This window comes from Arcticibacter svalbardensis MN12-7, from assembly GCF_000403135.1.
Classification (GTDB): Bacteria; Bacteroidota; Bacteroidia; order Sphingobacteriales; family Sphingobacteriaceae; genus Arcticibacter; species Arcticibacter svalbardensis.
This window is the reverse complement of sequence record NZ_AQPN01000070.1, coordinates 1-46,057: the sequence shown is the minus strand read 5'-3', so window position 1 is coordinate 46,057 and position 46,057 is coordinate 1. Positions and strand designations below refer to the sequence as shown.

Below are 46,057 nucleotides of genomic sequence, written 5' to 3'. Positions count from 1 at the left end.
ATGTGCTTTTTTATTTTAAACCCGATCAGCAATAGCAACAAAATGTTTATTCACCTCGCCAACATAAACCTGTCTGGGTCTTCCAATAGGCTCTTTATTCTCTCTCATTTCCTTCCACTGAGCAATCCATCCGGGTAAACGCCCCAATGCGAATAACACGGTGAACATATCGGTGGGAAAACCAAGTGCTCTGTAAATGATACCGGAGTAAAAATCCACATTTGGATACAGCTTACGTTCAACAAAATAAGGATCATTCAAAGCTGCATCTTCAAGCTTCTTAGCAATCTCTAAGATAGGATCATTGATCCCTAATTTATCCAGGATTTTATCGCATGCTTTTTTAATGATATTAGCCCTTGGATCGAAGTTTTTATAAACCCTGTGACCAAAGCCCATCAGTAAGAAAGGGTCATTTTTATCTTTCGCTTTATTAATCCATTTTTCGGTGTCACCACCGTCATTTTTAATCAACTCAAGCATTTCTATTACTGCCTGGTTTGCTCCACCATGTAATGGTCCCCATAGAGCAGAAATACCTGCGGAAATAGATGCTGGTAGGTTACAACCTGAAGATCCGACGATCCGAACGGTAGAAGTAGAACAATTCTGTTCATGATCAGCATGTAGAATAAGTAATTTATCCAATGCATCAACCACTACAGGATCGATCCCTATTTCTTCGGTGACCTGACCGAAAGTCATGTTCATAAAATTTTCTACATAGTCAAGCTTGCTTTTTGGATAGATGAATGGCTCACCTAATGAACCTTTATAGATCCAGGAAACGATGGTCGGCATTTTAGCAATCAATTTAATGATTCCTAAATCAATATCTTCCTTGGATGGATTTGGATTTAAGCTTTCGGGTGAAAAAGCGGACAGTGAACTTACTAAAGAGCATAACTGACCCATTGGGTGAGCTTTTGGAGGAAAGGCATCGTAGAACTTCTTCATATCCTCATGCAAGAGCGTATGTTTGCTGATTTGAAGTTTGAAGTTATCTGTTTCCGCCTGTGTAGGTAAATTACCGTATATGAGCAAATAGGCAACTTCAATAAAAGTTGATTTTTCTGCTAGATCTTCAATAGCATAACCTCTATAGTTCAATAAACCCTGTTCGCCGTCCAGAAAAGTTATCGCGCTTTTAGTACATCCTGTGTTTTTGAAACCACTGTCCAATGTAATATAACTGGTTTGATCTCTTAGCTTTGAAATATCAATAGCCTTTTCATTTTCTGTACCAGTAACGACTGGTAACTCGTACGTTTTATTACCTAGGTTTAATGTAGCTTTTTCTGACATATTATTTTGGATGTTGCAACGCAAAAATAATTAAATATGAATATCCTCAAAGTTAATTATGATTATGTAATGTAATTTTTTTAATAATTAGAATTGACATTAAAACTGCATTTTTTGAGAAAGTATGTAAATGGTTATTCTAAATATTTTACCAATATACCATATTTGTGAATTTTTATGTAACATAATTGTGTATATTTATAAACAAAACATATACAACCTTTTATTTTTTAATGCGTAAAATGCTAAAAAAGAAATTACAAAGGGTAATTACTCTGCTCATGAAGAAAGAAATACTTATAGTTGATGATGAGATAAGTATCTTGAAGCTATTAAATTTTGTATTAGCTAAAGACTATAACCTGATCATTAAGAATAGTGGTATTGAAGCGATTAGTTGGCTTGAAGAAGGAAATACACCTGCATTAATTATATCGGATTTGCATATGCCCTATTTTGATGGCAGTTCATTCGTTCGTAATCTTAAAGTCAGTGGTTATTACCGTGACATTCCTGTAATTCTTCTTTCGGGTGCCGAAGACCTGGACAGTGTAGCAGAAGGGATGTCTCATAAGGCAGAATCATACATTCAGAAACCATTCAATCCAACTGCACTAAAAACAGAAATCATTAAACTACTTTCAATTCCCACCTCAATAAATTAGCACGATGGTATCTTTATCCACATTAAACTTATCACAATCAGGCATCCATGCACGAGTAGTGTATGCGGGTTCAGAACTGAGAGATTATTTATCAGGAGAGTTGTCTAATCAGTTTGCGCTCGATTCAAATGATTTGACTATTAAAACTCTTGAAAAGTTCCTAAATGATCAGTCCTTACTCACCTTACCTGATATTCTGTTGATTGAAGCAGATTTTAAGGGCGAATGGATTAATGTTATTTCGAACATTAAGAAGAATCCTCTTTTGGGCGGTATGATTATCGTTCTATTATCTGCCTTTGTAAACAAGGATTGGAGGGCAAAGGCCATGGCATTGAAGGTTCATGATTTTTACAGTTACCCCTTCCCTGTTGAAGATCTTTGCGAGCGCTTGCAATTTCTGGTCAAGTTCAGACTGATTAAACCAAAACTAACCGAGTTGTCTGGTAAGGTGGATGTTCGGTATACGCTTCCGGCTTATAAAAGAACGTTTGACATTATTACTTCCGGATCTGCATTATTGATACTATCGCCCTTATTTGCTGTTGTAGCAGCATGTGTTCTATTAGAATCAAAGGGGCCTGCCATTTATAAAAGTAAACGGGTAGGTACAGGGTATAAGATTTTTGATTTTTATAAGTTCCGATCGATGCGTACCGGTGCTGATAAAGAAATTGCTATGCTATCTGCTTTAAATCAATATACAGATATAGAAAAAGGCAAATCTGCTTTTATCAAGCTTAAAGACGACCCTAGAATTACCAAATTGGGCAAGTTTATCCGGATGACTAGTATAGATGAGCTTCCTCAACTTTTTAATGTATTGATTGGCGACATGTCAATGGTTGGCAATCGTCCATTGCCATTATATGAGGCAGAGATGCTTACTTCCAATGAATGGACAACACGTTTCCTTGGTCCTGCTGGATTAACTGGTTTATGGCAAATTAGCAAACGGGGGAAAGCCGACATGTCCGAACGTGAAAGAAAGAAATTAGATAACTTTTACGCATCTAATTATTCCTTCTGGTTAGATCTAAAAATTCTGTTAAAAACATTTCCAGCATTGTTACAAAAAGAAAAGGTTTAATACCCTTTCTTTTTATCTATCATTACAATTCTGTTGAGTGAGGTTCACCCCATTTACAATAACGTCAAACTCTGTACGACGGTTCAATTGCTGATTAGCTTCCGAACACACTACGCCATCGTAACAACGGTTTACCAGGCGAGTTTTGCCATAATATTCTATTTTTACCCTGCTCCCGTTTATCCCTTTTGATACCAGGTAATTCTTTGCAGAACCACCCCTTCTAAGCGATAGATTACGGTTATATCCTTCGGAAGCACGACTGTCGCAATGGCTTGAAGTAATCACAGTCATTTCAGGATGTCTTTTCATCAGGGCCACTAAAGCATCCAGTGGAGGTCTCGCATCAGCACGTATTTCATCCCTGTCAAGGTCATAGTAGATGTTATCCACAGCGAAAACACGTTTCAGCGAGTCACAGTTATTAATTACATATTGTTGAAGGCTTTCCATTTTATTCAACTTCATATCTAAATGGATCACAGAATCTGTAGTAATGCCCACTGAAGTTGTGAACACCATTTGACTGATGTACCCTAGTTTTTGCGCAGTAACCTCATAATCAGTTTCTTTCTTCAGGTTATACTTGAATTCCCCTCTTGAATTGGCCGCAATAGTATCAATTCTATCCAGGGTTTTCAATAGTAACCGGCTTCCTGCGAGTGCAATATGTGTCCTAGCATCAGTAACTATTCCTTCAAGGGAAATTCTATAGGTAGCCTGACTGAAATTATAGATGTTGTCATTACCAGTTCTGTTGGAACTAAAATAACCACTTTTGCCATCATCGGACCTGATCAGGCCGAAATCATCTTTAGAGGAGTTTATAGGCATACCCAGATTTCTTGGGTTATACTGAGGTTTCATATCCTTCAACATCACTTCAAAAACATCCAAACCTCCTAAACCAGCATGTCCGGTTGACGAGAAGAATAAGGTGCCATCTTTAGAAAGAGAAGAAAATTGTTCATTACCCTCTGTATTTATCTGTTTTCCCAGGTTTACAGGTCTTGTCCATTGTGTACCTGAGCGAACAGAATAATATAGATCTGTTCCACCAAGGCCTCCGGGCATATCTGATGAAAAAATAAGGATATTACCATCCGCAGTTAATGCAGGGTGTCCGGTTGAATATTCATTGCTGTTATATGGGAACTCAGTGATCTTGTCCAGGTTCTTTCCTGTGGCCAGATACAATTTCAACTTATTAATGCCGGTCGTGCTCTTTTTGGCTGATCCTTTAAAATAATTGTTTCGGGTAAAAATGAGTGATCCATCAGGGAACACAGCAGCAGGGCCCTCATGAAATCGGGTATTTACATTTCCTTTCAAGAGGTGGATATTCCGATTTGGACTCATCATCGTTCCTGAAGAATCCAGATAATAGGAAGGACTGTATTGGCCTAGCGTCCTGCTGTCATTACTGGTAGCTGGGGTATCATCATCATTGTATACCATAGATTCCTTAGAATCGCCCCCTGCGTTGCCTATTGCAATAGAATTTACATCCTTAATGTCGGATAGTTTCGCAATATAAAACAAGTTCGTGTAAGGCGTATTATCCCAGGGGAAAACCCTTTTAATGGTTGCCCCCATTGTTCTGTTGCTATTAAAGAGAAGACCCTGTTTGTAGTATACAGGCGAATACTCTGAGGCAGAAGTGTTTAAGTTTGTTAGTGCTACTTTCCAAAACTCACTGTTTGGCGATAAGGAACTGGGGTTTGAGCGTGCAAAAGCAGAAGCTCTTTTATCAGATGGAACCATACTCAGGTATGTCCGATACCAATTTTCCGACCTTTCATATTGCTGTGCATTAGCGAGCGCCTCTGCATAGTACAATACCCAGTCCTGTTTCAATGGTTTTTGTTTACTCAGTTTCTCATACGAGGATAAAGCTTCGGGGTATTTTTTCGTTTGCCGGTAACTAAATGCGATCATTTCCAGTGCTTGAACATTGCCTGAATCAACTGCCAGTACCTTATTTAAAGTGGCAATGGCGTTCAGATATTTTAAAGATTGAAAATCAGTCGTTGCCTTCAGCATCAATTTATCCGGAGAAGATTGAGCAAAAGCAGTATTGATCACGAAAGTTGTGAGGATACAAAAACAAATCAGATAACGCATGGATAGCTTCATAATCATTAAAAATATCTTGGAGATAAAATTTTACCACGTTCAAAGCCAAACTCATACCTGATCATAATTTCATGGCTCCCCGTATTGAAACTTCTTAAACGGGTTACACTATGATCGTAACTGTAGCCTATTCGGATTTGGGGACTAGCCTGAATCTCGAGAATACCTGCCACATCGGCACTGGTACGGTATTGTGCTCCAACAGCAACAACATCTTTTATCCAGAGCATGGCATTCAGGTCCGCTTCCAAAGGAGCTCCTTTAACACCCTTGATGAGTATTGAAGGCTTCAGCTTTAAATTATCATCCACTTTAAATACATAACCTGTAGCGAAGAAAAGATGCATGTTTTTTAAACTCCCACCGGTAGTATCATCCGCTGCCTCATATGCTGTAATTCGTGAGTTCAATAAGTCCTGAGCGGACAAGCCTATATAAAAGCGATCGGAATTATAATATACACCTGTTCCGAAATTGAATAGAAATTTATTGATGTTCTCTGAAAATGCAGGATCATACGTACCGGCGTTTCCCAGGTCGACACCTGTATAATCAGCCCGGTATTGAACCGCGCTTCCCTGAATTCCAAAAGCCAAAGAGCCTTGAGCCATTCTGATCCGGTAAGCATAACTCAGTGCAGCACCCGTTGTGGAGGTAATGCCCAGTTTATCACTTAAGATCTGCAAACCCAGACCCACCTTTTTACCATTAAACGGAGCGTCAATAGTGAAAGATGTCGTTTGGGGAGCACCATCTAAGCCAGACCATTGACTACGGTGTAATGCAGTAGCCGAAACTACATTTCTACTTCCTGCATAGGCAGGATTTATAGCTAGTGTATTAAACATATATTGCGTATACATGGCGTTTTGCTGCGCATCTACTGAGATCGCACATCCAAGCAAGCATAACGCCCCTACTATTTTTTTAAACCTCTTCATTTATCTGTTAATTGTGAGATATCCCGCTTTCTTTTCCTTGTTATCCAATACCACGATGTAATAGTAAGTGCCCACAGGAACATCCTCACCCATATGAATTCCTTCGGTACACTTTCCATTCCATGTGTTCTGATATTCTTTCGACCTGAAAACCCTGTTTCCCCAGCGGTTAAAGATTTCTATATCTACCTTTTTCCCAAGTGCGTTCTGAATAATTAAATTGTCATTGATCCCATCATTATTGGGAGAAAAACCACCGGGAATAAACACGGTTTCTTTTTCAAGCGTAAAGGGAGTGGGATCTGAAGGAGTCGGATCACCTGAGATTTGAGAATCAGGAGACAATCCGTTAGTTGACTCATCTGTAGTTGCTGCACCATCAAGTACGGAAAGCCCTTTTACTAATGCCCTGTTTAAAAAAGTCGTCTCATCTGTTGTTACCAAAACAACCAGATCAACCACTACGGTTTCTTTGTATAGAGGTTGAATGGAGCTGGTATTTAAAAGCAGTTCCTGATCAGTATTACCATTAAAACTACTATTGATGAGTAAACTTCCTGAAGCAGCTATGCCGGATACATTAAACTGATTTCCCGCAAGAGCAGTCAGCAAATTATCTGTCAGACTTAAACGTTCAATACGATAATCACCATAGTTGACAATTGTAAAAGTAAACTTGATATTATAGCTTCCATCTGTGTTTTTAGAAATTGATGTCAGCGCTTTAGCTAAGCCTATTTTGGCAGGGACATTAACCGCTATGGTCACTTTTCCAGGTGTCGACTCATTACCTGCACCATCTGTAACCGTATATTCAAATTCATCCGGACCGCTATAACCAGGGTTGGGAGTATAAATTATTTCACCTGTAACGGGATTAATGGTATAAGTACCATGAGTTGGTGGAGTAGTGATTTTGATAAAACTACCTGCTGGTAAAGGGATATTGATAGTAGTACTCCCATTTAAGGGGACGTTCACATTTATAGCCGGAGCAATCGGCGGCAAGCCTGTAATAGAAACCGTAACGTTAATAGGTAAAGATTGCAGTCCATCGGAAGTAACCAGCGTATAGGTAAATACATCAGTTCCTGTATATCCTGCAACAGGGGTGTACGTAATGATTCCTGTTTCACCTACCGCAATGCTTCCATGCAAGGGATTCGTTTCCTGCTGTACAGTAGTTCCTGTTTGACTCAGATCATTATCTTTAACCCTAATAGTTACTGGAGTATCACTAGCTGTAGTAACCGCATCAGCACTGCCTAATGGATTTACATTGATGAACACGGTAATGGGGTCAGATTCCAGATTTTGAAGATTTCGAATCATATAGGTAAACGAATCTTTTCCACTAAAGCCAGATACCGGAGTATAGGTGAATGTTCCATCCGTTTCCAGTGCAACAGTACCGTGGAGTGGATTTGATAGTTTAAAAACAGTTGCTCCTGTACGTCCTCTATCATTATCAAGCACCCGTATTAAGACAGGAATGTTCGAATATGTAAATGCATTATCATTTGAGCCCTCCGGTTTAATGTTCACTGCGATGGTTACGGTAGCAATGTTTGATTCCAGGCCGTAATTATCTTTAACTGTATAAAAAAATATATCATATCCGCTGTATGCATTATTAGGAGTATAAAATACCAATCCTGTAACCGGATCAACGATAAGTGCGCCATGTGAAGGATTAGTCTTAATGCTGATACTGCTTTTATTAAGCGTATTATTACCGTCTTCATCTGTATCGTTGGCCAATACAGGGATACGGATAGCTGTATTCAGTGCAATAGTAGTTGTATCATCAACAGCCACAGGTCTTCTGTTTACTGTTAATGTCATATCATCTGAGAGTTGACATCCTCCAGGCGATAGAATGGTCCAACGAAATACATAAATGCCACCAGTCAATTTATTAACCAAAGAATTATAAACCTTAGGGCTTAGTATGATAGCTCCTTCAGGACCAGAGATCTGGGTCCAGGTTCCCGTATTTGTGCCCGGAGCACTTCCCTGTAGGATATAATTTCCTGCACCTGTAATAATATTGATCAATGAATCTTTTCCTGCATCAGGCTGCACAGGTGTAGCCACGTAAGTCAATGTAATTATTCCGGGATTGGAACTCATTCCAAAATTGTCTTTAACTGTATAGTAACCAGTTACTGTACCAATGAATGAAGATATAGGCGTAAAAGATACTGTTCCATTGCTATTGAGAGAAAAAGTACCCTGGTTAGCTATAGTATTGGTGGTCTGGATTCCAACAGTTGAAGGATCAAGATCAATGGAAACCTTATTGATACTACCCCCTTTGTTTGTAGTCGTGTCATTAGCGGTGACATCTACTATTGCCACTTTGCCGGAACACAAAGTTAAGTTATCAGGATTAGCTAAAGGCTCTACCAATACACTCTTACTGGTTACATCAATAAATACATTCCTTATTTCATGGAAATTGGTGTTTGCGCCAGTTGAGGAGGACAATCCATAACTTAAATTTTGTGGAGCCAGATCAGGATAGTAATAGTTGTCAATTACGGTTGTGGTTTGCAGAGTGGAACCTCCTTTTGTAATGCTTACTGAGATGTTAAATCCTCCATTGACATTCGGAACCAGATCGATAAAAACTTTCCGGTAACCGGTAGAACTTACGTCGGGTTTTCGTGTGGTACCTCCCTCTGTTAAAGCAAAGGTTAAATCGGTCGGTTTTTTACTTGTCAGGAATTGATAATTACCAGTTGTAAGTGCAGCCCCATCCCCTTTCCCACGTAAAGTAACTGACCCCGGTTGCATTCCTGATCCACCCTGCCTTCCTTCTGTCGGATTGGAGAAATTACCAAATTCATCTAATCCAATTCCAAGGTATCCTTTAGATACACCCGGGGACACAGGAGTGGTTGTAGTAATCTGAGCATATCCTAAGGATCCACCAAAGCCACCAATTACAAAAGGGCTGGCGCTGGCATCATATAGAAATAAGCAGATACCATCAGCACCTGTTCCACCATATATATAATATTCAAATTCGACCGAAAGACCCTTAGAAGAAGGGAAGCTCGCAGTACTATAAATAAATCCTTTCTGATTTTTAGTATTATTGGTTAAACGCAGATAACCACTCCCTGCAGGGTCAATACTGGCCCCTCCGGTTCCGGTTCCTGGAGCTGCTGTTAGAATTGCTTCTGGAGTTCCACCAAAAACAATACCAGAAGCTGTGCTATTTCTGAAGCTTTCAACATATGGAAATTGTGCTTTTGCGGGTCGTGTTAACAGGACCACAAGTGCAATAACTGCCATAAATAACAGGTAATTTTTTTTCACTTATTAAATATTTAAAACGATTCGATATTGTTTAGGTGCGTAATTTGTGTGCAATAATATAGTTCAATAATAACGCCATTGTGTAATATTGTTACAAAATAAGCATTTAATGGTGTATAATTGTTGAAACATGCAAACTTTAAGTTAATTTTAATCACAATATTAAATGACCGTTCTCACAATAAGCGTCTTTTTAGAATCGATTTCTCGTTTCGGGTCATATATTCTACATAATTACACATAATTATATGTAAAAATATAACAAGAAATCACTGCATCTTTATAAATTAGCAATTATTCACATCCTCAGTATTGCAGATGAATAAAATATTTTAATCACCCGAAATTTACAATGATTATAAAAAAGTCATCGATCATCATATTATTACAAATGCTTCTAATCTGTAACCTTTTGAAGGGACAGGAAACCATTATGACAGATTATTCCGCTGTTTATGTGGAGAAACTGGTGGCTATAGCCAAGGAGAATAACCCAAATGGAAAAGTGTATGAACACCAGGTTAACATCGCTAAAAATATGCTGAACGGAGAAAGAACATCTTGGGTAAGTTCATTCTCTTTCTCCTATTTAGCACGTTCTAATAGTAGTTCAGTAGATATTGTAAATCCGCAATTATTGACAGGATATCAGTTTGGAGTATCCCTCAATCCAGGTACCCTGTTTAAAATACCGTTTAATATTAAGACGGCGAAAGAGCAAGTAAAAATATCTTATTTAGCCAAAGAGGCTTATGATCTTCAGTTAGAGAGTGATGTGAAAAGCCGGTATCTCCTTTATTTACAAAGTCTTTCGGCTCTCCGTTTACAAAACAAAATTGTATTGGACGCTGAAAGCATTTTCAAGGATATGAAGATCAAATATGAGCGAAGTGAAATAACCTTTTTAGATTATAATAATGCATCTATGTCACTATCGACTGCATATCTTACCCGTATACAAGCAGAAACAAGTTTAATAGCAGCAAAAGTCTCATTGGAAGCATTACTGGCAAAGAAGCTGGAAGAAATAAAATAAATGGAAGAAATTAATAGATTTTTAAGACTGCTCAAGAAACATCGTCTCATTCTAATCATCGTACCAGCCATTACAGTGATCATTACCTTCTTTTTGGTTAGAAATTTACCTAATTCATACGTATCACAAACACAGATAGCAACTGGTATTGTGGATGATACACAATCTAGTTTAACTGGTGACGCTGCTGCTAAAAGCTGGAGTGAAGTGAGTCAGGCTTTTGCAAATCTGATGGAGGTGATGCGCTTAAAAAAGATCCTGGATCAGGTATCCTATAAATTGATCATTCATGAAATTAGTGGAAAGAAGTCATTCAGGGCCATACCTCCTGAACTGCAAAATTATAATCAGCAGGAGCTGAAACAAATATTGAACACCTTTGAGGACAAGTATAATAAAACAGAAGGACTTAATCTTTGGGATGCTAAACAAATTAAACTTTACAATATTCTTCGGGCCATTGGTTATGACAGTGAATCGATAAAAAATAAGATAAAGATTAATCGGGTTGGAGATAGTGATTTTATTACGGTAGAAGTGGATACAGAGAATCCGGAGTTATCTGCTTTCATAGTTAATTCGCTTACCGAAGAATTCATTAAATATTATACTTTTTTGATCAAACAGAATCAAAGAAAAGCAAATACTTTTTTGGATAAAATGCTCATTGAAAAAAGAGCTGCGATGAATTCTAATGTGAATGCGTTACGGGATTATAAGATCAAAAACAGGGTTTTAAATCTGGAAGAGCAGTCCAGCCAGCTTTACGCTCAAATAATTACCTATAATGATCAAAAACAAAGCATTTTAAAGGATATAGCAGCTAATACAGGTGCTGTGAATGAAATTGATGGCCGGTTTGATCCAAAGGATCGTAAATATTTGGAATCTACCTTAACAAGGTTAAACCAGCGCTTATTATCTACAAAAGAAGAATTACGATCATTATACGATTTATATATTCAGAATAACTTTGAACCCAGTTATAAAGAATCAATTGATTCGTTACAACGCATTTTGACCTCTCAGATCAATCAGTCATCGGATCAATATATTAACAGTCCATTAGCTACTAAACAGGCGTTAATTCAACAAAAACTACAGTTGGAAGTTCAACTTGATCTTTCCAGGTATAGTATGAATTCCATTGAAAATGAGCTCCTGAACTTGAATGCGCAATTTGATAAAATGGTACCGCATGAGGCTGAAGTGCAATCATTAGAGAGAGAGGTTGAAATTTCAAGCAAAGAATACCTGGATGCTTTGGAAAAGTTCAATCAGAGTAGTATGGAATCGGGATTCGCTATTAAAATTAATCAGGTTCAGATTGCAATGCCCGGATTACCTCAGCCTTCAAAGAAAATGCTGTTGGTCATCATAAGTGGAATTGTCACCTTTATATTTTGCCTCGTTGTATTGTTTATTCTTTACTTTCTTGATGATACCATTAGTTCGTCGAAGGAGCTTGCAAATAAAACAGGTGTGCCTGTGTTAGGGGGATTAAACACGATACAAGGGTCAGTAGTGGATCTCAATGAAATATGGAATAGCTCTTCTTCTGGTAGTTTAAACGAGTTCAAAGATCAGTTGCGGTCAATACGCTTTGAAATTGACAACGAGATCAAAAACGGTGTGATTGCTATAACGAGTATGAAGGAGTTTGAAGGGAAGACCCTTTTAGCCCTTAGTTTGGCGCATGCCTGGAAGATGACGAATAAAAAGGTGTTGATTATAGATGGGAATTTTACTAATCCAGAAATCAGCAGATCATTGGATACATCTATGTACATAGAGGATTATTTAAATGGGACAACCGAAGTAAATCAGCTCCATACCGATCAGTCTGTTACCGTTTTGGCAAACAAGGGCGCTGATACATCACCCTTAGAAATAGCAGATGCAGAAACGATCACATCAAAAATTAATCAACTAAAAGAATTGTTTGATGTGATCATTATAGAAACAGCATCCCTATCTAAAATGAATCAAAGTAAAGAATGGCTCAGTTTTGCAGGAAATGTTATAGCTGTTTTTGAAGCAAGACAAAGTCTGAATGACGAGAAATTGAACGATATCGCTTATCTGACTTCTCTTGGTGATAAATTTACTGGTTGGGTATTTAATAAACAAGAGACTTTCTTATATGTACGCAAGAAGAAGAAAAGTATAAAGAACGGATGAGTATGATAAGTATATTGTGGATCTTTTTTCAAGTATTAGTTGGGTATAACCTGGTCTTGCCGCTTGTGTTGTATATTATATGGACGGCACGCCAGCCATCATCTTATATTGGTAGACAATTGCCAAAACTATCAGAAGCTGATTACGCCATTATCATCACGGCATATGAACAAACTCAAACGCTTGCTGCTGTTGTATCCTCTATTCATAAGCTAAATTATTCAAGTTATATCATTTACATAGTAGCTGATAAATGCGATATTTCCAATTTACAGTTTGATGATCCTAAAGTTATCTTATTGAGACCGGTTGATACGCTTGCTAGTAATGTGAAATCGCATTTTTATGCTATTGATCGTTTTGTTCGTAAACACGACCGCCTAACTATAATCGACAGCGACAACCTTGTTCATCCTGAATATTTAAATCAACTAAACACCTGTTTTGATCAGGGCTTTCAAGCTGTACAAGGTGTTAGGGAAGCTAAAAATTTGGATACCACCTATTCATGTCTGGATGCTGCCCGTGACATCTACTATCACTTTTATGATGGAAAGGTCTTATTCGGTTTAGGATCTTCTGCTACATTATCAGGATCAGGGATGGCTTTTACCACTGATCTATACTGTGACTGTCTGGAGAATAAAGAGGTAAGTGGAGCAGGCTTTGATAAAGTATTGCAATCTATAATTGTATTGAAAGATATTCGAATTGCTTTTACTGAAAAGGCTATTGTATATGATGAAAAAACATCCCGTTCAGATCAGCTCGTTCAGCAACGTTCAAGATGGATTAATACTTGGTTCAAGTATTTCAACTTAGGTTTTACCATAATGGGAAAGGGTATTCGGAATTTCAGTTTCAATCAGTTTACTTTCGGTTTGATACTACTCCGGCCACCTTTGTTTTTGTTTATTTTAGGGTCGGGAATTTGCTTTTTCTGTGACTTATGGTTCAGTCCGGTTTCATCCTTTATATGGCTGGTAGCTTTTATCCTTTTTGTCTTAGGTTTTTATATTGCATTGCAAAAGTCATCAACTGATAAGCGGATCTACAATTCACTTGTGAATATACCCAATTTTATGTTCTACCAGATTGTGTCTTTGCTGAAAAGCCGGAAAGCAAACAAGACCTCTGTAGCAACAAAACACTATCATACTCATTCTATTGACGATATAAATGACATAAAATGAGAGTTGACCCAAAAATTACAGATCAAAGTAAAGTTAGAGAAAGCAAGTTAAAACGGCAGGATATCCTGAGGATAGTAGCCATTATTTTTGTCTGTGCAATCATTTATTTCATATTTGTCAAGATCATGATATTATAATGGGAGACATCAAGCTGAACTTAAAGAAAACAAGGGAAAGTTGGAGAAATGAAAAACTTAGTGTTCATCTCAAGAGGATTTTTATAATTGAGAAGCTAACTAATATTCCAGGACTTATTTTGCTGTCTTTATTTGCTATCGCTTTTTCCTTTGTAATAGATAAATCCGGAATATCTGGAGTTTCCATGATATTAGTTGTTGTAATTGGGCTGCCTGCTGTTTTCTGTATCGTCAGGTTTCCTCAAATTGGTATCATTATCATTCTTATAGGCGCTTATTTTCTCATGTGGATCTATGGTTTCATATCAAGCTTTCCTCTGGGAACTTTAATGGATGGTATTGAGGTCCTTCTTATCCTGGGGTTCTTTATTATTCAAAAAAAGAAAGCGGATTGGGGTTTATTTAAAGAACCTATTGGTGTTATCGTTTTAATTTGGGTAGGTTATAATATAATGCAAATTGGCAATCCAACTGCGGAATCGCGAATGGCTTGGTTATATACCATCCGTGCAGTTGCAGCTGTCATGCTCATGTATTTTATATTTAGTTATAATATAAAAACTCTCCCTTTTTTGAAACTGATATTAAAATTATGGTTATTGCTTGCACTCTTTGGCGCTTTTTATGCCTTTAAACAAGAGTTTATAGGATTCTCAGAATCAGAGATGAGATCCTTATCTGACCCTCGTGTAAAAGCATTATACTTTATAAATGGACATTGGAGGAAGTTCTCCATTTTCTCTGATCCGGTGGCATTTGCCTACAATATGGTTGCGCCTGCACTGTTTTGTATTAGTATGCTTTTCAGTCCCCTTAAATCCTGGAAAAAGGTGGTACTAGGAATAATGGCTGGAATATTTCTTCAAGCGATGTTATTTTCAGGAACTCGTGGTGCTTATGTTTTAGTCCCGGTTGCACTTGTTCTTTTAATGATTGTTAATTTGAATAGAAATGTAATCATAGCCAGTATTATCGCAGGGGTACTTTTTGCTTTACTGATATTTACTCCAAGCTCAAGCCCGAGTATAAGACGGTTTCAATCTGCTTTCCAACCATCGGAAGATGCATCCTTTAATGTACGAAAGGAGAATCAAAAAAGAATTCAACCATTTATACAAACGCATCCCTTGGGTGGAGGATTGGGGGCAACGGGTGTATGGGGTACACGATTTTCGCCGCATTCTTTACTAGCTAAATTTCCTCCCGATAGTGGATATGTTCGAGTAGCAGTAGAAACAGGTTCAATAGGATTACTCCTGATATGTACACTGATGGTAATTATTATTAAAACGGGTATAAATAATTTTTTTTCTATCAAAGATCCGGAGCTCAGGTCTTACTGCCTGGCCATGACCATTATTATTTTCGCATTTGCTGTTGGGAATTACCCACAGGAGGCTATTGTACAGTTTCCTTCCAATATCTATTTCTACTTATTTACAGCGATCATTACGGTAACTAAACGGTTGGATATAGAAAAACAAAAAAAGAACCTTTCCTCAAATTTTTCGTAAAAAATTACAATTATGAATATACCCCACTGGATAGAAAAAGTTAATTTACCCTATACTGATTATGCGCAGATTCCTCAGGATATATTTGATCAGGTAAATCAAAAATTGGATCATATTCAGGGAGCTGATCCTCTCATTACCATTCTTATTGCTGCCTATAATGAAGAGGTTAATATTTTGCGTTGTTTGTACTCGCTTTCGCGGATGCAAACCAACATTCCTTTAGAAATAATTGTGATTAATAATAATTCATCGGACCATACTCAGATAACGCTAGACAAGTTACATGTTAAGAAGTTATTTCAGGAAATACAGGGCTGTGGGCCATCACGTCAATTGGGACAGGAGCAAGCAAAAGGAAAGTATATTCTTCTTGCAGATGCAGATTGTCTATATCCAGATACCTGGGTAAATGAAATGATGAAGGTATTGCAAAAACCAGGTACTGCATGTGTTTATGGCCGATATTCCTTTATTCCTGAACCCGGGTATCCAAGGTGGAAACTCTTTTTATTAGAGAAAATGAAAGACGTGATAGCCGGATATCGTCATATTAAACGCCCCTACTTGAATGCTTATGGAATAAGTATGGGATATGTAAAAGAGTTTGGTTTAAAAGCAGGATTTATCATGGTTAATGTTAGAGGCGATGATGGCCGTTTAGCATTTGATATGATGCAGTATGGTAAAATTGAACAAGTAAAATCAGCTAAAGCCAGACCATGGACAGGTCCACGCACACTAGAAAGAGACGGTAGTTTTACTAACGCATTAAAAAATAGAGTGCTCCGTGAAATTAAAAGATCCTTCAGTATGCTCAAAGGAGAAAAGGCTCATGATACTAAAACATCCTCTAACGAGGATTAAACTGGTATGTTTTTGTCTTTAGCCACTTCATTAATATATTTAAGAAAGATCTTTGCTACTGAAGGCCAGCTATAAGTATGTGCAAACTGAATTCTTTCCTGTTGTAAATTTAAAGTATCAAGTTTCATTGCCTTTTCAATAGCTTCAATGTATTCATCAGTTGTAATAGCCAGATAGGTGTATTCGCTGAAAACCTCTTTCATGGTATTTGTTGCTGTAGCCACAACAGGTCTACCCATTGCTAAATATTCAATTATTTTTAATGGGAAATTTCCGATAGTAATTTCATTAACTAATTGAGGATTGATGCATACATCAAAATATTTAACATAAGCGGGAATTAAATTGGTATGCTTTTTTTTGTAAAATGTGATGTTACTTATAGTATGTAAATCGCTTTTTATAAAATTTTCGTCCTCCTCCCCTATAAATACAAAATCCCAATCAGCGCGTTTTCTCGCAATGCTTGCAATTAAATTGATATTAATACGCATTGAATTCAGTGCACCCACATACCCTACTATTGGCCTTTTGAATGTTTTAAGTTCCTCTGGCTTTTCCCATGACTTGGTATGATCAAAGACCTCCAGATCGGCACCGTTTCCAATATAAAAACTATTTTTATTATAAGTCAAAGCCCTCTTGGTGAAGTCCAATGAGTTGCATACCACTGCATCACTTTTTTTCATAAGTAAAGGCTCCAGTGTAGGACCATGTCTTTTCCAATAACCAAAACCAATGGTATAATCTCTGTCGAGGTATACATAAAGAGCAGGTTTTAAAAACTCTTTCAAATAAAAGCTTCGAAACATATCCTTATCGTTTACAAGAATAAAGGTATCGAAACCTAATTCTTGTATGGCTTCTTTTATACAGGAAGAAAATCTTTTATTATTTATCCGGTTAAATAAAGAAAACACAGCGGTAAAAGGAATCCAGTTAATAGATTCAATTACTTTTTGGGGACTTAATACTGAAAGCTGTTCAGATACTTGAACTAAACCCGCTTTTTTATTCTTTATATTTTGAATATGGGCTTGAGTATAGATGTCGTTAGTTTTTGAATACCATGTACGGCGGTCAATTGGCGGGTTAACATATAAAACACGATGCTTTTTAGAGAGTTCCTTTGCAAGACTGGTTGATGTCGATTCCCGATCTGTATTGATACGCTGAAGACTAACGAAGACAAAATTCATTTTATTGGGATAAAAAATTAATACTTGGCAAATAAAAGATCAAAATTATATCTGACCTGTCTATAAGCATATCGGATAGCGAAAATTAAGGGATTCTTGCTTGTGGTCCAGCTTTTTCTACTCATTGAACTCGGTTCTGCTTCCGAATTTTCTTGAGTAAATAATGTTTTAAACTCATTATAAAATAACCCTTTTCCCTTATTTTGAATAAAAGAAATACACATTCTATATTCAGTACGATCTCCTTTTATACCTTCTGTATACCTGCCGACCTTTTTAAAGAAATCACTTCTTCTTAAATGAGGATGATCGCTGTAATAATAGATTTTATTAGAATTTGTGTACCAAGGTTTGATTATCATTTCCGAATATCCTTTTCCAAAGTCCTTAAGGTAAGGATAGGGAGAATATGCATAAAACCGGATGATATCAAAGTCACTTCTTTCCTTCATGATATCTAAAGCATCTTTAAAATGTATCGGAAAAATTTCTGTCGGAACAAAATCTTCCTGCACATATAGGGTAAAAGGTGTTAATACAGCATCCTGGCCTTTATTTAAATTATTTCCAAGACCCTTGTTCATAGGAGTTGTTATAAGCCTAAAAGGTAGTTCCTTTTGAATTTTTTTCAAATATTTTTGATGATCAGCAGAACTACAGTCATCGGATATTACAACGTCTTTGAAAATACAATTCAAAGTTTGGAAACTCTTCAAAAGACGTTCTAAAGAGCTACTCCTATTATAATGGGTAATTAATAAAGTTACTTCTGAAAATATATATGTCATTAAAACAAATTAAACAATAATTCAGGGTATGTTACCAGACAACTAAGTTAACTCTTTTATTGCTTTGAAAAGACCTTCTCCAACAAATTTCAGAGTCAAAAGAGACTCAAATCAGGTTAATGCTTATATCAAGTCGATAATCATCAGATTAAAATTCATTTGCTTTATAAGATACATATGAGTGTTGATAATAACTTATTGATTTCTATTGATTCAGAGAATGGGTATATAAGGGAAAATTCGCATGCAAACAGCATTTACAAATTTACCCAAATTGACCCATTTCTTGCTTCTATGATGCTTTTTTAAGTTTAGATTAACGAACAATTTTTTTTATTCTCAAGGACCGGGCACTTAAGTGTATTCATTAATTTAATGTATTTTTTTTACTCAAATTGGCATAGCTTTAGAGCTAAAATAGATGTACTAATGGAATATCACTGTAAGTATTTTTATTTAACCATGTAAAAAAACAGTTTTTGAAATATTTCAAACTTGATAAACCTTAAATTTAACAACAGTTTAACATCGCTTTCTTAAATCATGTCAACTCCCCTTAAAATTACTATAGCTGTTGCTTGCGATAATCATTACTTGATAATGCTTGCAGCATTACTCAAATCTATAGAAGTCAATCATAAATCGGCTGAGCATATCGACGTTTGGATTATTGAAGATGATATCCCAGAACCTAACAAGAAAAAATTGGGGTCCTCCTTAGACCCAGCTATGTTTACCTTGAACTGGATTAATCAGAAGCAGGTAATTCCAAAGGATATGCAATTGCCACTTGATAAAAATACTTATCCACTTAATATTTTCATGCGGCTATTCATTCCATATTTCATTCCGGATGAATTGAAAAAAGTGCTTTATCTGGATGTTGATATGATCATTACCAGAGACATCTCCGAACTTTGGAATACAAATATTGATAATTATATAATTGCAGCTGTTACTGATTCTACTTGGGTTTATATCAAAAATAGTGTAAAAAACTATAAGGAATTAAATTTGCCAGGTGATGCAAAGTATTTTAACTCCGGACTACTGCTTATGAATATTGACAAGTGGAAAGAGCATGACATCACCCGTAAGGTTATAGAAACGGTGAATCAAAACCGACAGTATACTCAATTTAGTGATCAGTACGGCCTTAATGTTAATCTGGTAAATCAATGGCTTGAATTAGATCCTTTATGGAACTATTATGCTGATGGAAAACATCCAAATCCTTTTAATATTCATTTCTTCCATAGAAAGCCCTTTTATAAATCCTATTTCAATAGCCCGGTATATAAAGATGTTTTCTATAATTACCTGAATAAAACAAAATGGATAAATACTAAACCTGTAGGTGAAGCTAAACGGTATTTTATCAAAACAAGTAATATCCTGGAAAAATTGCCTTTGTATGTTAAGAGCCTTATTTCTTAGAAAAGAATTCGTATCCTTTTTTAATTAACTTGTTATAAAGTTTCTTAAGCAATCGTATATAACTGTTATGTGGCTTGAAATCATTCCATTGTGTAAGTTGCAAATAATGATAAAATCTGTTTTTATAATCCTCATTATAGGCGTAAGAGGAATAAATAGGTTTTACTCCGATGAAATGAATCAAATAAGGGTTCGGCTCTGCTGATAGAGCATAACAATTCCATTTGGAATCCAGCTCTAGCCAGTGATCTGCAAATACAACATTCAATCCATATTGATCAGGGAAATTAGTATACTTTTTATTTTCATTAACACATTTTAATATGCGTTCTGTGCAGTTCAGTTCACGCCATTTTTTCGGATTTATTATTAATAAGCCACTATTGAAATATTTTGTGTCTGGAGATAAGCCTAGTTCTTTGAAGTTGCTTATTCCTCCCCAGGTGCTACTTACTACACCGGAACGATCAACTACCCCTCCAATGACCTTATCTTGCAAATCTATCTTCCACAATTCTTGAATATCTTCCTCCATAATCATGTCTACATCCAGATAAATGACCTTTTCTAATAAAGGAGAAATAAAATGGGGAATAAATAACCGTGCATACACATTTAGGGGGAAAGAAGAGGCATCCAGGGGTAAATTTGACTTGTCTGGTATGATTTCACTTAATTTCAACCAGTTAATATGAAAAACGTCCTTACTAACCGATCCAATAATTTTATCTTTATTTTGTTTGATCAATCCATCTTCTACTATATAAAGAATGATCGCTGAATCAGCTTTATGATTAACTTCTATTGACTTCAAAAGTGCAGCTAATAATACTGCATAATGATTGTCGCAGACAGTTACTACAGTAATTTTTCCTGCCGATTCTTCCATAGGTTAAATATCATAAAATAAGCTCGTCTTACATGAATTATTTTTTTTACTTTTCCATACTACATGCACAACCTCCTTTTAAAAAGGATCCAATTGATTTTTATGAAACATTTTTTCAAAAAAACCATAAAAGGGTATATAAATAAGTAATGAGCTTTAAGAAAACGTTTTTTAAAAATATATTGGTAACGGGTGGATATAACTATATATCTCAGCTTATCGTTTTCTTATCTTCCTTTATAACAGCACGATTACTCCTTCCTGAAAATTATGGTCTTGTGGGATTAATCACCGTGTTTACAAATTTTATATCTGTATTTTCGGATAGTGGTATTTCTTTGGCCGTTATAAAAAGTGATTATGGGCGATCTTATTACAAAGGACTAGATACTCTTTCTATAGTTATTGGAGTGGCACTTTTTTTTCTAACTTCCTTATTAGCTTGGCCTATTGCTTCTTTTTATGGTAATCATAACCTAATACTTCCTGCAATCGTGCTTTCTTTGACATTTATTACCAGAAGTATGTCTATCGTAAGAGCTGCTTTACTATCAAAAGCATTAAATTTTAATGATATTGGGAAGATCACTTTGATTAATACCATTGTAAGTATCATTCTAACGATAATTTTAGCTTACCTGGGAGCTGAGCATTGGTCGATTATCATTCCTCAAATTGTAACCTCCATCATTGCTGTTGTTTACTATGAACAAAAAACAGGCTTAGGTTATAAATTATATCCGCTTAAATATGCGAAAATTGCCTATAAGCATACTAAGAATAGTATCAAAAATTTACTTGGCTTTAATCTCGTTAATTATTGGGCAAGAAATTCAGATAACCTTATTGTAGGCAAGTTATATGGTGTGAATGACTTAGGAATTTACAATCGGGCATATAGCTTATTAACTTTACCCTTATCATTAGTAACCGGATTAATGGGTACAGTTTTATATCCTAGTCTTAAAAAACTAAAATCGGAAGGTGGTGATATCAACAAGGAATATATCTTTGTTTTAAAAATAATATCTGTCCTCGTCTACCCAATTGCTTCAATATTTATCTTGTTTCCAGAGCAACTCGTGTCGTTTCTATGGGGACAAAATTGGCTGGCTGTAGGGAAACTCCTACCCTATTTTGGATTGCTCATATTTGGACAGTCTTTATTGTCAACAACCGGAAATATCCTGGTTTTGCTTAATCAGGAAAAGAAATTGATGATTAGCGGGTGGGTCAGTGCCTTTTTTACAATCGCAGGTATATCAATAGGAGCTTATTATTCTTTAGTAGGTATAGCTCAATTTTATTCTCTTTCTTTCATATTGTTCGTTCTTCCATTCAACATGATCTTTATTTTTTATAAAGCACTGGCTTTTAATTTAAGACAATTACTGCTATTTTGGCTTCCGGTAATCCTCCTTTCTCTTGGTATATGGTTTGCTTGTTTCTATAATCAATTTGAAATTAAGCTGTTTTTTCTTTTCCTAATGCTCATAAATCTTGGGATTAGTTCTGGGAAAGAAATTAAAAGCATTTTGTTAATTGTTTCAAATAAAATTTCTCCTACTAAAACCGCATGAAAATAGACCATATGGAAAGCAAAAGTACTACAAATGTATTTGTGATTATTGTGACTTACAATGGTACTAAATGGGTTGAAAAATGCTTTGATAGTTTGAAGAACTCCCTCTTACCGCTTCAAATAATAGTAGTGGACAATCAATCAACGGATAATACCGTAGCTTTGATCTGCTCAGATTATCCTGATGTAAAAGTCATACAAAGCCAGGTGAATCTAGGATTTGGAAAAGCAAATAATATCGGTATAAGGGAAGCCCTTATTCAGGGAGCAGACTATGTGTTTTTGTTGAATCAAGATGCATGGATTTTGCCGGATACAGTAGCTATATTAGTTGCCGCTCACAAAAAACAACAGGAATACTTTGTTTTAAGCCCCGTCCATCTCGATGGTACAGGCGAGAAACTAGATCTAGGTTTTTCCACCTATATTTCACCCTACAACTGTGAAAGTATGATTTCTGATTTAATATTACGAAAAGAACCATCTGAGGATATTTATACTATAACTTTTGTAAATGCAGCTTTCTGGCTTATAAGCCGTCACGGAATTGAACAAGCAGGCGTATTTGATCCGATATTTCCACACTATGGAGAAGATGATGATTACATGCACCGTGTCATATATCATGGAGGTAAAACGGGAGTATGTCCTAATTCTTATGGATGCCATGATCGAATTCAAGAACTTGCCAATGTAAAAAAAATGCCTTATGAAAAGCGGTATAAAAGACAAATTGTAGGATGTTTAATTACACTAATGAACATTAACAGAAGCTTTTACCATTGTTTCATGGTGTTCCTTCGATCACGTATGGAGTTTTTCTTCTCCGCCTTTTTTAAATTAAAAATTAAGGAATCTTATTTGGAAATGAAAGTATTCGTTCATATCCTCTTCATGATTGGAAAAATAAAAAGACATAGGCTAAAAAATAGGCAAAAAGAAAGCTGGCTTAATCATTAAATGTGAGATCTTATTTTTGAATTGACAGATCCTCCACTTTATATATCTTAATACCAACCAACCTACCCTCTTAACTTTCACTTAATGCTATGGTAGTGTTTCTTCTATTTATTATTGCTGCATGATAAGGCTAGATGTCACTCATAAAAGCTGAATTGGCTGAATAATCAATTTAAGGAAAACGATTAAGCTTTAAATAGTTTCGTTGATTTGTGTCAATTCTTATCCTTTTGTATCTTTAACCAAACCTATAAACATATTGATATGTTCATCTTTACTCTTTTTTTTGCTACTTTCTATCTGTATCAGTTCTGTTGTTGCGCAACCCTATTATTTCAAACGATATGAAGTAGAAAATGGGCTATCCAGCAATACCGTGTTCTGTTTTCTTCAGGATCATAAGGGTTTCATGTGGTTTGGTACGGTAGATGGTTTGAACAGGTTTGATGGATTTACGTTTAAACTGTTCCGACCGAATCGCGATGTTAACCTGGTCAAAAACAACAATAATCCCTATTCAATCTTTGATAATGCCGTAAATACACTTAGCAGGGATAAAGAAGGTGGTATCTGGGTTGGTAGTTTTTTCGGAGGACTTAATTATTATCCTAAGCACTATAATTTGTTCGAAAAGTTCTTTCCTGCAAATGGTGGAGGATCTCATAGTGGTCATGCTATTCGGGAGATCTGCAAAGATCAATATGGTTATATCTGGGTTGGTACAGAAGATGCCGGACTAAATAAATTTAACCCTAAAACAGGTATTTCAATTTCTTTAAAATCCACAGGAGCTAAAACGGATATCGCCTATACCAATATTCATGGACTGCTAGCATTCGGCATCCAGTTATGGATTGGAACTTTCCAGCATGGTCTGGATATTATGGATATCGCCATTTTGACTACGGGACAGACTCTGGTTCTTTGAAAAGTAATTTCATTGTTAATTCCATTAAACCAAGATCGGGCAAACTCTACGAGGGGATTACAAACGGAATGTATGCTTATAATCCTTTAAACTAGAGTTTAGAAAAATCTATTTTCCTGATAACTACCGTCCATTTATTTATTCCACTCTGGAAGATTATAAGGGAAATATCTGGGTGGGTACAATCAAAGACGGGACTTACCTCCTTAATCCGGAAAGTGGAAAGATCAAGCAGTTTGTGTATGACCCCAAAGATATCCACAGTCTGAATAGTAACCGTGTAAATGGGGTTTTTGAGTCCAGTGACCTACTGAAAAGTTGCAAGTCTTTACCAGGTCTAACGGACTGCTGAATGATCAGTTTAATTATAATTCTGCCTATAAAGATACCCTGAACGGAGATATGTATTTTGGAAGTGTCAAGGGAATGATCCGTTTTAATTTGGATAAGTTCATCCCTTATACCTTCCTCCTGTTTATATCACTAGTTTTGAGGTCTCTAATAAGGAACTGGTTATAAACAAACACTACTCCCCCCTAAAAAAGTCTATGCTATTAACCAATAGCATTACCCTTTCCTATGACCAATCCTCCTTTAATATTGAATTTGCCGCTTTGAGTTATACCTCTCCGGAGATGACGGAATATCCCTTTAAATCAGAGGGATTGGATCATGGATGGACCTATTTGAAATCAAACCGAAGAGCCTATTTTACAGATCTCGCCACAGGATATTTTTTATGTAAAAGCAGCGAACAGTAGTGGCCTTTGGAAGAAAATACCTACTAAGTTGACCGTATTTATTCGTCTTCCTTTTTGGAAAAGCCCATTTGCCTATTTCTTCTATAATATTATTAGTGTGTCCTCACTATTTTTTCTTATCACCTACTTTGATGATAAAATTAAAGAAAAGAACTATCGAAAATTGGAGTAGCTTTCCTATAAAAAAGAAAAAGAAGTTTATCCGGCAAAAATTGATTTCTTTACTAATGTAGCGCATAAAATCCGCACACCTCTTAACTTAATTCAGGCACCTCTTGAAAGGATCATCAGTAAGGTGGATGAAGTTCCTGCGATCAAAAAAAATATCCTTGTCATGGAAAGAAAAACCAGACGATTGCTGAAACTTACAGAGCAATTACTTGACTTTAGAAGTTCGAAACCAATAGTTGTAGTCTCAATTTTGTGGATACTGATATTGTTGCCCTACTAAAAGATATCGTACAACGGTTTCAACCTGCCGCTGATCAGAAGGATATTATGCTGCAGACCGATTTTTCACTCTCTACATTTAAGGCCAGTACAGATACCGAAGCCTTAAATAAGATCATCAGTAATGTGATATCAAATGCCATAAAATACTGCGAATCTCATGTCATCATTTCATTGTCTGACATCAATATGGAAGCCAATAAATTTTCCATAGAAGTTAAAAGTAATGGCAACCTTATTCCAGTGGAATTGAAAGAGCGGATTTTTGATACATTTTTCCGTATCAAAGAGACACGATCAAAACTGGGAACAGGCCTTTGATTAGGCCTTTCGCGGTCACTCGCTGAATTACTGCAAGGGTCTTTAATCCTGGATGTCCCTGAAAACAATATGAATGTGTTCTCCATCATTTTGACTATCCGTCCGATGCTTCCTGGAAATGGTTTAAACCAATAAATGTGGTTTTTCCTGGTAGGTTTTCCATAACAACTCACCAAACAAAGTATTTGCCCATGCGAACCAGGAACGGGAAAACTTCTTAGGATCATTTTTATAAAATGTTTCATGCATAAAACCAGTATCACCATGCGTTTTACGAAGAGTTTCAATGCAATTTTTAATCTCTCCGTCGTCCGTACTGGTTAAACCTCTCATAATGATAGCCATTGGCCAAATCATATCCTGTCCTACATGTGGACCACCAATTCCCTCTGCCGCAGTTCCTTTAAAGTAAAAAGGGTTGTCTTCAGACAGGATAAATTTGCGGGTACTTACATAAAGCGGATCAGTAGTTTTTACTGCTCCCAGGTAAGGTAAAGATAAAAGGCTAGGTACATTGGCATCGTCCATGGTCAGATAGCTCCCAAAACCATCGGTTTCAAAAGCAAATATCTTTCCATACTTTTCATTATTGACTGTAGCAAATTTTGCAAGCGCAGCTTCTACTTCTTTACAAAGCGCGGTAAGCTGATCAGCAGTTTCCTGATCCTTAACGATTACCTGCATCATTTCAGCAGCCTCCTTTAAACTCACCACTGCAAAGAAATTGGAAGGAATCAGAAAAGAGAATACGGTAGCATCATCACTAGGCCTGAACGCCGAACAAATCAATCCTACCCCTTTAACCGGATAGCCAAACCCATCCATGGTCAGTGTATCTGTTGCTTTTGCTGTTTCTCGTTGAAAGTGATAAGTTCCAAGACTATCTTTCCGCTGTTGCTCACGGAACACATGTAGTATGGTTTTGATTGCTTGTTGCCATTGCTCACCAAATGGAGACGAATCCCCACTAGTTTTCCAGTAATGATACCCAAGCCGGATAGGATAACAAAGTGAATCAATTTCCCACTTTCGCTCATGCACTCCTGGTTTCATATCTGTTTTATCCGTGCTCCACTCTCCTACTTTGTTTGCCTCGTGATAAAATGCATTCGCATACGGATCTTTCAAAATATAAGTTACCTGTCGGTTTATAACGCCGGCAATAAGCTGTTGCAAAGGTTTATCCTCTTTAATGAATTGCATGTATGGCCAAACCTGAGCACTGCTGTCACGCATCCACATCGCATCAATATCTCCAGTGATTACATAGGTATCGGAAACTCCACTTTTAACTTCATGAAATACGGTTGTATCCAGGGTATTTGGAAAGCAGTTTTCAAATAACCAACCTAATTCCGGATTTTTTACTTTCTTCTTGAATTCGGTAATAGCCTTTTCTACTGCTTTACTGGTAAACTTCCTGGATCCGGGTGCTGTTCTAACCACAGGAAATGCTGGAGATGCTGCGAAACTTAAGTTATTACTTAACATATATCCGGCACTCAATGCTCCTGCACTTTTAATAAATGTCCTTCTTTTCATGCTTTAACTGGTTTTGTATCTTATTACTTTATCCTTTCAATCCGGAAAGAAAAGGTGTTTGCTTTACTCGACGACAACTCATATTTCTTTAAGGGACCAGGACCACAACTGGCATTTCCTATTCCTCTTTGCATATAATCCAGACTTAATATTGTTTCTGGCTTTTTGATGTTGTTAAGTTGAAAATCATGTACCACATTCCAAAGGTCCTGATCGGTATAATGCAGGGCGCTGAAGTTCAATTTATCCCCTGATGTGATTTTAATTCCTGTATGGTTTTCATCTGATACGCTGAGCCAGCGGATGTCTTCGTGATTACCCATGCTTTGTGAACGGGTATAATGTTCTTCCATACCATCAACCGTATTAGTGAAGATGCCGAAAAAGGCGGAAGACTTCCTGTCTGCATAATTTTCATGCGGTCCTCTTCCATACCAGCTTACTTGTTCCATTGCAGGGTTTAATGACATTTGTAACCCTAGTCGTGGAACGTGATATGCATCATTCGTATTATCTATTGTCGCTACCACATTAATGAATCCTCCGGCATAAATGGTGTAATTTACTACATAAGGCAGGATACTAGTTTTATCTCCTTTCAGACTCATTTCCCGAACAGTTCTGATCGTAACACTTTTCACTTCCCTTTCAGGAGAATAAGTAAAAGAGATCAGTTTGGTATCAGGTTCCACATACTTACGACTATCATTGTTAATACTACGATACCAGTTCAAAGTTAAGCCCTTTCCCTGATAAATAAATTCAGTCCTGGAGTATTTTAAAGAAGTTAGCAATCCTGTTGTTTTATCAAACTGTACATTAAAATCAGGACCTGATACATTCACTATGTTATTCCTTTCTTCTACATATAAGTTACCCGGACCAGGATGAGCAATAGAATCCTGTACCGGCCGTTGTGTCAAAGTCAGTTGTTCGGAAGCAATAATGTAACCGCTCTTTGCCCATAGCATATCTTTTGCTAACGCAAATTCCACATTTAAAAAATACTCACTGCTATCAGTCGCTGGAATTCGGTAAGGAACCCCAATTTCAATCGAATCACCTGGATTTACATTTTGAGGATTCAAAGCACCAGAATCAACTACAAGTCCATTTCTTAAAACCTGCCATTTGATATAAAACTGGTCAAGATTTTGAAAGGTATAACGGTTAATTACTTTCACCGTACCAATACTCAAGTCAGCAGGCAGGATTTTAATGTACTGATATACCTTTTTAACCTCCAGCATCTTTGCTGTAATTCTTCTGTCGGGAGTTGTAATTCCGTTATTACAAAAGTCAAAATCATTTGGCTTATCACCAAAGTCTCCACCAAAAAAGTACTGATCTTTAGGACCCCCAAACTTGTTTATTCCCTGGTCAACCCAATCCCAGATACAGCCGCCAATCATCCGCTGTGAATGATTTTCTATATAATCCCAATATTCCTCCAGATTACCAACCGAGTTTCCCATAGCATGTGCATATTCACATAAGAAAAAGGGCTTATCTGTCTTTTGCCTGTCCGTAGCGATCATATCATCCACCGAAGGATACATTCTGGAATCCATATCAGCAGCGCTGTTTTTCCCTTCATAGTGCACAATAAACGTGCTGTCTATTTTTTTTATTTCCTTAAATACCTGCACAAAATTTTCCCCATCTCCACATTCGTTTCCCATAGACCAGAAAACAACAGCCGGATGATTTTTATGCTCTTCCACATTGCGTACGTTACGGTCAGTAAAGGCAGGCAACCAGCTCGGCGCATTGCTCAGCGATTGATTTCCATGACACTCCAGATCGGCTTCTGCAACTGTGTATAACCCATAATAATCAAATAGCGCATACATCTTTTGATCATTAGGATAATGACTAGTACGGATAGTGTTAATATTGGCTTTTTTCATCAGCAGAATATCCTCCAGCATGGAGGATACAGGCACTGCTTTTCCTAATTGTGGATGGATATCATGACGATTAACGCCTTTTAAAAATATCGGTTTCCCATTTATAAACAGGCGCTTTTCTTTAATCTCTACCTGACGGAAGCCAAACTTGCTCGAAATAACTTCCTGTATGTTTTCATCCTGATCCTGTAATGTAAAGATTGCGGTGTAGAGATCAGGCTCCTCTGCCGACCAAAGCAAAGGGTTTTTAATCACATCTTGAAGGTCAACCGCCAACTCCTGATCCTTTTTTACAGTTGCCAATGACTGACTCAATTGCATCACCTCTTTTCCCTTCGGATCTAAAATCGAGATCTTTAAGTTTCCTGACTTTGTATTTTGCTTACTGTTATTTCGGATGCTTGTTTTAATTCGCATAACTGCTGTGGCAAAATCATCATTTTTAAATTCGGTCTTAATATAATAATCCCTGATATGAACCTGCGGCACAGCGTAAATAGCTACATCTCTATGGATCCCACTTAAGCGGAACATATCCTGATCTTCAATATAACTACCATCACCCCAGCGGTAAACTTCAACAGCCAGACTGTTTTCACCTGCTTTTACTTCTTTGGTTACATTAAACTCCGCTATATTGTTGGCTCCTTCACTATAGCCAACTTGCTTACCGTTCACCCATATATAGATGGCGGAATATGCACCGTCAAATCGTAAAAAGATCTCTTTCCCATCCCAGTTCTCAGGAATAGAAAAATTTCTAATGTATGATCCTACCGGATTTGGCTCTTTCTCATTGGTATAACCAGATTGTGGTCTGATAAAAGGAGGATCGTTTTTGAAGGGATAAGTAATGTTCGTATATATCGGTGTGCCATATCCCAGCATCTCCCAGTTAGAGGGTACTTGAATTTCCTTCCATTCCGAGCTGTTAAAAGTTGATTTATAAAATTCAACCGGACGCTCTGAGGGCTGTTTAACCCAGTTAAATTTCCACTTGCCATTCAAAGAAAGATACAAAGGAGATCTAGTCGCCCCCCATGGAGTATGAAAAGTAGGATCCTCCTTCAACGTTTCGGTAGAAGGAAAAGGTATATAGGGCACATGTGCAGGTTCTTTGTTGATCCCAAAGATTGCTTCATTCTCCCATTCTGCCCGATCCCCTTTTTTCTCTGCCTTTGTTTGTGAAAGGATAATTAATGGAAATAGGCTGATCATAAAAACCAGGATTACGGAATAAGAGACTTTAAAATGCATGATTTATATTTAAAAATAATAATCAATAAATTTAATTCATTAGTTGGTAATTTGTTAACTGAATTAGAATCTATAAACTAGTTCTACTAAATATACATGTATTAAACGATTTAGCATAATTATTCATCTTTTGAGGTGTCCAATATTGCTGCAGCTTCCATAAGCATAAGGTCGCTCAATTGGGTGGAGAGATTATCCTAGCGGATGGCCGTACACTCCAATCTGGTCCAGCAAGCATAGGAGCAATATTCCTGTACTACTTCCTCTGCTTCCAGATCATCGTTCAAACGCTTCCGGGCAATAATGTATAATTTATCCCAGTAACGATCATATATTCTCTAAAAATAGTCCTTTTACCATTTTAAGAAGTGCTGCCCGGTCAAAATAGGTTAGTTGGTTATAAGCTTGCATGGAGCTGGTAGTTAAGCAAAGCTAATTTAAATCCTTTTTATTAAATTTCTGAATTAGTATCGATCGGATCTTTAATCAAATAAGTTTCAGGTTAGTATATTCTCTCTCCACAGCGAAGACGCTCCTACTAAAACGGCTTCCTCTCCTAGTTTTGCTTTTAAAATGGGGATAGTTCTATATTGAGGTTGAAGTCCAACACGGAGCGCATCTTCAAATAAGAAAAAGGACTGTGCTATGTTTCCTCCTAATATCACTGCCTCAGGATTTTCGATCGCAATAAACATATTTAGGAAAGCAGCCAGATTTGTACCGAACTCTTCAAACAACTGTTCAATGTAAGGATTACTTTGCGCTGTGCTCACCAGTGTTTTTACATCGGTTACTTTTTTCCCGCTGAGTTGGAAATAACGCTGAACAAACCAGCGTGTGGATAAATAATCTTCGGCAATACTATCCTTAAAAGAATGGTTCCAGCGATCTGCATCATGTGCCACACCTTTTTTATACCAGGAAGATCCCAATCCGGTTCCCAATGTTAATCCTATCGCAGAATCATAATGAGCCCCTGCTCCTCCAAATGTTTCGCCCTGCAAGAAACTTGCCGCATCATTCATCAGGCGGATATGATCTGCCGGAATTTCTATTTTATTCGATAACAGGTCCTTTAAATTCAAACCATAAAGGTTATCGTATTTATCCTGATTTTTTATAAAACTGACTCCGGTATCATAATTAAGTGGACCTGGAATTCCAATTCCTATCTTCTTATCTCCGGATTTCAAATGGCTAAAAACATTAATTATCAATTCAGCCCAGGATTCAATAATCGCATTAGCCTCGGCATGAGCATCTACATGTTTTCGTAACCATGTTTTTGGAAGTATTTGCTTGGTTTCAAGATCAACTAAAGCTGCTGTTATATGAGAGCCACCAATGTCTACTCCCATCACTATTGAACTATTCATATTAATTTCTATACTGATTTAGAATGTCAAACAAAAATATAAACAGTAAAACGTTTTAGCAAATAATTAGATTGATTTTATAATAATAATTAAAATTTGTTTTGATCTTTTTTGATATAGATAAGATTTGGGTCATAACATTCACCTGTTTAAATCTTATCTGATAGGCATAAAAAAAGGAGTATAGAGATCATACGATCTTTATACTCCTTTTTTTATGCTGGTTATAGTATTGAATTTAATTTTATATCAGAGGCACTTAGGGCAGCTCAGATAGTTTTACGTTTTTTGCGCAGAAGATACCATAAAACAAGATATACCCATAACAAATCACAGGAACAATAAATGAATGATGGATACCGATTGAATCGGCAAGCGCTCCCTGTATTAATGGAACTACGGCACCACCTAAAATCGCCATTACCAGAAGAGAGGATCCCTGACTGGTATATCGTCCTAAACCTGCAATTGAAAGTGTAAAGATGTTTGAAAACATAATCGAGTTAAACAAACCTACGCTCAATAGTGTCCACATGGCCACAGGGCCGAATGTGAAGATACTGGTAAGCACCAAGACCATGTTCACGATAGCAAAAATTGCCAATGTACGTGCCGGTGCTGATTTACCAATAAAGAAACCAGCCAGGTTAAGTACAATAAAGCCTAGGAAAGCACTGATTTGTATAAAACTAAGATCGACAATACTAAATAGTAAAGCAAAGATCGCAATAGCGACACCGATCATATAAATAAGTTTTTTGGAAGCCGATAGTGTTTGGTTCAATGATATAGAACCAAGGAACCTGCCGATCATAGCACCTCCCCAATATAAAGCCAGGTAGTTTTTACTTACTGATTCAGGGATATTCATGATATCTTCATGCGCCAGGTAGTTAATCATAAAACTACCAATGGAAACCTCGCCTCCTACATAAAAGAAGATCCCCAGAATACCTAATCTCAGCTGTGGAAATTTGAATGCACCTAAACCTCCATGTTCTGTTTCATCTGATTTAAACGAAGGAAGATTGATCTTATAGACGATGAATGCAACAACAAGGAAAATAATTGTAAAAGCAATATAAGGTGTTTTAGTTGCATCAGCAGACAATACACCGTTATTTGAGAATAATTCAAAGATTAAAAATCCACCTAATATTGGAGCAATCGTAGTTCCCAGGGAATTGAATGCCTGTGCGAGATTTAATCTGCTTGAAGCACTTTTTTCATCTCCTAATAGAGAGACATATGGATTTGCTGCAATTTGTAACAGCGTAAAACCTAGACCTAGTATGAATAATGCACCTAAAAATAAACCATAAATAGATAAAACAGATGCCGGATAAAATAGGAAACATCCGAGTGCGGATACCACTAGACCCAACAGCATTCCATTTTTATAGCCAATTTTATTAATTGGGTCACCTTTATAATATGATATTATGAAGTAGCAAACTGAGCCAATGAAATAGGCACCAAAGAAACAAAATTGTACCAGCATCGATTGCAGATAACTGAGCGAAAACAGTTCCTTCAAATGGGGAATTAAAATATCATTCATGGAGGTTATGAATCCCCACATAAAAAACAAAGAAGTCAATGTAGCAAAAGGTACAGTGTAATTCTTTGATGTTTCAGCGCTGGGTTGATGACCAGTCTCAATTGTGTTTCCTACCATATTAGGTTTATAAGATTTATATATTTAAATAAGTTTATTGGTTTTGCCTTCCTCAAGACCCTGCAAAGTTAATATTATTTGTTTCATGCTAAATTAATTTAATCAGCTTTAAATGTGCTTTTATTGGCGTTTTAATTGTTTATTGAACGATTAAAACCTGTGCCAGCTTTCTATTACGAATTTGGGACCTATACTATGAATACGTGTTGCGATAGTAATTTATTATTAATGCCTCGATAATAAATCTGACAAGAGTCCATGTTAAGTCCGTGTTTTTACGTAAAAACACGGACTTAACATGGACTCAACCTAGGATCATTCTGCTATGAATGACATGAAGGGGATAACCGCTTATATTAAAATGCAATCTTTATACTTTACAAGATTTTAGCAACCTTGGCTAAAAAAGTATTATAATTCAGATTTTAATCTCATGTTATATGGACACGGCTGGTATGGTGATAAAAATCGCTCAGATGTCAAATCTGTTACCGATCAAATCCTGCGGTTCTAGGAGTTGACTTTCGGGTTTACGGGGACGTTCGGATGTGGCTATAAAAAGACTGACAATTGTATCCGATTACGCGAAGAAAACAGGTAAGCTTTCGGCCTTTACAGAAACCGGACTGGAGACAATTCCGAATCCGGTATGGTGGACGGATGTGCTACTGAAAACATTAAAGAGCGCTAATTTGGAGCTTTGTTATGTGTTGGTTTGGAGAAATGATTCCAAAAGTGCAACACATTTTTATGCGCCATACCCTGGTCAGCAAAGTGTTCCGGATTTTATTAAGTTTTAAAAAGATCCATTTACACTGTTTGAAAAAGACCTGAAACATATTTATAAGAACTAAATGATCCTTTATGATCATAGAATAACGTTATTTCTGTTCATCTTTGTTTGATAAAGGGTTTAAGATGAATTGGATCATATTAGTTATTGCAGGCTTATTTGAAGTAGGCTTTGCTTCCTGTTTAGGAAAGATGAAAGAAACCAATGGTAATACTGCTTTACTGTGGGGAACTGGCTTTGTGTTTTGTTTAGCAGTGAGCATGCTTTTACTTATTAAAGCAACGCAAACTTTGCCCATTGGAACGGCTTATGCAGTATGGACAGGTGTTGGTGCAGTGGGAACGGTGTTGGTAGGGATACTTGTTTTTAAAGAACCGGCAACATTGGGGAGGTTATTCTTTATTACTACACTTATCGGCTCGATAATTGGGTTGAAATTTATGTCGTCAGCGGGATAAGCGTAGTACACCGATGTTGAATAGGTGTACTACGCTTTAAATTATTATGCTTTATAGGCTATGATCTCGCGACCAATCTGATTTACTTCTTCATTTTCTGCGAATAAGGGTAAATCTGTATCTGGATCTAATTTTAGCCATTGCAATTCTGTGTCTTTCTGTATCTTAACGTATTCCTGACCGTCTTTAAAAACAGTATATACATCTTCTTCTTCTGGAAATATAGAATATTCTATTCCTCCTATGACGATATCAAATGGTTCATCCATGTTTATTTAATTATGTTTACGTTTCATGTTTAATTTTGCCTTTTTACCGGCACCGATATTAAAGTCTTTACTGTTTTTCTCTGATTTTTCATGGAAAGCTTCTCCCCTTTCAGGTTCATCAACTCTTTTTACGGTAGTCTTTATTTTAGTTTTCGTTTTGCTTTCCACATCAACAAAGAGGTCGTCAGGTAACGAAAGAACCAAAAACTTTAAACCTAATGCTTGTTCAATTTTTTTGATGCTTGCCAGTTCAATATCGGTTGAAAATACTATACATTCTCTTTCCTCATCATCACTTGCCTTAATCACTCTGGAAATATACGTTTCTTTTTCTACCGGTGGTTCCAAATGAATCAATTTATCCACTCCCTGAAGATCAAGTGAGTGACTTAGTTCATTTGCGATTACGAGGATATTTAACTCTTCGGAGTCGAGGAATTCAGATACTGAGCTCACACCCTTTGATTCAAAAAATACCGGGTTTAGTATGGCGGCTACGTGTTTATTGCGGGAGGTTAAGCTATTATAGACCTTTTCTGCAGTAAGGCGTGTGTTGACAAATACAACTGTTTTCGGTAGATCATTGATTGTCAACAAATCATTTAGCAGATTGAGCTTGGTTCTGAAGTTGGGAACCTGGTAAAGCTGTTGTCCAAAGACTGCAGCTACGGCTTCCGTTTCCTCTTCGATCTCAATGTGTACCGGGTTCCGCATAAAGGGATCGATCATCTGGCTGATCCTGGCATGCATCAGCTCGGCGAAAACAAGACGCTGGCATTTGATGATACTGTTAGCTAATTCGTTTACCGGTAATTGGAGTCCCTGTTTCACGATCAATTCTGCATCATCTACGATGAAGAGTTGAATTTTGTTTAAATCGAGTGCCAATTTAAGATAAATGAAACGTGCACGATCTGGTGTTGCTACAATAATGTCGGCACCATCGGCAAGGTCATTCAGCTGGTTTTCCAATGCAGCTCCCGGAACCAGAGATACCGTGCGCAGGGAAAGGTTTTTGTTCAGCAGGTTGATTTGAGCAACCACAGCTTCAACGCGTTCTTTATCAGGAACAAGAATTAATACTCGTGGAGCATCTTCAGGCATTTGTTTTAAGCGCATTAATACGCCTAGTATATATGTGGTTGTTTTACCACAGCCTTCGGGACCGGTAACAATGATATCCTGTCCACCTATAATACGCGACATTGTTCTAAGCTGAACTTCCTTGGGTACAAGGTATCCGGCTTCAGTGACCGATCTTACAAGTTGTTTACTAAGCTTTATTTTTTCTAACCACACAATACTAAATATTAAAAATAGAGAAATGCAAATTTACGATTTTATACATTGAAAAAACCTCTTGCTGTTAAACTAATTCCCAGCCCATCAGGAGCATGACCCTACGAAACTCTTCCTGAAGGGGAGCTTCTATCAGGATTGGCTCATTAGTAACCGGGTGGTTAAAGGAGAGCGATGAAGCATGGAGCAACATTGTAGTCATTTCCCAGGTTTCTTTAAAGAGTTTATTCTGTTTATTACAGCCATGTTTCCGGTCGCCTATAATAGGGTGAAATACATGTGCGAAGTGTTTTCGCAGCTGGTGCATCCTTCCTGTTTCGGGTTTGGCTTCCACCAGTGAATAGCGTGATGTGGGGTGTGATCCGAAAGCAACCTGTAGTTCTGCCCGCTTGAGGGTATGGTAATGCGTGAAGGCTTCCTGGATGGCACCATTCTCTTTTTTCAAAGCATAGTCTATATCTTCTTCATCAGGGGTGTATCCGCGTACGATAGCCAGATATTTCTTAATCACCTTTTTCTCCTGAAATTGGATATGCATGGCTACTTCGGCTTCTTTATTTAAAGCAAAAAGCAGTACACCTCCTGTCTTGCGGTCCAGTCTATGAACAGGGCTCACATAATGATCAATCTGATCACGCAAGAGCTGCAATGCAAATTCTTGCACATCGATAGCGATTGGCGAACGATGGACCAATAGCCCATGAGGTTTGTTAATGGCGATGAGGTGCTCATCTCTGAATAGTATATCTAGCATGTATTTAGTAGCAAACTTACAGATTTTTTATCCATAGCGTTTGTCACAAGCTTATTTATGGTCAAACTCCCACATAAAATAAATTATGCATATAGAGAATATAAAGAACTCAATCATGATGGCCTCCCTTTATTCAAATCTACGAACAGAATGGGTGGAAACAAACTTGTTACATCACAATTTAGGCTTTAAAGAACGATTTACAAGTATGGAACTTAATCGCTTTTATGCTGGTGTAAAGAGTAATTCTTCCTTGGTTTTGTTGTAAATTATACACTTATATGGCTTTGATACTATGCATATATGAATTGAAGTTATAAAGGGGTTCCTTGATGTAGATCATAAAACGCAAAAAGCCCTTTTGGAATGAACCAAAAGGGCTTTTTCAAAGAATTCGTTTATTATTTTATAGCAAAGATGCCGCTGATGTTTTTATAACCTGTTGCGGTATTGGAATACCAATCGGTGTAAGTTGTTCCACCTGTAGTCGCCCATTGGGCAAAGTGCAGGTAAGCCATGGTGATATCCATTTTTTCTAATGGATAAGAGAAAGAGGATACTGGGATTTCCAATGCCCAAGGTAAACCAGTTTTGGTATAGTAAGGTCTTGCAGTAGTTGAATTATCATCTGCGGTTCCAAAAAGAGCGGTACTAGCTAATTTAGTTGGTTTTTTACCAGCAAGGTGAGTTTCATATTCACGTCCCTTACCTGCATTCCAAATAAAGACGTTATAGTTGCCAACACCTAATTTAGCGATCGTTGGACCGTTTTTGATTTTTATTGTAATGGAGTAATCTTTTGCAGCTGATTCTGTTCCTACTGAAGTGTTCCAGTCTGATTGTTCATTGCGGCTATTGTTGAATAGAATGACCACTAAACTATCCTGATTAGGCTCTATAGTAGCGCCAGTGATACTTTCCAGGTTCGCTGCTGGGATGTTGAACTGAATACCAGCACCGTTTTTATAGGTACCACCTGTAGCAAGTAACTTGTAGTCCGCTTTTATTTCCACTACGATATTGGCAGCATTTGAGGCTATTTCGTAGCGATAGTTAAGAACGATGTCGTTCATGTCGTAATCTCCCTTAGAAGGCCATGTATCTTCGAAAGCAACAGTTGATCCGCCATTTGCATAATTGGCTTGTAGATTCCGGTATGCTTTAGTTGGATCGGTAGGATAATCGTCTTCTATGTCAATTACACCATCTTTATCTGTATCTACTAATACTGGAGCAGGAGCGGTTCCATAACCATCGGTACAATCGCTTGAAGCAATATAAATATCGCAGCCATTTTTTGCATTGCTTGAAAAATGGCTGGCATCCAATGAGCGCAGGGCATCACAATATAATACGTTTCCGGTGAAAGTTCCGCCTTCACTATTAAGAGCGGCGGCAGATGTACCGGTTACCTTAAAGAGAGACCATACAGATCCAGTTGATGGACCGGTTATAGGGTTGGTGCTTCTTGCAATATCCTTAGTCTGGAAGATTGCATTGCCCGATAGGTTCATATTAGAAGTAAGCGTAGAATTTGTAAGGACATTAATGAAAGAAGCATTATTCATTAATGTTCCCTTCAGAACGAACTGATCGGAGATAATCAACTTACAATTGTTATTAAATGTTCCACTTAATGCATTTAAGGTTTTCAACCGCATTGTTCCATCGTTAGTGAATAATCCGGAGAAACTTAAGGTTGATGTTAATGCAGTGAAAGTTCCTGTATTGGTAATGATAGAGGATGCATCCATGATTACATTACTGCCAGAAGTACTGGTAAAGGTACCATTGTTATTGAATTTGCTTGAGCTTCCACCTACAGTAAAGGTGCCATTGGATGTCAGCGTCTTATTATTAATGAATTGACCACCGTTCTGCATGTTAAATGTGCCTAATGCATTTACGGTGCCTTCATTAGTGAATACTCCTCCGTCTATCCATATGTTGGTATTGGAGTTAATGGTTCCAAAATTCGTTATGGTACCGGATTTCATTGTTAAATAATTCGTATTAAATGTTCCTGCATTATAAAGAGATCCGATTACCGTTTGATCCCATTGGCCGGCACTCATCTTCAATGTTCCAAAGTTTTTGATCGAAGCAGTTGCGTGCCATTGTACATTATTATTAATGGTTAAACTACCAGTACTGGTTACTATAATATTTAACCCGTTCATGTCTCCGCCATTTAAGGTGACATTCTTACCGCATACTACAAGTGTTGCATTATGACCATAACTTAGGTTTATGGTGACGTCATTTGCTTTTACAGCATAAACACCTCCACTAACTGGAAAAGACGCTTGCCAGGATTCAGCAGGTGCAGTCCATACTATTCCTGTACCACAATCAGGACTAGTTTCAACAACTGCTGAGGTGCTGAATGTTACAGCTGATTTTGCAGCTGCAGCTGATATAGATTGAACAATGCTGGATGTTCCTATCGCAATGGATACCTGTGTGCTGGTGATGGCTATTTTATCCGAAACGGTAGATCCGTCAGGGGATGTTTTAACCACATACACTTCAGTTAAAGTGGATGGTATATAAATCTTGGTATTAAACGCAGCGATTAATGTTGCACTTCCTTTTGATAATAAGGATCCGCCATTTGCCGGATCGCCTGCATATATGGAGATCACATGAATGCTGCTTGCGAAACGTGTATCAGTAATGGAGATATTGAAGCTGACATCTCGGGATGTTCCCCAATTAAATGATGCTGGTACAACAAGTTCGGTTGTGTTTTCTACCTGGTCGGTAATGTCGCTTTTCTGACAGGATGTGATGAAAACAACAAATAAAGTTAGGGCTGAGAGTAAATATTTGTTCATGATAGAATTTAACAATTTTATATAAAGTGTGCAATATATGTGCCACTAGCTATTACACATAATTAATTGATGTAATGCCCTTTAATAAGTAAAATTCAAGGCTTATAGGAAGTAAAGATACACAAACTGGGAAATAAATTTCCCATCTGTATATTATAAATTTCCTAATGTGGAATTCTTATTTAATGCAGGTAAAGCTTTGATTTGGAAATGTGAAATTATAAATCCCCTTTTTAGTTTTTCTTAAAACTATACCTTTTATGTGGTTGTTGCTGTTTTTAAAAATCAGGCACTTATGAAATGGATGGGCAGACGCGAAAGCGGGAATATTGATGATCAAAGAGGTAGCGGAAGGGGGCTTGCTGTAGGAGGCGGATTAACCGCTGTTGTAGCAGTTGTTTTTGCTCTTCTGACGGGACAAAACCCACTGGAATTTATTGGTATGGCCCAACAAGGGGGGGCAAATACTTCTTCGGAACAGAAAGATCTGTCTACAGATGTTCAAGGTGACGCGAATGCGCATTTTGTGGCCACTGTGCTGGGTGATACGGAGGATGTATGGGATAGTATTTTTACTGCCCATCAAATGCGATATGAAAAACCGGTACTAACTTTATTTACTGATCAGATCAGGTCGGGTTGTGGAGCCGCCAGTTCACAAACGGGTCCATTTTATTGTCCAGCGGATAGTAAAGTTTATATTGATCTGAGCTTTTATAATGAGTTAAAGGATCGGTTTGGAGCACCCGGAGATTTCGCCATGGCTTATGTGGTGGCACATGAAGTGGGCCATCATATTCAGCATTTATTAGGCACAACGGACAAAGTGGATAATATGCGGGGCAGATTAAGTGAAGCGGAATTGAATGAGCAGTCGGTTCGTTTAGAGTTACAAGCTGACTTTTATGCAGGCGTATGGGCGCATTACATTCAAAGGAAAAATATTTTGGACGAAGGGGATTTTGAAGAAGCACTGAATGCAGCAAATGCTATAGGAGATGACAGGCTTCAAATGGAGACTCAGGGGCATGTTGTACCTGACGCTTTTACTCATGGAACTTCAGCACAGCGGATGAAATGGTTCAAGAAGGGATATGATACCGGTGATATGAGCGCAGGTGATACTTTTTCCACCTCATCGTTGTGAAATTGTATGGTATGAGATACAATATGACCTGCAAACGAAACATGTTATAAAAGTTGGTATTTAAGTATACATTAACTAATACCCTCATTTTTAACTCTTTCTTTATTATTTCGCATTTTAGGCTATGTATTTGCCATATAGGGTCAACATACTTAATAAATACAAAAGTAAAAAACATGAAAAAAATAATTCTACTAGCAGCTGTAACCCTTATAGGAGGTGCTGCGATTGCACAGTCTACATCAACTACTAAATTTGGTTTAAAGGTAGGTGTATCTTTACCGAAATACCATTTTACAAATACAGATGGTGATGATTATGAAACAGAAGCTAACACTAATTTTAATGTAACCGGTTACGCTGATCTTCCTATTGCATCAGGCTTTTCTATTCAACCAGGAATTTCATTACAAGGAAAGGGTAGTAAAACTACTGGATCTGCTTTTGGTGTAAATGGTGAGTCGAAGGATAATTCTCTATATGTTGAGATTCCTGTGAATCTTGTTGGAAAGGTTCCTCTAGGAGTAACAGGAGCTAGTTTGTACTTAGGCGCAGGTCCTTATGCAGCCTTTGCTGTTTCTGGAGAAAGAAAGTTTACAGTAGAATCTGGTGGTTCTAGTTCAGAGTCAACAAGTGACCTTAAATTTGGTAATGACGATAATGATGACTTTAAAAGCGGTGACTTCGGTGTTAATATTTTAGGAGGAATCCAATTAGATAGTGGTTTTAATTTTGGAGCTAACTATGGAATAGGTTTATCCGATATACGTCCTGGTGATAACAATGACAATGGTAAAATAACCAACCGGGTTTTATCTTTCAACGTAGGTTACGCCTTTTAGGTAATCGTATAATTTAAACAATTTAAAGCCCTCAAATAATATTTGAGGGCTTTTTCTTTTTATAGCTGATGCTGTTTATATTTGTCGGTGCTTTTATAGCATCATGATCATGATAAAAACAAGAATTTTACTTTTCGCTTCTTTGCTCCTTTTGGGCTTTACTAGTATGGCACTGTCCAAAACAGACTCCATCAGCAACTTTATTGTAAAAGAGAATCTGTTAAAGAATGATAAGCTGGCTATTATTGCTACTGATGATCAGGAAAGGCCTGTAGAAACTGTTAACGGAACATTTATGTTCAGCATCAATGGATTTAAGCAGTCGCTGTTGTTCCATGATGGTGTGGCGGTTGCTCCGCAGCAAATTGATAAATCAACATTCGTGTACCTGAAACATACCAATGAATCCTCCACTCCTGCAAAGCTTTATTATGTATTAAAAAAGGATGGGGGCATTAATCCGATCAAGATTAATTGGATAATGCTGCTTATTATACCATTGGCCCTGGTTGTTTTGGCTAGTATCTTCAGGAAGTTCATAGTATTTGCAGTTATTATCCTGGTGGTTTTAATGGTGTTTAATTCCAATAAAGGTTTGGGAATCCCTACCGTTTTTGAGACCATCTTTGATGGTATTAAGAATAGTTTGTTTTAAATCAGTTTTGATTTAAAAAGGCATCCCAATTCCGAAATTATATTGTAAAAAGCGGTAGGTATCCGGAGAATTTGTTAGGTCATACTGGTCTTTGAAATCCTTCCTTTCACTACTGCTGAAAAGATGTTTGATTACCCAGTTATCTGATCCGGTAAATTGTGGGTCTTTTATTTTTGCCCCGACATCAAAGCGAAATACAAAGTATTGAAGATCAAACCTTAGTCCTGCTCCTGCTCCGATAGCAAGCTGATTAAGGAATTTGTCAAACTTAAACTGTCCGCCAGGAACTAAAGTACTTTCGTTTAGTCGCCACACATTACCAAAGTCAGTAAATGTGGCGCCTTTTAGTTTGGAGCCGAAGAAGTTGTTCATGAGCTTGAAACGATATTCAAGGTTGCCTTCAATTTTTATTTCTCCATACTGATCCAGATAGGTCAGGTTTTTACGTGTTTCTTCGTTCGATATGGAACTGCGGTTGTAATTTCCGGGACCAATTGTTCTGGCTTGCCATGCACGTACTCCACTTGATCCCCCTGCATAGAAATTACGCTCAAAGGGAAGTTCAAGGGATTGGGTGTTGCCGTAGGGCAAGGCTATTCCAGGATTAATGCGCGCTACAAATTGCCTTTCTCCTCCAAAGGACCGATACAACCGTAAATCGATTTCCGTTTTTGCATATTGTAGATATGGAAGTCCTAAAATAGTGCGTGATCCATTTTCATCTCGATGAAATTTAAACACATTGCTTAACAATCCTAAGCTATTACCAGCAATGTCTATAAATCCTCTGAAGTAGGTAAAATTGGTATAGGTGCTTAATTTAGGTGCATTGAGCGTAAAGTTGTATTGTGTTCCAAGATTTAAAAACTGGCGGTCATTTGTCAACACATAGAGCCGATTTCCAGTGCTATCCAGGCTATCCTTAAAGGCTTTAGCCAGACGTCCGTCTCTGTACTCTAAATTGAAAGGCGTTAAACTATGCAATTTGTTTTTGCTTTGTACCCAATCATAGGTAATAGAGTTAATGAATATGCGGTTTCTAAAGGCACTGGGTTGATCAAAAATCTGCATACTACTGGAGAATGTAGTATGAGGCACTCCTGCACCAATTTTTTCAGGAATGTTTAGGGGACTCACAATACGTGGTATAGTTAAAGTTGCACCAATCTGAATATCTCTGTTGAAGATATCACTGAATAACTTTTGGTTTTGTCTGGAATCAAACAAGATCCCGTATCTGAATTTTATATCTAATCGTTCAGCGCCACCAAATAAATTGCGGTTGGTGTAGGTGTCTCCTATGTTAAAACCATTTCGACCAGAATTGAAGGTGTACTCCCCTTCGATCCGGTTACTGTTCCTCTTTAGTGGGGTAATTTCCATTCTGACATTCAGACTGGAGCTATCGGGGTCTTTCTCGTATGAGATCTTTATATTACGGAATACGTTTAACTCATATAATCGATCGTAGGTTAAATTTTCTTCTTGTACACTGTAAGGTTTCCCATATTTAAAAAATATATAATGGGAAAGAGCGTTGAAATCAAAGCGGTGCGAATAATCGCGGAAGAAATACTGTGAATCAACCATTGCACTGTCGGGCAATGTTCTTCCGTGTCGTAGATTACTGTTTGTAATATTGATCTCGGTTTTATTATTGATAAAGTAGCGGGGATGAGCCGACTTTCCGGGGGGATTGTAAATGTGTAATTTCATATCGACCTGGTTAGACGACAAAGTGCTATCTGCATCCAGGTGAATATAAGGTTTCAAGAATTCGTAATATCCATTCGACTTCATCAGGTTATATACACTATTAATTCCATTCATAATGGAATCTACATCATAACGGCTACCTGCACTGATCTTCGTTAAGCTTTCCCTGTTTTGAATATAAAGATTTCTTACTGCGGTATCTAAAATGCTGTAAGTTACGTTGCGGACGTGAAATGATGGGCCCTGAACAGCTGTAAAAGTAATACGGGCCTTTTTGTTTTTAACCTGAATATCACTGGTCACTTTTGCATTAAAAAAGCCTTTATATACCAGGTATTTCTGGATTTCCCGATTGGAAATATCTACTAATGAACTGTCCAGCAGATGAGGTGCCTCACCTATATTTTTGATCCGGTCGGACCGGTATTTATTTTTATGGGTATTCAACAGATTATATAAGGCTAGGTTCACCCTTGAATTCGGACGAATGTCCTGCTGTACATAAAGATAAGAAGCTTCAGCGAACTCGTTGTCAATTCCTTTCAGCTTAACATCTTTGACAAGCGCCTGATCCTCATTCAAATATTTTGTAGCCGAACATCCGCTCATAATAACTGTTAAAAACAGTATACTTGCACGCAAAAAAATACCAACACTATTATTATATGCTTTCAAAATCACAAATCAGTTTTGTAAATGCATTACATGTAAAAAAAAACAGAAAAGACCTGAGCCTTTTTCTGGTTGAAGGGGTTAAATCAATTTCCGAATTCCTGAACTCAGCATTTATAGTAGAATCAATTTATTGTTCTTCTGCAACGCTCATCAAGTTTAGTAAATTATCTCCTACTGTCAAATTTTATGAGATAACAGATGCTGAGCTAAAAAAGATCAGCACACTTACCACTCCTCAGGATGCAGTTGCAATTATAAGGATTCCTGAGAAAACCCCGTTACGTCCTGAAAGTTTTAAAGATAGATTTACTATTATTTTAGATGGGATACAGGATCCGGGCAATATGGGTACAATTATCCGGACAGCGGATTGGTTCGGTTTTTCGGAAATAATCTGTTCAGAGGATACGGTAGAAGTGTATAATCCAAAGGTAGTTCAGGCTTCTATGGGCTCTCTTTCCCGGGTAGCTGTGCATTATACAGATTTGTCACAATTGGTTTCAAACAGTGGAATTCCCGTTTATGGCACTTTGCTGGCAGGTGTATCGATCTATGAGACTTCTTTTACTGAACCTGGGTTTATTGTTTTAGGTAATGAAGGTAAGGGGATTTCATATGCTGTTATTCCTTTGATTACCAATCAGATTACCATTCCACGGTTCGGAAACGCAGAGTCATTGAACGTGGCTATATCAGCAGCAATAGTGTGTTCGGAAATAAAAAGAAGAGGGATTTGAATTGTTTTTTCAAATAATTGTTGCGAGGATACAATTAATTATTATTTTTGCACTCCTTACAAAGGGTCGGATGGCCGAGTGGCTAGGCAGAGGTCTGCAAAACCTCCTACAGCGGTTCGAATCCGCTTCCGACCTCACAGGATAAAAAAATATTAAAAAAAAACAATGGGAGTTACACGTTTAAAGAGAAAAGACAGAAAAAATAAAACGGTTGCACGCCTTGATGTTCAGTTTTTGAAGATTGGCAGCAATATTGAAATTGGTAGCCGTTCTAAAGAATCTGCACACAGTCAGGTAGCTAAGAACAACGCTGTTCTAGCACAAGTAATTGCAGCTCAGGCTAAATAGGAATAAATTCAGCTTTAAGGATGGATCATAAAAAAACCAGATAAGTAATTATCTGGT

Annotated in this window: 38 protein-coding genes and 1 tRNA gene; 23 read left to right on the top strand and 16 right to left on the bottom strand. The window is 37.2% G+C overall.

Annotated features, from left to right (window positions below; translation table 11 throughout):
* Positions 1-15: 15 nt before the first annotated feature.
* Positions 16-1,305 carry a citrate synthase gene (locus ADIARSV_RS08725; protein ID WP_016195103.1) on the bottom strand — a complete coding sequence of 430 codons (1,290 nt, stop codon included), beginning with the start codon at positions 1,303-1,305 and terminating at the stop codon, positions 16-18.
* Between the two features lie 281 nt (positions 1,306-1,586).
* On the opposite strand from ADIARSV_RS08725, the gene ADIARSV_RS08720 reads away from it, so the two are divergent.
* Together ADIARSV_RS08720 and ADIARSV_RS08715 are read left to right on the top strand one after the other, a co-directional pair.
* On the top strand, positions 1,587-1,970 hold the full coding sequence (locus ADIARSV_RS08720) for a response regulator (RefSeq protein ID WP_040299579.1): 384 nt from the start codon (positions 1,587-1,589) through the stop codon (positions 1,968-1,970).
* Between the two features lie 4 nt (positions 1,971-1,974).
* Positions 1,975-3,060 (top strand): sugar transferase, encoded by a 1,086-nt coding sequence (locus ADIARSV_RS08715; protein ID WP_016195101.1) that lies wholly within the window; start codon positions 1,975-1,977, stop codon positions 3,058-3,060.
* 12 nt (positions 3,061-3,072) lie between these two features.
* Here the strand turns inward: ADIARSV_RS08715 and ADIARSV_RS08710 are convergent, their stop codons facing one another.
* From ADIARSV_RS08710 to ADIARSV_RS08700, 3 genes are read right to left on the bottom strand one after another with little or no spacing between them, the layout of a single operon-like run.
* The gene (locus tag ADIARSV_RS08710) at positions 3,073-5,196 is read right to left on the bottom strand and encodes an OmpA family protein (protein ID WP_016195100.1); all 2,124 of its coding nucleotides are present in this window, start codon (positions 5,194-5,196) and stop codon (positions 3,073-3,075) included.
* 5 nt (positions 5,197-5,201) lie between these two features.
* A complete protein-coding gene (locus ADIARSV_RS08705) occupies positions 5,202-6,137 on the bottom strand; it encodes a PorP/SprF family type IX secretion system membrane protein (RefSeq protein ID WP_016195099.1) in 936 nt (311 codons plus the stop codon).
* Positions 6,138-9,464 (bottom strand): Ig-like domain-containing protein, encoded by a 3,327-nt coding sequence (locus tag ADIARSV_RS08700; protein ID WP_152439817.1) that lies wholly within the window; start codon positions 9,462-9,464, stop codon positions 6,138-6,140.
* Between the two features lie 352 nt (positions 9,465-9,816).
* Between ADIARSV_RS08700 and ADIARSV_RS08695 the strand changes: the two genes are divergently transcribed.
* The 5 genes from ADIARSV_RS08695 to ADIARSV_RS08675 all read left to right on the top strand — a co-directional run bounded on the left by ADIARSV_RS08695 (position 9,817) and on the right by ADIARSV_RS08675 (position 16,392).
* Entirely contained in the window at positions 9,817-10,500 is a 684-nt protein-coding gene (locus ADIARSV_RS08695) for a TolC family protein (protein ID WP_040299570.1), read from the top strand.
* Positions 10,501-12,681 carry a GumC family protein gene (locus tag ADIARSV_RS08690; protein WP_016195096.1) on the top strand — a complete coding sequence of 727 codons (2,181 nt, stop codon included), beginning with the start codon at positions 10,501-10,503 and terminating at the stop codon, positions 12,679-12,681.
* A 2-nt stretch (positions 12,682-12,683) separates the two neighbouring features.
* A complete protein-coding gene (locus tag ADIARSV_RS08685) occupies positions 12,684-13,874 on the top strand; it encodes a glycosyltransferase (protein ID WP_016195095.1) in 1,191 nt (396 codons plus the stop codon).
* Positions 13,875-14,010: 136 nt separating this feature from the next.
* A complete protein-coding gene (locus ADIARSV_RS08680) occupies positions 14,011-15,525 on the top strand; it encodes an O-antigen ligase family protein (RefSeq protein WP_016195094.1) in 1,515 nt (504 codons plus the stop codon).
* Between the two features lie 12 nt (positions 15,526-15,537).
* On the top strand, positions 15,538-16,392 hold the full coding sequence (locus ADIARSV_RS08675; RefSeq protein WP_016195093.1) for a glycosyltransferase family 2 protein: 855 nt from the start codon (positions 15,538-15,540) through the stop codon (positions 16,390-16,392).
* Here the strand turns inward: ADIARSV_RS08675 and ADIARSV_RS08670 are convergent.
* Together ADIARSV_RS08670 and ADIARSV_RS08665 are read right to left on the bottom strand one after the other, a co-directional pair.
* Positions 16,389-17,591, bottom strand: coding sequence for a glycosyltransferase (locus tag ADIARSV_RS08670; protein ID WP_016195092.1), 1,203 nt, complete (start codon positions 17,589-17,591; stop codon positions 16,389-16,391). The two genes, ADIARSV_RS08675 and ADIARSV_RS08670, sit on opposite strands and share 4 nt — an antisense overlap.
* Positions 17,592-17,608: 17 nt before the next feature.
* Complete coding sequence (locus ADIARSV_RS08665) at positions 17,609-18,379, bottom strand: glycosyltransferase (protein WP_016195091.1); 771 nt, start codon at positions 18,377-18,379, stop codon at positions 17,609-17,611.
* Between the two features lie 543 nt (positions 18,380-18,922).
* On the opposite strand from ADIARSV_RS08665, the gene ADIARSV_RS08660 reads away from it, so the two are divergent.
* A complete protein-coding gene (locus ADIARSV_RS08660; protein ID WP_040299566.1) occupies positions 18,923-19,816 on the top strand; it encodes a glycosyltransferase family 8 protein in 894 nt (297 codons plus the stop codon).
* Here ADIARSV_RS08660 and ADIARSV_RS08655 read toward each other — a convergent pair.
* Positions 19,806-20,705, bottom strand: a complete 900-nt coding sequence (locus ADIARSV_RS08655) for a glycosyltransferase family 8 protein (RefSeq protein ID WP_016195088.1) — start codon at positions 20,703-20,705, stop codon at positions 19,806-19,808. The two genes, ADIARSV_RS08660 and ADIARSV_RS08655, sit on opposite strands and share 11 nt — an antisense overlap.
* Positions 20,706-20,854: 149 nt before the next feature.
* On the opposite strand from ADIARSV_RS08655, the gene ADIARSV_RS08650 reads away from it, so the two are divergent.
* The 7 genes from ADIARSV_RS08650 (at position 20,855) to ADIARSV_RS20510 (ending at position 25,707) form a co-directional block, all read left to right on the top strand.
* Positions 20,855-22,285, top strand: coding sequence for an oligosaccharide flippase family protein (locus tag ADIARSV_RS08650; RefSeq protein ID WP_016195086.1), 1,431 nt, complete (start codon positions 20,855-20,857; stop codon positions 22,283-22,285).
* Positions 22,282-23,247 carry a glycosyltransferase family 2 protein gene (locus tag ADIARSV_RS08645; protein WP_016195085.1) on the top strand — a complete coding sequence of 322 codons (966 nt, stop codon included), beginning with the start codon at positions 22,282-22,284 and terminating at the stop codon, positions 23,245-23,247. Before ADIARSV_RS08650 ends, ADIARSV_RS08645 begins: the two co-directional genes overlap by 4 nt.
* A 286-nt stretch (positions 23,248-23,533) precedes the next feature.
* Positions 23,534-24,175, top strand: a complete 642-nt coding sequence (locus tag ADIARSV_RS08640; RefSeq protein WP_016195084.1) for a ligand-binding sensor domain-containing protein — start codon at positions 23,534-23,536, stop codon at positions 24,173-24,175.
* 106 nt (positions 24,176-24,281) lie between these two features.
* Complete coding sequence (locus ADIARSV_RS23165; protein WP_083936547.1) at positions 24,282-24,527, top strand: two-component regulator propeller domain-containing protein; 246 nt, start codon at positions 24,282-24,284, stop codon at positions 24,525-24,527.
* Between the two features lie 196 nt (positions 24,528-24,723).
* Positions 24,724-24,936: a two-component system sensor histidine kinase/response regulator hybrid gene (locus ADIARSV_RS20515; RefSeq protein WP_016195083.1), complete on the top strand. Its 213-nt coding sequence runs from the start codon at positions 24,724-24,726 to the stop codon at positions 24,934-24,936.
* A gap of 211 nt (positions 24,937-25,147) precedes the next feature.
* Complete coding sequence (locus ADIARSV_RS23160; RefSeq protein WP_083936546.1) at positions 25,148-25,387, top strand: histidine kinase dimerization/phospho-acceptor domain-containing protein; 240 nt, start codon at positions 25,148-25,150, stop codon at positions 25,385-25,387.
* Positions 25,360-25,707: a sensor histidine kinase gene (locus tag ADIARSV_RS20510; RefSeq protein WP_016195082.1), complete on the top strand. Its 348-nt coding sequence runs from the start codon at positions 25,360-25,362 to the stop codon at positions 25,705-25,707. Before ADIARSV_RS23160 ends, ADIARSV_RS20510 begins: the two co-directional genes overlap by 28 nt.
* A gap of 123 nt (positions 25,708-25,830) precedes the next feature.
* On the opposite strand, the gene ADIARSV_RS08630 is transcribed toward ADIARSV_RS20510, so the two are convergent.
* The 4 genes from ADIARSV_RS08630 to ADIARSV_RS08615 form a co-directional block, all read right to left on the bottom strand.
* Positions 25,831-27,249 carry a glycoside hydrolase family 125 protein gene (locus ADIARSV_RS08630; protein ID WP_016195081.1) on the bottom strand — a complete coding sequence of 473 codons (1,419 nt, stop codon included), beginning with the start codon at positions 27,247-27,249 and terminating at the stop codon, positions 25,831-25,833.
* A gap of 23 nt (positions 27,250-27,272) precedes the next feature.
* Entirely contained in the window at positions 27,273-30,416 is a 3,144-nt protein-coding gene (locus ADIARSV_RS08625; protein ID WP_016195080.1) for a glycoside hydrolase family 2 TIM barrel-domain containing protein, read from the bottom strand.
* A 497-nt stretch (positions 30,417-30,913) separates the two neighbouring features.
* Positions 30,914-31,792, bottom strand: a complete 879-nt coding sequence (locus ADIARSV_RS08620) for an ROK family protein (RefSeq protein WP_040299564.1) — start codon at positions 31,790-31,792, stop codon at positions 30,914-30,916.
* Between the two features lie 259 nt (positions 31,793-32,051).
* Positions 32,052-33,470, bottom strand: a complete 1,419-nt coding sequence (locus ADIARSV_RS08615) for a sugar MFS transporter (protein WP_016195078.1) — start codon at positions 33,468-33,470, stop codon at positions 32,052-32,054.
* A 548-nt stretch (positions 33,471-34,018) separates the two neighbouring features.
* Between ADIARSV_RS08615 and ADIARSV_RS08610 the strand changes: the two genes are divergently transcribed.
* Both ADIARSV_RS08610 and ADIARSV_RS08605 read left to right on the top strand, forming a co-directional pair.
* A complete protein-coding gene (locus ADIARSV_RS08610; RefSeq protein WP_016195077.1) occupies positions 34,019-34,270 on the top strand; it encodes a hypothetical protein in 252 nt (83 codons plus the stop codon).
* A 118-nt stretch (positions 34,271-34,388) separates the two neighbouring features.
* Positions 34,389-34,721, top strand: coding sequence for a DMT family transporter (locus tag ADIARSV_RS08605; protein ID WP_016195076.1), 333 nt, complete (start codon positions 34,389-34,391; stop codon positions 34,719-34,721).
* Positions 34,722-34,765: 44 nt separating this feature from the next.
* Here ADIARSV_RS08605 and ADIARSV_RS08600 read toward each other — a convergent pair whose 3' ends face one another.
* From ADIARSV_RS08600 to ADIARSV_RS20505, 4 genes are all read right to left on the bottom strand, one after another.
* Positions 34,766-34,990, bottom strand: coding sequence for a hypothetical protein (locus ADIARSV_RS08600; RefSeq protein ID WP_016195075.1), 225 nt, complete (start codon positions 34,988-34,990; stop codon positions 34,766-34,768).
* Positions 34,991-34,996: 6 nt separating this feature from the next.
* Positions 34,997-36,289 carry a DEAD/DEAH box helicase gene (locus tag ADIARSV_RS08595; protein WP_016195074.1) on the bottom strand — a complete coding sequence of 431 codons (1,293 nt, stop codon included), beginning with the start codon at positions 36,287-36,289 and terminating at the stop codon, positions 34,997-34,999.
* A gap of 67 nt (positions 36,290-36,356) precedes the next feature.
* On the bottom strand, positions 36,357-37,043 hold the full coding sequence (locus ADIARSV_RS08590; RefSeq protein WP_016195073.1) for a pseudouridine synthase: 687 nt from the start codon (positions 37,041-37,043) through the stop codon (positions 36,357-36,359).
* Between the two features lie 401 nt (positions 37,044-37,444).
* Positions 37,445-39,880 carry an LruC domain-containing protein gene (locus tag ADIARSV_RS20505; protein WP_016195071.1) on the bottom strand — a complete coding sequence of 812 codons (2,436 nt, stop codon included), beginning with the start codon at positions 39,878-39,880 and terminating at the stop codon, positions 37,445-37,447.
* A gap of 295 nt (positions 39,881-40,175) precedes the next feature.
* Between ADIARSV_RS20505 and ypfJ the strand changes: the two genes are divergently transcribed.
* From ypfJ to ADIARSV_RS08570, 3 genes are all read left to right on the top strand, one after another.
* Positions 40,176-41,027, top strand: coding sequence for a KPN_02809 family neutral zinc metallopeptidase (gene ypfJ, locus ADIARSV_RS08580; protein WP_016195070.1), 852 nt, complete (start codon positions 40,176-40,178; stop codon positions 41,025-41,027).
* Positions 41,028-41,203: 176 nt separating this feature from the next.
* Positions 41,204-41,869: an outer membrane beta-barrel protein gene (locus ADIARSV_RS08575; protein ID WP_016195069.1), complete on the top strand. Its 666-nt coding sequence runs from the start codon at positions 41,204-41,206 to the stop codon at positions 41,867-41,869.
* 109 nt (positions 41,870-41,978) lie between these two features.
* Complete coding sequence (locus ADIARSV_RS08570; RefSeq protein WP_040299573.1) at positions 41,979-42,524, top strand: hypothetical protein; 546 nt, start codon at positions 41,979-41,981, stop codon at positions 42,522-42,524.
* Between the two features lie 12 nt (positions 42,525-42,536).
* Here the strand turns inward: ADIARSV_RS08570 and tamL are convergent, their stop codons facing one another.
* Complete coding sequence (tamL, locus tag ADIARSV_RS08565) at positions 42,537-44,921, bottom strand: translocation and assembly module lipoprotein TamL (RefSeq protein WP_449371648.1); 2,385 nt, start codon at positions 44,919-44,921, stop codon at positions 42,537-42,539.
* Between tamL and ADIARSV_RS08560 the strand changes: the two genes are divergently transcribed.
* The 3 genes from ADIARSV_RS08560 (at position 44,906) to ADIARSV_RS08550 (ending at position 46,000) form a co-directional block, all read left to right on the top strand.
* A complete protein-coding gene (locus ADIARSV_RS08560; RefSeq protein ID WP_016195066.1) occupies positions 44,906-45,652 on the top strand; it encodes a TrmH family RNA methyltransferase in 747 nt (248 codons plus the stop codon). The genes tamL and ADIARSV_RS08560 overlap by 16 nt on opposite strands.
* Before the next feature lie 64 nt (positions 45,653-45,716).
* A tRNA-Cys gene (locus tag ADIARSV_RS08555) sits at positions 45,717-45,787 on the top strand.
* Between the two features lie 30 nt (positions 45,788-45,817).
* On the top strand, positions 45,818-46,000 hold the full coding sequence (locus tag ADIARSV_RS08550; protein ID WP_016195065.1) for a hypothetical protein: 183 nt from the start codon (positions 45,818-45,820) through the stop codon (positions 45,998-46,000).
* Positions 46,001-46,057 lie beyond the last annotated feature (57 nt).

What these genes read in the sequence shown, in the direction of transcription:
- ADIARSV_RS20505 (WP_016195071.1), bottom strand. Translation starts at nt 39,880, where the DNA reads ATGAACAAATATTTACTCTCAGCCCTAACTTTATTTGTTGTTTTCATC.
- ADIARSV_RS20515 (WP_016195083.1), top strand. Translation starts at nt 24,724, where the DNA reads ATGCTATTAACCAATAGCATTACCCTTTCCTATGACCAATCCTCCTTT.
- ADIARSV_RS08630 (WP_016195081.1), bottom strand. Translation starts at nt 27,249, where the DNA reads ATGAAAAGAAGGACATTTATTAAAAGTGCAGGAGCATTGAGTGCCGGA.
- ADIARSV_RS08705 (WP_016195099.1), bottom strand. Translation starts at nt 6,137, where the DNA reads ATGAAGAGGTTTAAAAAAATAGTAGGGGCGTTATGCTTGCTTGGATGT.
- ADIARSV_RS08560 (WP_016195066.1), top strand. Translation starts at nt 44,906, where the DNA reads ATGCTTTCAAAATCACAAATCAGTTTTGTAAATGCATTACATGTAAAA.
- ADIARSV_RS08605 (WP_016195076.1), top strand. Translation starts at nt 34,389, where the DNA reads ATGAATTGGATCATATTAGTTATTGCAGGCTTATTTGAAGTAGGCTTT.
- ADIARSV_RS08675 (WP_016195093.1), top strand. Translation starts at nt 15,538, where the DNA reads ATGAATATACCCCACTGGATAGAAAAAGTTAATTTACCCTATACTGAT.
- ADIARSV_RS08645 (WP_016195085.1), top strand. Translation starts at nt 22,282, where the DNA reads ATGAAAATAGACCATATGGAAAGCAAAAGTACTACAAATGTATTTGTG.
- ADIARSV_RS08650 (WP_016195086.1), top strand. Translation starts at nt 20,855, where the DNA reads ATGAGCTTTAAGAAAACGTTTTTTAAAAATATATTGGTAACGGGTGGA.
- ADIARSV_RS08660 (WP_040299566.1), top strand. Translation starts at nt 18,923, where the DNA reads ATGTCAACTCCCCTTAAAATTACTATAGCTGTTGCTTGCGATAATCAT.
- ADIARSV_RS08590 (WP_016195073.1), bottom strand. Translation starts at nt 37,043, where the DNA reads ATGCTAGATATACTATTCAGAGATGAGCACCTCATCGCCATTAACAAA.
- ADIARSV_RS08685 (WP_016195095.1), top strand. Translation starts at nt 12,684, where the DNA reads ATGATAAGTATATTGTGGATCTTTTTTCAAGTATTAGTTGGGTATAAC.
- ADIARSV_RS08665 (WP_016195091.1), bottom strand. Translation starts at nt 18,379, where the DNA reads ATGACATATATATTTTCAGAAGTAACTTTATTAATTACCCATTATAAT.
- ADIARSV_RS08570 (WP_040299573.1), top strand. Translation starts at nt 41,979, where the DNA reads ATGATAAAAACAAGAATTTTACTTTTCGCTTCTTTGCTCCTTTTGGGC.
- ADIARSV_RS08680 (WP_016195094.1), top strand. Translation starts at nt 14,011, where the DNA reads ATGGGAGACATCAAGCTGAACTTAAAGAAAACAAGGGAAAGTTGGAGA.
- ADIARSV_RS08690 (WP_016195096.1), top strand. Translation starts at nt 10,501, where the DNA reads ATGGAAGAAATTAATAGATTTTTAAGACTGCTCAAGAAACATCGTCTC.
- ADIARSV_RS08615 (WP_016195078.1), bottom strand. Translation starts at nt 33,470, where the DNA reads ATGGTAGGAAACACAATTGAGACTGGTCATCAACCCAGCGCTGAAACA.
- ypfJ (WP_016195070.1), top strand. Translation starts at nt 40,176, where the DNA reads ATGAAATGGATGGGCAGACGCGAAAGCGGGAATATTGATGATCAAAGA.
- ADIARSV_RS08575 (WP_016195069.1), top strand. Translation starts at nt 41,204, where the DNA reads ATGAAAAAAATAATTCTACTAGCAGCTGTAACCCTTATAGGAGGTGCT.
- ADIARSV_RS08550 (WP_016195065.1), top strand. Translation starts at nt 45,818, where the DNA reads ATGGGAGTTACACGTTTAAAGAGAAAAGACAGAAAAAATAAAACGGTT.
- ADIARSV_RS08710 (WP_016195100.1), bottom strand. Translation starts at nt 5,196, where the DNA reads ATGAAGCTATCCATGCGTTATCTGATTTGTTTTTGTATCCTCACAACT.
- ADIARSV_RS08655 (WP_016195088.1), bottom strand. Translation starts at nt 20,705, where the DNA reads ATGGAAGAATCGGCAGGAAAAATTACTGTAGTAACTGTCTGCGACAAT.
- ADIARSV_RS08695 (WP_040299570.1), top strand. Translation starts at nt 9,817, where the DNA reads ATGATTATAAAAAAGTCATCGATCATCATATTATTACAAATGCTTCTA.
- ADIARSV_RS08670 (WP_016195092.1), bottom strand. Translation starts at nt 17,591, where the DNA reads ATGAATTTTGTCTTCGTTAGTCTTCAGCGTATCAATACAGATCGGGAA.
- ADIARSV_RS08600 (WP_016195075.1), bottom strand. Translation starts at nt 34,990, where the DNA reads ATGGATGAACCATTTGATATCGTCATAGGAGGAATAGAATATTCTATA.
- ADIARSV_RS08620 (WP_040299564.1), bottom strand. Translation starts at nt 31,792, where the DNA reads ATGAATAGTTCAATAGTGATGGGAGTAGACATTGGTGGCTCTCATATA.
- ADIARSV_RS08720 (WP_040299579.1), top strand. Translation starts at nt 1,587, where the DNA reads ATGAAGAAAGAAATACTTATAGTTGATGATGAGATAAGTATCTTGAAG.
- ADIARSV_RS08625 (WP_016195080.1), bottom strand. Translation starts at nt 30,416, where the DNA reads ATGCATTTTAAAGTCTCTTATTCCGTAATCCTGGTTTTTATGATCAGC.
- ADIARSV_RS08715 (WP_016195101.1), top strand. Translation starts at nt 1,975, where the DNA reads ATGGTATCTTTATCCACATTAAACTTATCACAATCAGGCATCCATGCA.
- ADIARSV_RS08725 (WP_016195103.1), bottom strand. Translation starts at nt 1,305, where the DNA reads ATGTCAGAAAAAGCTACATTAAACCTAGGTAATAAAACGTACGAGTTA.